A 56,299-nucleotide genomic window follows, 5' to 3' on the forward strand; every position below is an offset into this window, starting at 1 on the left:
CAAAGTCACGGCCTCCTGCGACCGTTACTGAGGCGTAGCGCCGACAGCTGACCCCGGGTCGGATCGACGACCACTTCTGCAGACCGCCGCCGCTCGAGCGCGAATATTTCAGACCTTTTGTTCGGATTATTCATTCGGACACACCGCGCGAAAAAAGCTGCTATAGGCCGTTGGTTCAGAAAGATAGGTCGACGCGAAATTTCCGACACGCCGGGACAGTTCAGCGTCAACAACGCCACACTTGGCATGATCTCTTCTGCTACACAACACCCAACCGTCCCAACGAAGGAGTAACTCGTGCTGTTGTCTGTTACCGTCCCGCTCGGTCTCGGTGTCGCTGCTGCTGTCGGCCTGATTGTGGCCGCTCTCGGTCTGCTCTGAGAAAAAGCAGCAAATTCTGACGGTGGGGCCGAGGGCTTTCAGAAGGAAGACTCGGTCCTGCTTCGAATTCCGAGATCTGTTTCGAGTCGGAATCAGCATCTCGTACGTTGGACCCACACTCATCTGCCAATGAAGGAGTAACTCATGCTGCTGTCTGTTACCGTCCCGCTCGGTCTCGGTGTCGCTGCTGCTGTCGGCCTGGTTGTGGCCGCTCTGGGCTTGATCTGAGAATCGCAGCCTCTTGCGCACAGTGGATCCAGCACAAGCTGGCGTCCACTCTGATTCCCGAGTTCGGTCGAACCGGATCAAGCATCCTCGATTCGACCACTCACACTCACTCGAACCAAGAAGGAGCAAACTCATGCTGCTGTCCGTGACCGTTCCCCTGGGCCTGGGCCTCGCCGGCGTCATCGCACTCGCCGTGTCTGCGCTGGGCCTGCTCTAAACCATCATCTCTGAGCTAAAACTAAATGCGGGGCCGAGCGACTGCAGACGCTCGGCCCCGCATTTGTTGTTCATATCCACTAGGCGCATATTCGGTGGCCGGACCGCTCGATCGGATCGGCCCGCCACCGGCCTACGTCACTACCTCAGGCTGGGGACATGCGCAGTACACCAGCCCACGGCCGATTACCGGCGTGCCGCGGATCCGGCTCCAGCACGGACGCGAGCAGCCGCATCTTGAGCGGCAGACGGCCCGCTCGTCGCGCATGGGTGTATACCGATTCCAGATCCGTTGCCAGCCAGCCGCGCTCTTCCAGATAGGCGATCGGATCGTCGGAGACGAACCGGAACGGCGCGTTCTCGAACATGGTTCCGTACGACCGCTCCATGCCGTTCTGCATCGTCGTGTTCATGACATCCACGATCCACCACTGAATGTTCGCGGCGCGCAATGCGCTCGCCAGCTCGCTGACCTGCTCGTCCTCGAGGTACTGGATGAGCCCCTCGGTGATGACCAGGGTCTGGGCCGGGTCCACCACGGCGGACTCCAGGAACGAACGCAGGGTCGCCGCCTCCGACAGGTCCACTTGATGCCGTTCCAACCGGCACTTGGGTGTTTCATCGGCCAGCAACTGCGTTTTCTCGGTGACCAATCGGGGCAGATCGGCTTCGATCCAGGTCAGCTCGGCAGGCAGGTCGAGGCGGTACGGGCGCGTGTCGAGGCCCGCCGCGAGATTCAGCACCCTGGTGCAGCCATGGGCCAGTGAATCCTGAATCAGGTCATCGATAATTTTGGTCCGCACGACGACGCCAAGCCCGCTGCGCACTTTCTTCGGCGCCGCCTGGATGATCTCGTAGCCACTGGCTCCTGCCATACGATCGGCGAATGGATCACAGATTAGTGCGTCTTTTCGGGAAGATTCAATGGCCCGATATGCAGCTGCCCATCGCGCCGTGTCCGAAACATCGTTGATCAGGGTCTCTGTAGATACCATGCAGGCAGGATATACGGCCGATACCGCCGGTCCACGAGCTGCGCGGCGTGTCCTACCGGGCGAATAGCGGCGGGTTGTCACTTCCCTTCCAACTACGACTTGTAGCACATTTCGGGCGGGGCGGGCGACAAAATATCAGCGTTACCGCGGGGTGAATACCGAACGGGGCCGACGGCTATCGGATGACAGCCCTCGGCCCCGCTGTGAACTTCTTCGAATTCAGCTCATTCGAGCGTCGGCACTACGACAGACCCATCCCGCGGGAAAGGAACGGCCAGGAGTGCTTGAACTCGTCCTGCCAGTAACCCCACGAATGCGTACCCGAGGCGTATCGGAAGGTCGCCGGAATTCCGAGGGACTCCAGCCGCTGCTGCATATTGCGCGTACAGAAGTTGGTGACGGCCTCGATCGCGCCGCCGACCGCGATCTGATTGATCAGCGTCTCGACGCCGAGCTGATTGTCGTCCCCATCGATTTGGGTCCGGCCGCCACCGAGCTGTTCGGCCCGCCCGTCGACCGTGTCGTATTTGCCCGGGCTGCCGTCGCCCGACGACAGGTACAGATCGAGCCCGCGCAACTTCTCGGCGTTGATGTAAGCATCGTTTTCCAGCCATTCGGGCGAGCCGGGCGGGCCCCACATGTTCTCCACATCGCCGCCGCCCATGCCGACCACGGATTTTACAAAAGCCGTGCCGAGTTTGTCGCTGGTCTGCGCACAGCCACTGTAGGCGGCGACCGCTTTGTAGAGACCCGGCTTCGCCATGGGCATCGTGAGCACGGTGGTGCCCGCAGTGGAGATCCCCGCGATGGCATTGACGCCATTGGTGCCCAGCGCCGCGTCGATCAGCGGCGGCAGCTCTTCGGTCAAATAGGTCTTCCACTTGTTGCGACCGAGTGCCGGATCATCCTTGATCCAGTCCGCGTAATAGCTGAACGGCCCGCCCACCGGGATCACCAGATTGGCATTCTTATCCGCCATGAACTTCGGAATGTCGGTCTGCGCCTGCCACGAGGCCAGGCCTTCGCCACCGTCGGCGCCGTTCAGCAGATAGAGCACCGGCCGCGGCCGGGAGGTATCCGCCGGCCGGACGACATCGACCGGAAATGTCTTGTCCATCGCCGCAGAGTGCACCTGCAGCCGGATGCTGTGGTCATCGATTTTCTCGACACCGGTAATACGCGAGCCATCCGGGGATACCGCGCCGGTGGGAATCCCGGCGACGCTCGGATCCGCTGAAGCCGACACCGCGCCGAATCCGGTCATCACACCGACAAGCAGTCCTGCCACTGCGGTGCCGGCCACGAAGGCGCACCGGGACCGACGCCTTTCTACGCCTGGGAAAGTCGATTTCATGGGCACCAGCATCGACCATCGCGGTTGCTTATCGAGGCAACGACACACCTTCTTGTCGCACTGACCATGCATAACCGGAACCCTTCTGTTTCTACAGGTTTCGCCGATTCAGCGCGCACCCGGCACCGCGCGTTCGGCCGACATCTCGTTTGCACACACAGGGTTGTCGCAAAGAAACTCGGCGGCGCGCAGCAGATCTCGCACCACCGTGTGGAAACGCTAGTTCTGACCCGTCGTAACGGGTTGGATCCGAGCAAGAAAGGCATCGATGGCCGCGTGCATCTCCCGATTGATCTGGAGGTGTCGGCCCGTACCGACCACCATCTTATAGTCCACTCGATTCACGGTGAATCGGGCTGCCAATGCGGCGTGCAGCGGCGAGGGTACCGAGATGTCGGTCGCGTTGATCAGCAACAGGATCGGCGCGTCGTAACCACTGGTCGGCACACCGAGGTAATCGGCGAGCACATTCTGGAAGTGCTTGTTGGTCAACGGCTTCGACAGCAGCTGACTGATGCCGACATCGCCGATCCCCTCGACCATCCGGTCCTGGCACAGCCGGCCGACAGTGTCGAGCACCTCCCGGCCGCGCGGGGTCAGGTAGCTGTCCATGTTCGCGTCCGGCCGCGCGGTGCGCAGTCCGGCGAGCACGCTGGAGACGAATACGGTGAGGGCCTGACCGACCTCACTGGGCAGGTCGGGACCCCACGGTCCGGCCATCGGCAGCAGGCTCTCCGCGTCGGAGGCGGGGTCGATCGCGATCGCCCCGCGGAAGTCGAGCTCCGGGGCGTAGGTCCGGTGCAGATGCGCGGTCCCCAGCGCCGCATGCCCGCCCTGCGAACCACCGAGGACCACCCAGGTCCGCGAGAGCTCGGCGAAGTGCGACCTGGCCGCCTTGATCAGGCCGATGGTCGCGGTGGCCTCGGTCTTCAGCTCGAGGTACGGGTGCGGGCCGGTGTCGAACCGGCCCAGCCCGAGGTAGTCCGGCGCCACCACGGCGAACCCTTTGGACAGGAAGCTCGCCACGAATTTGTCTTCGGCGACGCGCAACTCGGGCCAGGGGCCGCGGGCCGGATCGGACTGGGCGCCGCAGCCCGGACCCAGGCCGAAGCTGCCGTGGGCGAAGGCGAGGATCGGCCAGCCGCCGGCCGGGGCCGGACCGGGCGGCATGAGTACCGCACCGCTGGCGGGTTTCGGGGTGCCGTCCGAACCGGTCATCCAGTATTCGACAACCGAGCCATTGCTGACGTTGCGCCAACCCTCGGGCTGGGGCAGCACGGAGATGACCGTTCCCGCGGTCGCCGCGTGCGCGGGTACCGAGACCACCCCGGCGGCGAAACAGACCGACACAGCGGCAGCCAGGGCCCCGCGTTGCCATGAACCGAACAACCGCATCGGACACCACTTTCCGTTTCGGCGGAGAGAACGTACGCGATGGTGCAGATCGAGATCTTGGTCCGAGTGAAACGGTAGTACGCGGCCGAAGTCGCCGGCGCTCGCCGCGCGGCGTGTCGAGCAAGGGGATCGCAACCTCGACAGGCGAGCCGTTACCCGGCTGCCGATAGGTGTCCACGGCAGGCAAATTTCAGGATTGCCACTACTTCAAATTTTGCTATGACGAGCGGCCACATTAATTCCATTCGGCACCGCACAAAGATGGCGCGCGAGGATGGCCGCGCGTGTGTCCGAGGACGGATCAGACCGCGCGGAAATCGTCGGACGAATTAGCCCTACTCGGGGTTCGCGGAAACAAGTTCCAATAAACGCATGAGTTCGGCGTAGCGCCGCGCACCCATTCGCGTCCGCAGTTCTTGCTCGGCCCGCGACTCCTCGGCCCGCACCGACGCGACCAGCTCCGCACCGAGTCGGCTCAGCCCGATCAGGATCCGCCTGCGGTCGTCCTGGGCCGCCAGCCGGAAGATCAGACCGCGCTCGGCCAGGTAGTCCGCATGCCGGGTCGCCGAGGACGGCGCCAGCTGTGACCTGGCCGCCAGCTCGCTCATAGTGATGCCGGTCTCACTGGAGAGATTCGACAACATCGACCACTGATCGGCCGTGAGCTGCCTGGCACACAGTGCGGCGTCCAAGTGACGCAGCCAACCGCGTTCTGCGGCACGCAGCGCACCATGCAGCGTCGAATATCCGCTTACAATGGTCGTCATTGTTATTCCTGCCTGCCATGAATTTCGCTCGAACGAGAAGAAGAGTACCGAATGTCAGCGTTCGGCGAGAGCCCAGAGGGCACAATCGAGATCCTGAACATAGTCCCCATGCAGGGACCGGGCGGGATCGTGGCACCCTCCTGCGATGCGGCGATTTCCCTTGCCGTCGACGAAATCAACCGGGGCACAGGAATTCTCGGCCGAGAAATTCGTACTACGAATATCGATGGCGGGCGGGCGCCGCACGAGGTGGCCAGCGAAGTTTCCGCACTGCTGGCGACCGGCATGGTGGACGCGATCACCGGCTGGCACACCTCCGCGGTGCGCCGGGTGGTGGCCCGCGCGACCGCCAGCCGGGTGCCCTATTTATTCGCCACCGGGCACGAGGGGCTGCCGGACGAGCTGCCCGGGGTTTTGATGCTCGGCGAGCACCCGGCGGGGCAGACGCTGCCCGCTCTGCAGTGGCTAGAGCGCGAGCACGGCGTGCGCCGCTGGGCCATCATCGGCAACGACTACATCTGGCCGCGTGAGTCCGCGAAGGCGATCCGGAACAGTCTGACCGACCCCGGTGCCATCGTGCTGGAGCGCTTCGTGCCGCTCGGTGCGCCCGACTTCGGCGACTTCCTGGGCCATCCGGCGCTGGATCGGGCCGACGGCGTGGTGATTCTGATGGTGGGCGCGGACGTGTCCCGGTTCAACCGGCAGTTCGCTTCGACCGGACGGGCGGCGACCCAGTTGCGGATCAGCCCAGCTGCGGACGAGAACGTGTTGCTGGCGGGCGGTCCCGGCGCCAACCAGAACTTCTATGCCGCGTCCAGTTTCTTCATCGATGAGCGCACCGCGGACGGGCGGGAGCGGGTCGGCCGCTACCGCAAATTGCACGGCGAGTTCGCGCCGGCGCTCACCAGTTTCAGCAACATGACCTACGAGGCCATCCACACCCTGGCCGGGCTCGCGCACGCGGTGGGTTCGCTGCGGGTGCCCGATGTGCTCGGCGCGATCGATCACGGTGTGCTGCTGGAAACCCCCGGCGGGCTGCGCGCGTTCCAGGGCAACCAGGCCATCCAGCACGGTTATATCGCCCGTGCGAACGGCGTCGAGTTCGACATCGTCGCCAGAATCACCTGAGCCGCATAGCTTTCGAGCCCCACCCACTCGCGGAGTGCGTGGGGCTCGAAAGGTATGCGGCTCTGGGTGTTACGCGGAGACCAGGGTGTCCAGCACCGAGAGGAACAGGCCGAGGCCGTCGTCGCTCGGGCCGGTCAGTGCTTCGGTCGCGTGCTCGGGGTGCGGCATCAGGCCGACGATGCGACCGTCGGCCGAGGCGATGCCCGCGATGCCGCGCTGCGAACCGTTCGGGTTGTCGCCCGCGTAGCGGAAGACCACCCGACCCTCACCCTCCAGCTCGTCGAGCACGGCGGGAGCGGCCTGGAAACGCCCCTCACCGGACTTCAGCGGGATCAGGATCTGCGCGCCGGCCTCGTAGCGCGAGGTCCACACGGTGGACGCCGATTCCACCCGCAGCCACTCGTCGCGACAGATGAAGTGCAGCCCCTCGTTGCGGGTCAGCGCGCCGGGCAGCAGGCCCGCTTCGCACAGCACCTGGAAGCCGTTGCAGATGCCGAGCACCGGCAGGCCCGCCTTGGCGGCGCGCACGACCTCGCCCATCACCGGCGCGAACCGGGCGATGGCGCCCGCGCGCAGGTAGTCGCCGTAGGAGAAACCGCCGGGCACGACCACCGCGTCGACCTGCTTCAGGTCGGCGTCGGCGTGCCACAGGCTGACCGCCTCGGCGCCCGCCAGCCGCACCGCCCTGGCCGCGTCGACATCATCGAGCGTGCCCGGAAAAGTGATGACTCCGATACGCGCCGTCATGACAGGCGGGTGACCTTCCACTCCTCGATCACGGTGTTGCACAGCAGCGACTCCGCGATCTGCTCGAGCTCGGCGTCACCGACACTGTCGTCGACATCGAGTTCGAATCGCTTGCCCTGCCGTACATCCGAGATGCCCTCGAATCCCAGGCGCGGGAGCGCACCGACGATGGCCTGTCCCTGGGGGTCCAGGATCTCGGCCTTCGGCATCACCTCGACCACGACTCGTGCCACGCGTTGCTCCTCATGTGGTGGTGGGGGGTTACCTGAGCAGCGTAGTTGTGCTGGTCGACCGCGGCATCCCCGGGGTCGGCCAAATTCGCCGGGTGCCGCGGTCGCGGTCCGGCAATAGCATGGCGGGATGCGCATAGCTCACTTCGGCCACTCCTGCCTGCTCGTCGAGCTACACGGCAAGAAGGTGCTGTTCGATCCCGGCACCTTCTCGCACGGTTTCGAGGGGCTCACCGGTCTGGACGCCATCGCGATCACCCACCAGCACCCCGACCACATCGACCCGAACCGGATCGAGGCCCTGGTCGACGCCAATCCCGGCGCTCGGTTGCTGGCCGATCCGCAGACCGCGCAGCAGCGCGGCGAGCGGTGGGAGGCGGTGCACGCGGGCAACGTGCTCACCCTCGGCGACCTGCGGATCACCGGCGGTGGCGGCAGGCACGCGGTGATCCACCCGGAGATCCCGGTCGTCGACAACACCGTGTTCCAGCTGGGCACCCCGGACGATCCGGCGCAGCTGGTGCACCCCGGCGACTCGCTGTGGGTGCCGCCGGTCCCGGTCGGCGTGCTCGCGGTCCCGGCGGCCGCGCCGTGGATGAAACTCAGTGAGGCGGTGGACTATCTGCGGGCCGTCGCGCCGCGCACCGCGCTGCCCATCCACTACGGCATCATCGCGCCGGAGGCCCAGGGCATCTACTTCGGCAGGCTGTCCGAGATGGGTCCCGCCGGTACGGAATTCACCGTGGTGGAGCCGGAAGACCAGCGCGAGTTCTAGCAGTTCCGGTGCGCCACCTGCCCTCTCGGCCGCCGCCGGGACGACAGGTGGCCGCCATGGCTAGCCGGATCGGTCGGCGTAGTTCAGCAGGAACAGCGCCTCGGCTAGTGCCATGTGCTCGATCTCGGACGGGTCCACGCTCTCGTTGGGCGCGTGGATCAGGCACTTCGGTTCCTCGACCCCGAGCAGCATGATCTCGGCCTCGGGGTAGGTGTCGGCGAAGACGTTACACAGCGGAATCGAGCCACCCTGCCCCTGCGTAGTGGCGGCGCGCCCGTACGAGGCGGCCAACGCCGCCTCCATCGCCTCGCGCGCCGGACCGCCGTTCCCGGACCGGAACGGGGCGCCGATGCCGTCCAGTTCGATGGTGAGTTCGGCGTTCCCCGGCGTGTTCGCCTCGAGGTGCGCGAACAGTGCCTTGCGCGCCTCTTCCGGGTCGGTGCCCGGTGGGATGCGCAGACTGAGCCGAGCACGCGCCGAGGGCTGGATGGCGGCGGTCGAACCGACCACCGGCGGGACATCGATCCCCAGCACCGTCAAAGCCGGTCGCGCCCACAGCATGTCGGAGACGGAGCCGTCACCGATCAGCTCCACGCCGCGCAGCACACCGGCGTCGGTGCGGAACTGGTCCTCCCCGTACTGCACGCCGGACCAGCGCTGATCGTTCTGCAGCCCGGCGACCGTGGTGTTGCCGTGCGCGTCGCGCAGCGAGGCGAGCAGGTGGATCAGCGCGGCGAGCGCGTCCGGGGCGGCACCGCCGAACATGCCGGAATGCAAAGGGCCCGCCATGGTTCGGACGGTGACGATCACGCTCACGCCGCCGCGCAAGGTTTCGGTCAGCGTCGGCACGCCTGCCGCGAAGTTGCCACAGTCGCCGATCAGAATCGTGTCGGCGCGCAACAGATCCGGGTTGGCCTCGACGAACCGCTCCAGCCCGCCGGTGCCCTGCTCCTCGGAGCCCTCGGCGACCATCATGACGCCGAGCGGCAGGTCGGGTCCCAGCGCACGCAGCGCGGTGAGGTGCATGACGATGTTGCCCTTGCAGTCGGCGGCGCCGCGGCCGTACCAGCGGCCGTTCTTCTCGGTCAGCTCCCAGACCGGCGTGCGCCAGGCGGCGGGGTCCAGCGGCGGTTGGACGTCGTAGTGGCAGTACAGCAGCACCGTCGGCGCGCCGGGCGGCCCGGGGCGGGCGGCGATGACGGCCTTGCTGCCGTCCGGTGTCTCGTGCAACCCCACCCTGGTCAGCCCCGCCGCGGCGAACGCGTCGGCCACCCACTGCGCGGCGCGCTCACACTCCTCCGGCGGGAACTGGCGCGGATCCGCCACCGACTTGAACGAAACAAGTTGCGTCAGATCGGTTTTCGCCTGCGGCATGAGCGCGGCCACCTTGCTGCGCAGCTCGGCGGTGCGGGAATCGTCGGTCATGGCCAGCGCCTCACTTCTTCGTGTCGTCGCGCTCTTGTCGCGCACCCGGATACGGAAACGGTCCGGCAGCAGCGCCGCTTGCGCACTGTGACACGAACCGCTCAGCTCGAAGGTTGAAGGTAGTCGACCGAGCAGTCCGTGTCGTCCGACTTACCGGCACCGACAACCGGCCGCCGGGCCGGCCATGTGTGAGGGTGGTGAGTGACTGCAGTTCGGTACCAGCCCGCCGACACTCCGGAGGCCCTCCGATGCCCTACCGCGCAGACTCCGACGACCTGTTCGCCCTACCCGGCATGAGCCGCGTCGCCCCCAAGGCCGGCTTCCCGCAGCACGAGCTGTTCGCCGAGGTCGCCTACGAAATCGTGCACGACGAACTCATGCTCGACGGCGTCTCCCGGATGAACCTGGCGACCTTCTGCAGCACCTGGGTGGACGACCAGGCGCGCAGGCTGATGGCCGAGTCGCTGGACAAGAACATCGTCGACAAGGACGAATACCCGCAGACTGCGGAGCTCGAGCGCCGCTGCGTCCGGATGATCGCCGACCTGTGGCGCTGTCCCGACCCGGCCACCACGCACGGCACCTCCACCACGGGGTCCAGCGAGGCCGCGATGCTCGGCGGGCTGGCGGCCAAGTTCCGCTGGCGGCAGCGCGGGGGCACCGGCACACCCAATTTCGTGTGCGGGCCGGTGCAGGTCTGCTGGGAGAAGTTCGCACGCTATTTCGACGTCGAGATCCGCCGCATTCCGCTGCGCGGGGACCGCCTGACCATGCATCCGGATGACGTGGCCGCCTATTGCGACGAGCGAACCATCATGGTGGTGCCGACCTTCGGGCAAACCTTCACCGGGCTGTTCGAGGACGTCGCCGGGATCAGCCGCGCACTGGACCAGCTGCAAGAGGTGAGCGGACTGGACATCCCGATCCACGTGGACGCGGCCAGCGGCGGCTTCCTCGCCCCGTTCACCGCACCGGACCTCGTGTGGGACTTCCGACTGCCGCGGGTGAAATCGATCAACGCCTCCGGTCACAAGACCGGGCTCGCGCCGCTCGGAGTCGGCTGGGCCATCTGGCGTGAAGCCGCCGATCTGCCCGCCGAACTGATCTTCGACGTGGACTATCTCGGCGGCAGTGTCGGCACGTTCAATCTCAATTTCTCCCGGCCCGGCGGGCAGGCGATCGCGCAGTACTACGAGTTCATCCGGCTCGGCCGGACCGGATACGCCCGCGTGCAGTCCGCCATCTACCGCGCCGCCCGGCACCTGGCCGCGGGTCTGCGCGACCTCGGGGTGTTCGAGATGATCCACGACGGCGATCCACACCGGGGCATCACCGCCGTGGCGTGGCGGTCCAGCGGTGATCCCGGGTTCAACCTGTACGACCTGTCGGATCGGTTACGCAGCAGGGGCTGGCTGATCGCCGCCTATCCGCTGCCCGCGGACCGGGAGCACGAGACGATCATGCGGGCGGTGATCCGGCACGGCTTCACCGTCGACATGGCCGATCTGCTGGTCGCCGACTTCGACCGATGCCTGAAACAGCTGGCGCGGCATCCGTTTTCGACCTCGCTCACCAGGCAGGAAGCGGGAGGCTTCACGCACAGCGCGACGGCGGTGGTGCCCGACGAGCAGATCGAGCCTGCCTGATGGTGCCTGTGCGCGACGTTGTCGACGCGCCACCTCGCATGCCCTCGATATCGCTGTTGCCGGTGCCGTGCCCGCGACACGGGAGCGCGCGATGCGGAGCGCCGCCGCCCGCTTTACGCCATTCGCGAGCGGCGGCGCCGATCGGCCGCGCTCATGGTGCCGATCACTACGACACCATGGCGCCCGATCGCTACGCCGCGGTGCCCGACCACACCACGCCGCAACATCTTTCAGGCCGCACGCGCGATGGCGGGCGGCTCCCAGCGGTAGACCGCGCCGGCGGCGCCGTGGAACAGGGCGAGGTCGACGGCGTCGAGCATGGCCTGGCGCGGCCCGGAGCGTTGCAGCTGAGCGGCCGAAACCGCAAGGCGCAGTAGGCCGCCGCGGCGCGCGATACGCGAAGCACCCATCACCATGGCCCGGCACCACCACGGTTCGGCGCGGAACCCCTCGCCGATGCCGTACACCCGAACCTTCTGCGCCACATTGTGTTCCAGGTCCAGGATCGAGGTGAGCCCGAGCGCGACCCGAAAGCCGACCTCGGGCAGTGCCTCGATGGCGCCCGCGGAGGCATCCCAGCGCGGCGCGGCGAAGAGGCGGGTGCGCAGTTCCACCCGCTCCATCACCCGATCCGCGGCCGTGAGCCGCAGCCGCGCCTCGTGCCGTGGCAGCGTGGCGAACTCGGCCCGGCGGCGCTTGGTCGCCGCCTGGTCGTAGCCGTGCAGCACGATCGCATCCCCGCGCGCCCGGCGCCCGCGCAGCCACGCCTGCGTCGCGGGATCCTCGACCAACTTGTATTTGCCCTTCAACCGGGGCGCCACCAGCAGCGAGAGTGGCACCCCGCGCTGATCCATCTCGGCGGCGAACTCGATCGCCGCATCCCGAGTGGTGTCCCTGATTCCGGAAATCGAGACGATCAGCTCAGCGTTCATGAACCTACGGTGCCAGGGGCAGATGTACTGAACGTGCAGGCCGGATGACCGTGCGACGAACTCCCTGACACACGTTCTCTTCGATTAGGCCTTCGCGTCGGCCAAACCGACCCTGTCCAGCACCCAGGCGTACTCGAACGCGACTTCCTTCCACTTCTCGTAGCGCCCGCTCACTCCGCCGTGCCCCGCACTCATCTCGGTCTTGAGCAGTAGCGGTGCGTCGCCGGTCTTGGTGGCGCGCAGCTTCGCGACCCACTTGGCCGGTTCGACGTAGAGCACGCGAGTGTCGTTGAGGCTGGTGATCGCCAGGATGGCCGGGTAGTCCTTGGCCTCGACGTTCTCGTACGGGGCGTAGGACTTCATGTAGTCGTAGACGTCCTTGTCCGCCAACGGGTTACCCCACTCGTCCCATTCAATGACGGTCAGCGGCAGCGACGGATCGAGGATGGAGGTGAGCGGGTCGACGAACGGGACGTTGGCCAGGATGCCGGTGAACAGCTCCGGCGCCAGGTTCGCCACCGCGCCCATCAGCAGCCCGCCCGCGCTGCCGCCGTCGGCGATCATCCGGTCGGCCGCGGTGACGCCGGTGTCGATCAAATGCCGTGCGCACGCGACGAAGTCGGTGAAGGTGTTCTTCTTGGTGAGGGTCTTGCCGTGCTCGTACCAGAGCCGGCCCATCTCGCCGCCGCCGCGCACGTGCGCGACCGCGAACACCATGCCGCGATCGAGCAGCGACAGGCGCGAGACGGAGAAGGACGGATCCATGCTCGCCTCGTAGGAGCCGTATCCGTAGAGCAGCAAGGGCTTCGGCGCATCCACCGGCAGGCCCTTCTTCCACACCAGCGAGATCGGCACCCGGGTGCCGTCCTCGGCGACCGCCCAATCCCGGTGCTGCTCATAGTCGTTCGCGTCGTAGCCGCCCAGCACCGGCTGCTCCTTGCGCAGCAGCAGATCGCCGGTGGCCGGAACGTAGTCGAACACCTGCACCGGCGTGATGAACGAGGTCAACCCGATGCGCAGGGTCGGCTGCGCCCACTCCGGGTTCGCGCCCGCGCCCACCGCGAACAGCTCCAGGTCGAACTCGAGCTCACGCCGCTCGCCGTACCCGCTCTCGGTCAACGGCCAGACCGCGACCCGGGTGAGCGCCTCGCGCCGGTAGCTCAGCACCAGGTGATCGGCGTAGGCGTCGATATCCTCGAGCCGCACGTCGTCGCGGTGCTCGATCAGCAGCCGCAGGTTCGCCGGCTCGGCCACCGGGGCGTCGGCGAGCACGAAGTTCTCCGCCTTCACCCCGTCGACCACGTCGTTGTGCAGGATCAGGAAGCGGTCCTCGCCGCCGACCACCGCATGCTCGGCGGAGTACTCGACACCCTCGCGGCGCGGCAGGATGACCCGGAATTCGCCCTCGGGGTCGTCGGATTCGAGCACCCAGCCCTCGGTGGTGATCTTGGAGCCGACCCAGATCATCAGGTACTTCTCCGAGCGGGTCGAGGTGATGCTCACCCAGTAGCGCTCGTCGGGCTCGTGGAACACCTTCACGTCGGCGGCGGTCGGGCTGCCGAGGCGGTGCCGCCACACGGTGTCGGGGCGCCAGGACTCGTCGACGGTTTGATAGAAGACGTGCGTGCCGTCCAGTGACCAGGTCGCGCCCGGCGCCGTCTCGGCGATCGCGTCGGGCAGCATCTCGCCGGTGCGCAGGTCCTTGAAGCGCAGCACGTAGCGCTCGTCGCCGACGGTGTCCACCGAGTAGGCCAGCAGATTGCCGTCGTGGCTGAGCGAGAACGCGCCGAGCGCGAAGAAGTCGTGGCCCTCGGCGACCACGTTGCTGTCCAGCAGCACCTCTTCGCCGGGCACCTCGGTGCCCGCCTCGAGTTGCGGCGGCGTCCAGGCATCGATGCCCTCGGCGTCGGCCGCGATCGGGCACCGGCAGTGCACGCCGTACTGCTTGCCCTCGAAGCTGCGCGAGTAGTACCAGTAGTCGCCCATCCTGGTCGGCACGGACAGGTCGGTCTCCTGGGTGCGCCCCTTGATCTCGTCGAAGATCGAGTCACGCAGCTCGGCCAGGTGCGCGGTCTGCGCCTCGGTGTAGGCGTTCTCCGCCTCGAGGTGCGCGATGACCTCCGGGTTCTCCTTGTCCCGCAGCCACTCGTACTCGTCGATGAACACATCGCCGTGATGCACGCGTTCGGTGGGCACCGTCTTGGCGATCGGCGGCGGCGCCCCGTCGAGGTCTGAGATCGTTCCGGTACCGCTGTCGAGAGCCATGCGCTCCACCGTAGCGGCGCGACCCTCGCCCGTCCCGGCAGGACCCGGCAACACCGCTGCTCGAGCCGGTCGCCGCGCTGTCCTGCCGATCGATGCGCCCCGAAAAATCCGGTGCGCCCAGGTCATCGAAATGATCATGATGGGGCCATGAACGTGTCCGTCGATGCCCCGACTCGGCTCGGTACGACCAGGCTGCCCGATGGGCGGTCGCTCGGATGGTCGGAGTGGGGACCGCCCGACGGTGTGCCGGTGCTGTTGTGCCCGGGTGCGGCGACGAGCCGCTGGCTCGGGTTCGGCACCGATCTGCTCGCACCACTCGGGGTTCGTCTCATCTCGGTCGACCGTCCGGGGTTCGGGGTCTCGACGGCGGCGCCGGGGCGGACATTGCACGATTTCGCCGAGGACATGCGCGATTTGACCGCGGCGCGGCAGCTGGGACGGCCGGCGGTGGTGGGGAATTCGCAGGGGGCGCCGTTCGCGCTGGCGTGCGCGGAGGCGGGCGTTGCGACCGCGTTGGCCGTGGTGTCCGGTGCGGACGACATCGCCGCGCCGGAGTTCGCGACCGCCCTGCCGGAAACGCTGCGCGGGCTCGTCGACCTGGCTGCCCGCGACGCAGACGAGGCCGAACGGTTCTTCGCCGGGTTCACCGCAGCAGGCATGTGGGACATGGTGATCGAAACCAGCGCGCCGTCCGACGTCGCTGTGTACCGGCATCCGACGTTCGCGGCGGCCTATCGCCGAGCCCTGGCCGAGGCGTTCGCGTCGGGTGCCGACGGGTATGCCCGCGACACCGTGCTCGCCATGCGCAGGTGGCCGTTGCGGCTCGACCGAATCGCGGTGCCGGTCGACATTTGGTACGGCGCGCTGGACACCGGCCACTCCCCCGACAAGGGCGCCTTCCTGGCCACTCGAATCCCCGGGGCACGCCGCCACCTCGTACCCGACGCGGGCGGCGCGCTGCTGTGGACGCATGCCGAAGCGGTGCTGACCACCCTGCTGGAGCGGATGCGCGCCTGATCCTGCGGCGTCAGGCTTCGAGCAGCTTCACCTTGCGGTTCGCGCGGTCGGCAAGCAGCGCGCCGGCCGCGGCGAGGACGACGAGTACTGCGAGTTGACCGCCCCAGCCGCCGGGGACCCAGTCGAGCAGACCCCATACCTGGGATTTGCTGTGGTCGATCAGGAGGCGGATCACGGCTTGGGCGGACGCGACCATCACCACGATGCCGACGATCTGCAGTCCGACCCACGCGTTCTTGCCCATCATGTTCTCCGTTTCTCGGTTGGTGGCAGTGCGCGTCCCATGGTGGTGGTGGCGTCGGTCATCGCACATCGGTCGGCGGTCGACGAGGGATTCATCCTTTGGTCGATCCGAATTCGCCCTGCAGGGCGATGCGCGGGTGTTCGGCCGCCGCCTACAGTCGCGGCATGTCCACCACGCCTCCGTCGTCGGCGCCGCCGCTGCGGTTCTGGTCGCACGCCTGGCGGACGGCGGCGGTCGTGGCCATCGGCTTGGTGGCGTGGTCGGGGACCAGGACGGAGACGGCGCCGCTCGAGGGGGCGCTGCTCACCTGGTTCCAGATCGGCGATCCGCTGCTCGGCGCGGTGTGTCTGCTGCTCACCTTTCTGCGGCGCAGATATCCGGTGGCCATCGCGGCGGTCGTGCTGGTGCTGTCGACCGCCTCGGTGAGCGCCAATGGCGCGGCGGTGCTGGTGCTGTGCTCACTGGCCACCCGGCGGCGCTACCCCGAAACGATCGCGCTGTCCATCGTCTGCATCGGCACCGGCTTGCTCACCAACAGCCTGATCTACCCGAAAAAGCCTGAATTGCAGCCGGATTGGTATGGGCCATCGGTGATCACGGCGGGTGTCGCGGCTGTTGTCGCGGTCGGCTTCGCGGTCGGCGCACGGCGAGATTTGGTGTGGTCGTTGCGCTCTCGCGCGGAGACCGCCGAGCGCGAACAGCACGCACGGGCCGCCGAGGCACGGCTGCTCGAGCGCCACCGCATCGCCCGCGAGATGCACGATGTGCTGGCACACCGGATTTCGGTGGTGGCGATGCACGCCGGCGCGCTCGGCTTCCGCACCGACCTGACCAAAGAGCAGACGACCGCTACCGCGAAAACCATTGCCGAGAACGCGCATCTCGCGTTGCAGGAGTTGCGTGAAGTGCTCGGCGTGCTGCGCACCAGCGACGACGCGCTCACCGGCACCCCGGAACCGCCGCAGCCGACGCTCGCCGATCTCACCCGCCTGGTCGATGAGGCACGCTCGGCGGGCATGGACGTGTCGATCATCGACACCACCACAGCCGACCTCCCGGCGACCAGTGCGCGCACCGCGTATCGCATCGCCCAGGAGGGACTGACCAACGCGCGCAAGCACTCTCCGGGCGCCTCGGTCCGGGTGCGCATCGACGGCGGGCCCGGCCAGGACTTGACCGTCGATGTCGGCAACTCCGCGCCGCTACATCCCGGCTTCGCGCTGCCCTCGTCCGGCTACGGTCTGCTCGGACTGGCCGAACGGGCCGAATTGGTCGGCGGCACCTTGGATTACGGCCATGACGCGACCGGCGGCTTTCACCTCCGGGCGGTACTGCCGTGGCCTGCGGCTGTCGCGACGAGCGACCGGTGAGTGCACGCATCCGGGTGGTCGTCGTCGATGACGAGCCGCTGGCTCGCTCGGCGCTGACGCTGATCCTCGGCGGCGATCCGGAGTTGGAGCTGGTCGGCGAGGCCGCCGACGGTGCACAGGCGGTCGCGCTGGTCCGCGCGCAGTCACCCGACCTCGTGCTGATGGATATCCGGATGCCGGTGCGGGACGGGCTCGACGCCACCCGCGAACTGCTGCGCCTGGCCGACCCGCCGCGGGTGGTCGTGCTGACCACCTTCGACGCCGACGACATGGTGTTGCGGGCGTTGCGGATCGGGGCGCACGGGTTCCTGTTGAAGGACACACCGCCCGCTGAGATCGTCGCTGCGGTCAAACAGGTCGCGGCGGGCCAGCCGATGCTGTCGCCGAGCGTTACCGCGCAACTGATCTCGGCCGCCACCGCCGGGCCGAGCGCCGAGGAGACGGCGCGCCGACAGGCCCGCGACGCGCTCAGCTCGCTGACCGAGCGGGAACGCGACGTCGCCGAGGCGATCGGTCGTGGTCTGTCGAACTCCGATATCGCCAAGGAGTTGCGGTTGAGCGTGGCGACCGTGAAGTCGTACACCAGCAGGTTGCTCGCCAAGCTCGGTGCCGAGAACCGGGTGCAAATTGCGATTGTCGTGCTCAATGCGGGCGGGCGCGGCTAGGTCCTGTCGCGAAGTCCGGCTGGATGCCTCCGGAGGCTGCATCATCGCCTGGCTAGGGCGTCATGCTCCGATCGCCGGCGCGATGGTGGGCCAGGACGCGTGCAGCGTGTCCTGCCAGTAGGACCAGGAGTGAGTTCCGGTGGCGCTGTAGTCGATTCGGGCGGGAATGCCGAGACCGCGTAGTCGCTGCTCGAACGCGACTACGCAGGTGTTGATGCCGACCTCGACCGGGCCGCCGAGGAAGATGTTCTCGGCCAGTTGGGGTTTGATCTCCAGCTCGTGCTGACCGGGGATACCGGTGCCGCTGGACAGGTAGATCGTCTTGCCGCGCAAGCGTTCTGCCAGCAGCGCCGGATCGTGTTCGGCCCAGGCCGGGCTGCCGGGGGCGCCCCACATATTGAGCGGGTTGCCGCCGCGGTTCGCGATCGAGAACATCACGCCGCCCGTGGCCAGTCCGGTGTCGGGGCAGGCGCTGTAACCCGCGACGGCGCGATACAGCCACGGCTTGCGGGCGGCCAGGATGAAGGCCGCGTTGCCGCCCATGGACAGTCCGCCGATCGCGTTCACGCCGTTGCCGTTGAACCAGCCGTCGATCAGCGGTGGCAGTTCCTCGGTCAGGAACGTTTCCCACTGGTAGCGGCCGAATTGGGGATCGTCGGCGGCCCAGTCGGTGTAGTAGCTGGCCTGGCCGCCGACCGGGAGGACCACGTTGACGTTCGAGCCTGCGAAGAATCGCTCCGCGTCGGTGGCGTTGGTCCAGGTGCTCTGGGTGAGGCCCGGATCGAGGCCGTCCAGCAGGTAGTACGCGGGGCGTGGGCCGCCGCCCGCCGGGTGCAGCACCTGCACCTGCATCGTGCGCCCCATCGCCGGTGAGTTGATGAACACCGCGGCGCGCGTCGGGCTCAGGTTGTCGACCCGCTCGATCTGTGCGGCCGAGGCCGTCGCAGGCCCGATGGCGGCTGGGCCGAGTACCGCTAGAGCCAAGGTCAGCACTGCCACAGCAACTGGTGTTCGACGCATGCTCACACCTCCATCACCGCATCCCAACGGCTTTTAAAGGTAACTCACCGCAGGTTATCGGGGAAGAGACGGCGCGGGCTGGCGTTCATACAGCAATCATCGGGTCGAATGCTTGCTCGTGCAGTCCGGGTGCACCGCTCAGCGGCTCAGCGCACCACGAATCGACCCAGCCAGATAATCCAGATCGGCCCGCGGCGGACTGGTCGGCCGCCCCCGCAACCCGAACCCGTCCCCCGGCGTGCGCGGGATGACATGCAGATGCACATGAAACACCTCCTGCCCCGCCGTCACCCCGTCCGCCAGAAAGAAATTCACCCCATCACACCCCACCTCACTGGCCCGCAACGCCGCAGCGACCCGCTGCCCCACCTGAAACAACTTCCCCCCGACCACCGGATCCAGCTCCGCCAGACTCCGCGCCACCACCTTCGGCACCACCAGCACATGCCCCGGCGTCATCGGCCGAATATCCATGAACGCCAACACATCATCGTCCTCATACACCCGGCTGGCCTCCGCCCGCCCAGCAATGATGTCCCCAAAAATCGTGTACGGATTCACCCCGAAACCCTAACGCCCCACCCCAACCCAGCCCTCGACAAATTCGCTACCCCCGACCGCTCGAGGAGGCCCATACTGGCAACAGCTCCTGGCACTAGCTGGGAGAAGTGGACCCGACTCCTCTCCGAAGGGTGAGCAGTCGGATTGCGCGGGCGGCTACACAATTGCGTAGCCGCCGAGCACCGGATGCAGTAGCATTGAGCCAGCTCCTGGCACTAGCTGGGAGAAGTGGACCCGGGTCCTGGCCGGACGACCAGCATCCGGGTTTCGCGCTGTAATGGGGGATTGTCCACGTCGAAGACCAAACGGACGAGCGGCGTGATCGTGGTCTTCCATCGGCCGCCTGCCCCGAAGGCCCACGCCGCCGCATCTGCCCACCACAAGCACGGTTCAGTGTGTGGCGGCATGTGCACGTACTGCAGTTCGACCGACGTTTTGCGAAGCACCGAAGCGATGGAATGTCGGTCGCGCTGGTCTTGACTCTCCCGCGACTCCACGACCAGCCGACCGGCCTTGATGTCCACCAGATCCGTCACGAGTTCGGTCATGCAGGCATGCCGAGTACTGACCTCCGGGCCGCGACCTTTGTAGATAGCAACTCCGACGCCACGGCAGCGCGCCATTGCGTCGATGATCTGGCGCTGCCGCTGTTCCGACTCATCGTTGAAGTGCCATCGGCGCTGGCCCGGCAGACAGAATCCGCGCACCAACAATCGCGCCTGGTGTAGTTCTTCCCCAGGAATCAGGACAGCACAAAGGATGTACCTGTCCCGGCGAATCGATTCGTCCACGAACACGTGAATGGCCACCGAGGGACGATACCGGTCGGCTATGACACCTGCTAGCGAATTCGCGGCGAAATCACCGCTCCCGCTAGAGGATTGGAGAAGGGGTGTAGTTGGCGGCTGCGGGGTGCTGGTCGACCAGCTTTTGCACGGCGGCGATGACGTCGGAGACCTGGGCTTCGGCCGCGCCGATGAACGCGGACTTGTCGGCCAGGGCGGCGTCGAGGGCGGTGCGGTCGAGAGGGAGGCGGGGGTCGGCGGCGAGGCGGTCGAGGAGGTCGGGTTCGCGGCCCTGCTCGCGCATGGCGAGCGCCACGGCCACCGCGTGTTCCTTGATGACCTCGTGGGCGGTTTCCCGGCCGACGCCGACGCGCACGGCGGCCATCAGGATGCGGGTGGTCGCGAGGAACGGCAGGTAGCGGTCCAGTTCGCGGGCTATGACGGCGGGGTAGGCGCCGAATTCGGCGAGCACGGTGAGGAAGGTTTCCATCATGCCGTCGATGGCGAAGAAGGCGTCCGGCAGCGCGACGCGGCGCACCACCGAGCAGAAGACGTCACCCTCGTTCCACTGCGCGCCGGCCAATTCGGCGGCCATCGACGCGTAACCGCGCAGCACGACCTGGAGTCCGTTGACGCGCTCACACGAGCGGGTGTTCATCTTGTGCGGCATCGCCGAGCTGCCCACCTGGCCGGGCTGGAAGCCCTCGGTGACCAGCTCGTGCCCGGCCATCAGCCGGATGGTGTGCGCGAACGACGACGGACCGGCGCCGACCTGGACCAGCGCGGACAGCACGTCGTGGTCGAGCGAGCGCGGGTACACCTGGCCGACACTGGTGAGCACGGTCGCGAACCCGAGGTGCCGGGCGACCTGCTGCTCCAGCTTCGACAGCTTGGCCGGATCGCCACCGAGCAGATCGAGCATGTCCTGAGCGGTGCCCATCGGACCCTTGATGCCGCGCAGCGGATACCGGTCGATCAGCTCACGCACCCGGCTGAGCGCGATCAGCAACTCGTCGGCGGCCGAGGCGAACCGCTTGCCGAGCGTGGTGGCCTGCGCCGCGACATTGTGCGAGCGACCCGCCATCACCAGCGTCTGATACTCGGCGGCCCGCTCGGTGAGCCGGGCCGCGATCGCGATGCCGTGCGCGTGTACGTGCTCGAGCGAGAGCCGGATCTGCAACTGCTCCACGTTTTCGGTGAGGTCGCGGCTGGTCATGCCCTTGTGCACATGCTCGTGCCCGGCCAGCGCGTTGAACTCCTCGATGCGCGCCTTCACGTCGTGCCGGGTGACCCGCTCGCGCTCGGCGATCGAAGCCAGATCGACCTGGTCGATCACCCGCTCGTAATCGGCGAGCACACCCGGGGGCAGGTCGATGCCGAGTTCCGACTGGGCCCGCAGCACCTCCAGCCAGAGTCGCCGCTCGAGCACGATTTTGTGCTCGGGCGACCACAGCTGAACCAGTTCAGGACTGGCATAACGGGTGGCAAGGACGTTCGGGACGAGGCTCACGACTGTGCCTCGCTGACGCTCGGCTCCGTCGCGTCCCTGGGCACTGTGTCTATGGTTCTCTCGCTGCGCTCGCTCACGTCTTGTCAGTCTAATGCGCGGAAACGGTCCGCTTGCTGGGGCGTCGGCGGCGCAACGATGTCGATCACCTCGAGCAGCGCCCCACGGGCCATTCGGCGCGGTTCGGGCTCCAATTCGGTGAGCGCCGCGACCACCGCACCGTCGACCACCGCGACAAGTCTGCGCAGTTGCTCGGGCCGCACCAACCGGTCGGAGCGGCGCAGCACATCGGCGAGCAACTCGTCGAGCTGCGCGCGGAGCCGTAGCTGCACCTCGCGTAACTCGGGGTGCCGCGCGGACGCCACCGACCGCTCGTACCGTGCGATCAACTGCCCGCGCGCGCCCTCGTCGTGCCACTGCCCGTCGACCCCGACCAGCAGATCGAGGACCAAGTCAACGGTCGCCTCGGCGCCGCGGCGGCGGTGACTCACCTCGCCGACCCGGCGGCGCATCGCGTCGAGTTCCACATTGCCGCTGAACTCGACCGCCCGCGCGATCAAATCTTCCAGTGATTCGAAGTAGTAGGTGGTCGACGCGAGCGGAAGGTCGGCGCGGGTTGCGACCGAACGGTGTCGCACCGCCTCGAACCCACCTTCGAGCAACAACTCGGCGGCAGCAGCTACCAGAGCCTGGCGACGCCGTTCGCCTTTCGGGGTCGTCGCGGTGATCACCGTGCCATCGTGCCAGTCGTCATCAGTTCTTCCAGGGGAAATCAGCGAGGAAAAGCAACCATCGATGTTCTACCGTATCCGCGCCGCTACGGTGCCGAACTGCGGAAAGTTGTTGCGGTACACGACTATCTGTTACCGAGATAGTGCCCTAGACGAACCACCGCTTCCTCGATGTCGGCGGTGGCCCCGGCGAAGGAGAAGCGAACTGTCCGATTTCCGTGCACGGTGTCGAAGTCGATACCGGGTGCGAGCGCGACACCGGTGTGGTCGAGCACGTCGGCACACCACGTGCGGGCATCGCTGGTGAGGTGGCCGATATCGGCGTAGGCGTAGAACGCGCCGTCCGCGGGAGCCAGGTCGGTGATGCCGATTTTCGGCAGACCCTCCAGCAGTATCCGCCGGTTGATCGCGTAGCGGCGCACGTGCCCGTCGAGCTCCGCCTTGGCCTCGGCACCGAACGCGTGCAGCGCCGCGTACTGCGAGATCGCGGGCGGGCACACGGTGAGGTTGGAGGCCAGCCGCTGCAAGGCCGGGCGTAAGCCGCTCGGCGCGAGCATCCAGCCGAGCCGCCAGCCCGTCATCGAGAAGTACTTGGACACCGACCCGATGACCACAGATTCCCGCGAGGTTTCCCAGGCCGACGAGGTTCCGGTGTCGCCGCTGTCGTAGGTGATGCCGTGGTAGATCTCATCGGAGATGAGCAGGGTGCCGTGCGCCTCGCACCAGCGCGCCAGCGCGGCCAGTTCGGCGGGCGCGATCATGGTGCCGGTGGGATTCGCCGGGCTGGCGACCACCAGACCCGCCGGAGGTTCTGGCAGCGCCTCCAGCATGGCGACGGTCGGCTGGAACCTGGTTTCCGCACCGCAATCCAGTTCCACCACGCGGCAGCCGAGCGCCGTGAGCGTGTTGCGGTAGGCGGGATAACCGGGGCGGGCCACCACCACGGTGTCCCCCGGGTCGAAAGCGGCCAGGAAGATCAGCGAGAACGCGCCGGACGAACCGGTCGTGATCACCACGTCGTCCGGGTCGACGGCGTAGCCGTAGGTGACGGTGTGATGCGCGGCGATCACCTCACGCAACGGCAGGATGCCGAAAGTCTCGGTGTAGCCGAGCAATTCGGCTTCGATCGCGGATTTGGTCGCGCGCAGCACCGGCGCGGGCGCGGGGGTGGACGGCTGACCCGCGGCCAGCACGAGCACATCTCCATGGGTTCGAGCCCGTTGCGCAGCAGCTTTCCAGACATCCATCACGTAGAAAGGTGGAATGGTCGACCGGCGAGATTCTCTGCACACCCGTCAGACGGTAGCCGGTGCGCAGCGCCGGTCGTGCGCTCCCCTGCTACCGGGGTTATGGTCGGCGTGATGCTCGAGAATGCTCGACGAGCTGGGCTCGACCGGGTGCGCGGAGTGGGTGGCATCGGGGTCATTCCGCCGGACTGGCGCGCCCGGCTCCGGGAACGACCGGTGCGCGGCCCGCGGGTCCTGCTGGATCGGCGCAACGTCCAGGAAATCCTGCGACGACGGCCCGATCCGCGGGAACTGTGGCGGCGGCGATCCGAGCTGCGTGCCAAGTGGGACGACAAGCGCCCCGACCGCGACGAACTCCTCGCGCTGCTGCGCAAGCACCGAGTGCTGCTGGCCGGGCTCGCCGCGACCGCCGTATTCGCCGCAGGCGACACCTATTACACCGGCGTGATCAGCGATCGCATCCCGGACCAGGCCCACGCGCAACGCGTCGCCGTGGCCTACCCGCTGCAGGTGCAATCCACCCCGCCGTCCGTGCGCCGATACTTGAACGCCATCGCCAACGGTGAACGCCTGCGCGAGCAGGCCGTGGTCGCGGCCGCCGCACGCGCCACCTTGGAACGCGCCAAAGCGGAGGCTGCCGCGGCGGCGGCAGGCGAATGGCAGCCGTGGATGGGCGGCGGCTCGACGACGATGCCGGGTGCGGTGCTGCCGGGCATCGGCGGTTTCGTCATGCCCGCCCGCGGCGCCTTCACCTCCGGATTCGGTTCCCGCTGGGGCACTTTCCACAACGGCATCGACATCGCGGGCCCGATCGGCACCCCGATCTACGCCGTAGCCAATGGCACCGTGATCGACGCGGGCCCGGCCGAGGGCTTCGGACTGTGGGTGCGCATCCGCCACGACGACGGCAGCATCACCGTGTACGGCCACATGTACGACTTCTTCGTTTCGCGCGGCGAACGCGTCCCGGCCGGTATGCAGATCGCCCGCATGGGCAACCGCGGCGACTCCACCGGTCCGCACCTGCACTTCGAGGTGATCGTCGGCGGCCAGCACGTAGATCCGCGCCAGTGGCTGGCCCTACACGGGCTCAACTTCAGCTAGGGACCGCGATCCGATCCTCGACGGCGGCGAGGCCGATGTCGGTGCGGTAGTGACTGCCCGGCAGTTTGATGGAGGCGATGCGCTCGTAAGCGTGCGTGCGGGCCTCGGCGAGATCCGCGCCGACGCCGACCACATTGAGCACTCGGCCGCCTGCGGAGACCAGCGCGCCGTCCTCGCGACACGCGGTTCCGGCGTGCAGCACCGCGGCGGACTCGTCGAGGGCGCCCTCGCCCGCCCCGGAGATGACGTCGCCGATGCGCGGTCGGCCCGGGTAGTTCTCCGCCGCGACCACCACGGTGATCGCAGCGCCGTCGCGCCAGCGGGGCGGCTCGACCTGGGCGAGCGTGCCCGTGGCGGTGGCGTTGAGCAGCTCGGCCAGCGGGCTTTCCAGCAGGGCGAGCACGGCCTGGGTTTCGGGATCGCCGAAGCGGCAATTGAATTCGACCACCGCGGGTCCGGCGACACCCATCGCAAGACCGGCGTAGAGCAGCCCGGAGAATCCGCAGCCACGGCGAACCATCTCCGCCGCAACAGGTTTCACCACATCGTCGACGATCGCGGTGACCGCCTCCTCGGGCAGCCAGGGCAGCGGCGTGTACGCGCCCATGCCGCCGGTGTTCGGACCGGTGTCGCCGTCACCGACCCGCTTGTGATCCTGTGCGGGCAGCAGCGGAACCACCGTCTCCCCGTCGACCAGGCAGAACAGCGAAACCTCCGGCCCGTCCAGGAACGATTCCAGCAGCACCGGGTGCCCCTGCTCGAGCAGTTCGGCGCCGTGATCGCGGGCCGCGGACCGATCGGCGGTGACCACCACACCCTTGCCCGCGGCGAGACCGTCGTCCTTCACCACCCAGGTGGGGCCGAAGCGGCTCAGCGCGGCATCCAGGTCGGCTGGAGTGTCCACGATCTCGCTGTGCGCGGTCCGCACTCCCGCCGCCGCCATCACATCCTTGGCGAAGGCCTTCGACCCCTCGATCCGCGCGGCCGCGGCCGACGGTCCGAAGCAGGCGATCCCGGCCGCGCGTACAGCATCGGCGACACCGAGCACCAGCGGCACCTCGGGCCCGATCACCACGAGATCGGCCGCCGACTCGGTGGCCAGCGCCACCACCGCCTCCGCCGAGCACGGATCGACCGGCCTGGTCTGCGCGTGCTGGGCGATACCCGCGTTGCCCGGAGCAGCGACGATCCCGCTCACCGCCGGGTCGCGGCGCAGCGCCAGGACGAGGGCATGTTCACGGGCTCCGGAACCGATGACGAGTACGCGCACGGCAGACAGCTTAGGTGAAGGCCCCCGGCGAGCTGCGCTCACTCATGAACAGCAGTCGACCATCGAATATCGGTCTCGCGACATGGATGATGGAAAGGGGATGGTTCGGGCATACCGCGACCGGACCACATCACCCACACCGCGCGAAGGATGTGCACACGATGGGTCTGATCGACGGACTGATGGGCAATGCCGGGCGGATCGATCCCGCCAGGGCGCAACAGGAATACGCGAAACTGATGGGCGAAGGTGAACAGATCTACGCCGCATACCTATTGGTGCGCGACGCGATCCTGTTCACGAACCGGCGCCTGATCCTGGTCGACAAGCAGGGCATGACCGGCCGCAAGGTGAGCTACCACAGCATTCCCTACCGCGCGATCACCCACTTCTCAGTGGAAACCGCAGGCACCTTCGACCTGGATGCCGAACTCTGCATCTGGATCTCCGGCAGCAGCGAGCCGCTACAGAAGAGGTTCAATCGCCAGGTCGACATCTACGAGGTGCAGGGCATCCTGTCGCATTTCGCGGCGGCCTAGTCGCGCCGAGCGCCGCCCGAATCCGCGGCGCGTAGCCTGCGAATCATGGCTTCTGTCTTCAGCGCGATCATCGCCGGTCAGCTTCCAGGTCGATTCGTCTGGGAGGACGACGAATTCGTCGGTTTCCTCACCATCGCACCGGTCACTCCGGGCCACACCCTCGTGGTGCCCCGCAAGGAAATCGACCAGTGGCAGGACGTCGACGCCGACACCTTCGCCCGCCTGAACCTCGTCGCCCAGAAGATCGGCCAGGCCGTGCGCGCCGCCTGGGACGCCCCCCGAGCCGGCCTGCTCATCGCCGGCCTCGAAGTCCCCCACCTGCACGTCCACGTCTTCCCCGCCTTCACCATGGGCAACTTCGACATCTCCGGCGCCGACCCCAACCCCACCCCCGAATCCCTGGACGAGGCGCAAACCAAGATCAAGCAAGCACTGCGCGATCTCGGCCACGGAGCCAACGTCCCCGACTGAACCCCGTTCCGCCCCAACACAAAAGGGTGGTCGGACCGAGACCCGGTCCGACCACCCTTTTCGGATAAGCCTCTACAACGTAACGAGCGCGCCCGATGTGGGCGCGCTCGACCGGAGCCCCGGTCAGGAAGCACTGACAACCTCTCGCTTACAAGATCAAACGCCTGAGCGCTGTGCTGACGCGATAGTTTCGCAGCACCAGCGCGTAAAGGCAAAGTTCAGTAGCAAGCAGCCTTCCCCCGCCGTCCACCGACCACGAAATCCGTGTCGCGAGACGTTGACTCAATTCGTGATAGAGCCCACCGTAGAACTCTGCGGTGGGATGGAACCGTTTCCCCCTGCTCCCCGTCCAACACTAGTGACGGACAAACACTTTCGGACTCAGTCTCGCAAGGGATCCAGATCCGACGCCGTCGCCGTCGCATCTAGCGAGACCCGCCGTCGGCAAGATAGCTGCGGAGGGCAAAAGCAAGGTAGTTCCAACCCGCGACAACATACGTTATCGGCGGTCAGCAACCCGAACGATGCGCCGCGCCCGGCCGGACCGGTCGCCGAGTTTGCCCTATCCGGTGCGGTTGGCGAAGGGCCGCTTGCCGTACATCGCCCCGAACTCCGCGATCATGGCCTTCTCCGTGACGCGCGGGTCGGCAGTGGGCCGCAGCCCACTAACAGCTCGGCGCTGTCGGCGAACTGCCAGATCATCCGTCCGCCCCAGTAGGCCACCCGTCGCCCGGCGCCGTGTCGGCGATACTCCTCAAGGCGTTTACGTCGCGTCTACCGGAGCGGCCGGCCGCGGCCTTGCCGATGTAGAGCACCGGTTCACCCGGCACCCACGCCGCCTGGAGTTCGGCGACGGGCAGCGACGGGTCCTTGCCCTTGAACCACCCCGCCGGACTCGTGGGCAAGAACACCGGATCAGCCACCGCCAGCCGGATCACCACGTACACCCCGGGCACGGACGGCACCTCGGTCACCGGTAACGCGGAGAATGCCACGAACCCGCCGAACCTCTCCAGCGCGAAGGTCATACCGGAATCATGCCCCTCGCCCGTCGGCGGGCGACTCGTGTTTCACGTCTTCGCCAGCGGGCGGAGTTCATTCGCGAGCTGATCGTCGACGCACCAACGAAGGGTCTGACCAGGCCGGGCTCAGTGCAGTTAGGAACTGCTACGGCGAGTGAGGATCGATGCGCGACGGCACACAGATCGGCCGCGAAGCGGCCGTCAGGGTCGGCGTGTCAGTTATTCGAACGATGTTGTGCGTCCGGTTTTTCCAATACCTTGGCGGTCTACCGCTCGGTCACGCAGACCAGCGGGAACTTGCCCGTAGATAGGCCGACCATGTTTCTGCGAAAAGCGCTCGGCGCGCTCCGGATGTTCTGTCAGTGTGGCTGTGCGCGGTGCGCCAGGTATGACCACTGCTACAGCCGACGCTGTCTGCAGTAGCAGCACTCAGCTTGCCGCTGGCGAATGGCGACATCACCTAGCAAATCGGATGCTCGAATGGAACATCTCGGCTCAGCTTGGTTGATTCCGTCCTGTGTGGATCCCAGGATGACGCCGCTGAGGTCGATACTGGGGGATAGCCGTCTGATCTCTCTGCATTCCGTGCTCGTAGAAGCGGAGGCGAGCATCCGAGTCGCGGTCGGGAGGAGGTCCTCCTTCCGACCGCGACTCGGATGCTCACGTATTCGTCCCCGCAAAGCCGTTACTCGTCAGAGGATTGACCGGGCCTCGCGCGCGCACAACCTGGGATGCCTCCATCAGGCGAGCACGTTCAATCGAGAGTCGCCTGTCGATCTCTGCGGGGTCGAGAAGTCGACGTATGCCCTCGGCGAGGATCTCGCGTGACTGCTCGGCGACGGACTGCTTCCTGCTAGCCGCGAGGGTGGACAGCAGCTGATGATCTTCTGGGCTGACGCGAACTGTGAAGGTCATTTTCGCCATCAGCTTTACCGCCTCGCTCGGGCACCGGTTGCTACGGGTGCTACGGGTGCTACCAGGGGTTCTGGTGGATGCATCAGAGGATCGACTGCCATGCCTGCCTCCTTGGCTAAGGGGTTCACGCTCGGGTCGGTGCATACTATCGAATACGATCCGTCAGGATGACTTCATTTGCATACGTAGGTTGATAGACGGGTACGGTGACTCACGGACGCACTCAGTGTGGGCGTAGTGTATCCGCCAGACCTGATGACAAGGAGTTCGCCACACGAGTAGCCCGGCTGCAAGCTCGAGAGCAAGCCAACCCGACAGGAGCTGCATCAGCAGAGCGAGGAGCGATGACCCCGCCATGACCGAAAGCACAAGATCGGACCCGGAAGGGCAGACCCCGGACCCGCATGACCCGCAGTACAAGGTCGAGGTCGATCAGATCGAGATCGGCGAGTCCGGCTTCTTCGAGTACAGAGTGACGATCAAGACGGGACCAGATGCCCACGACGAGAAGCAGCCGTCAGGCGAGGATGGGCAGCCGTCGAGCGGTTCGGACTCGGACCTGCGGTTCTGGGTTGAACTCCAGCGGATCCGGCGCGAGATTTCCAAAGTCTCGACCGAGCAGGTCACCAAGGTGTTTCTGCGGGAACTACACACAGCTTGCGCGGATGGCCGAATCGGCGAGAACGGCTTGCACGACTTGGCCGTGGAGTGGATGAACCACCTGGTCAGCAACTTCGTCCAGTATCGAATCACCCTCGTGCGCGATGTGGGCATCGGACTCGACCAGAGGAAGAAGAAGTTGCCTGATCCGTTCGACTTCTTGATCGAGCTGCGAAAGAGCAGCGGTGACCTGTCGCTTTTCCCTCCGAAGTTTCTGGCGAAGGTCTTCTGCTGCGAGCTGTTCGAAGGATGCGATGTCGAGCAACTGCTCAACCAGCGCGAGGAACCGCTGCGTGCCCTGAACGCCGAATGGCTCGTCCACCTCGCTGATGAGCGGTTCGACGAGTTCCTGGCCGAGATCGAGGCGGCCTTCGAGATCCTGTTGTCCGACGAGGACGATCCGCAGGACGACGATCGAGCGCATGGAGCCTGATCGGGAAGGTGCACGCAAGACCCGCGAGGTCGTGGGAGTTGCCCCCTGGACCGGCGCTCCCGCGCGATGACAAAGCGGCACAGTGGTAAAACTGTGCCGCTTTGTCGTCGCGCGGTCGGCCAGTCCTCAGGGCGTGCCGAAAGCTGAAATGCGGCGAGGCCGGCCAAGAGTTCGTTGAATGCTGGTTCGGGGAACCTGAACTTTTGGCCGGCCTCGGTCGCTTCGGCAGCAGTCGGCGGCTATTCGCGGTGTGCGTATCGGAGCCATGTCCACAGCGTCACCCCCACCAACTCTGGCAAGGCCAGGACGACGCCGACGGCGGCGTGGCCGAACACGATCAGAACTGCGGCCAGCAAGATCAACGCCAGGGCGACCAGACTGATCAGCAGTCTCAAAACTCCCCACCCCGGCGCTTCCGGTGATGGTGGCGGAGGAGGAGAAGGAGGCCACGAGGGCGGCCATCCACTAGGCCACGGTGGCGGCCACGGACCCCACGGACCCCACGGTCCGGGGGTATCTGGTGCCGGCGTTGCAGCGGGATACCCCTGGTGGGGATCGCCTTGGGCTTGCGGGGGGAGTGACATGCTGTCCGTCCTTCACGATCTATCCGATTGAATAAACGTGAGCCTACCTCGAGTTCGATTCGACTGCATCCGGTGTGATTCGAATACGTTGTAGTCGATCGTATGCACACGTTGTGAAGATCAAAAAGGGGCCGCCGGATCGGCGGCCCCTCGGCGCTGAATCAGGGCTTCGCGATGCGCCCATGGACTGCGCTCGAGGTGGAGTTGCCCACTTCCTCGGTCTGGTTCGCATCAGAGCTGGTGCGGCCCGGCGCGCTGGTTCCAAGTCTTTCCCCGCGGATCTGCTCGGCGGCGGCGAGGAGCCGCTCACGCTCGATGGCGAGCCGCTTGTCGATCTCGACCGGATCGAGAAGGCGGCGTATGCCGTCGGCCAAGATTTCTCTCGAGAGTTCCGCAACGCTCTGATTTCGGATCGCAGCCAAGCTCGTCAGCAGCTCATGATCTCGCGGATTGATCCGCACAGTGAACGTCATGTTGGCCATTCAGCTCATCTCCTCTCGACCCCCGAGTGTGGATGTACTCGAACCTCCCGCTGGTTTGCTCCGTAGACTTTCGCACATGCTTGACCACCTTTAATCCTGCCACCTTCGGTGCCGCGTGGGCGTGTCATCGAAGGCGCGCCCGCACTCACCGACGCATTTGATCGATTACGACAGAATCTAACCTAATACGAACGCGTACGAGCTGGTACCCGCATGCGTGTGATTCTTAGCGAAGGTGTCGAATACCACAGGGCACGATCGCACCGGTACGCACACATTGGTTTCACACAGGTAATGTATTCGGGACCCCTAGGGAAACTTATGATCTTAAGCAAGAAAGAGCTCAGAGACGATGACTCTCCCCGGAACAGGCCCCGATAGCTCGGACGAGTGTCCTGACAGCGAATCGGATCAGCCTGTCCAGTACGACGTGGAAGTCCACGTGGTCGCGGCCGATCGGGAACTGATCGAGAAGACGATACCCGATGCAGTCACGGTGGTTGCCGAGCTCCGGCGTCACGACGCGGACCCGTTCACGCAGGAGCGACTGGCAGCGCTGGCGGCCCTGGAAGTCCTCAACTCGGATCTGAGCTGGTTCCGCGACGAAGACACTCGCGCATTGGCATCCTGGGCTCTGGAATGGCGAGATCATCTAGCAAATCGGATGCTCGAGTGGAGCATCCGATTTGTCAGAGCGGACCCGGAGCCCAACCTGAGCGCCCCGCGAGACGCCGATACCAGCTCGCTCACTGCGGATACCGATTTGGATCTTCCTTGGCGGGGGCTGATCAACTTCTCTACACAGTTACAGCAATGGAACGTGGGCCGCATCGGGTGGCAGAAGAAATTGACCGACCTGTTCTTGTGCGAACTCTTTGCGACCGCACGTCTGGATCAGTCCTCCTCGGAACGTGATGCCGCCATGCTGGAGTATCTGGCTGGCGAGGGCTTCGAACAGTTCAAAGCCGAGGTAGAGGCGGTATTCCGAGATTTACTGGCCGAGCCCGATGGCATGACCGCCTGACCCCCTCCTCCCAAGCCCGCCGATGCAGCCCTTGGCCGGAAGGCCGAGGGCTCTCATTACCGGGGAATATCGTAGATAAGAAGGCCAGGCGGCTGGCTCTTACGGTCGTACTACCAAAATAGGTTGATGCTCATTCGACTACCCGAGTGTGAAGCGGTGCCGGTTTGGGCGCCGCGTGGGCCGCGCGCGCAGGTGAAGCTTTCACGCTCTTCGGCGCGGGTGTGGCTTCCAGATCTGGAGCCTGGACAGGCCCAGCAGGCAGATCGGCTACCTCGGCCCTAATGCGCGCAGCCGCTTCCAGCAGTCGAGTTCGCTCCGCGTTGAGCCGCTTGTCGATCTCAACAGGGTCCAGAAGTTGCCGGATGCCGTGGGCCAGGATCTCTCGAGATAGCTCGGCGACACTCTGGTTCCGGATCGCGGCAAGGCTGGTCAGAAGTTCGTGGTCTTGGGGGCTGATGCGCACAGTGAAAGTCATGTTTGCCATCTAGATCATCTCCTTGGTTCAGCGCCAGCGACGAGCTGGGAAGGTATCCAGGGCGATCCGGGCGGTTGTCTCAGTTGATGGGAAGTAACCACTTGCAGCCTGCCTTACGAATTGTCGCACTCATCGGATTTCCAGGCGCCTGCCAGGCGCCGCGAACCTCAGCGATAGATTACGTTTGACTCCAGCGTACTACGCACGGCCGCACACGACTAGAGTGTGTTCATGTGCGGCCATGCGAGTGCATGTGAATACGGGCGGCGTACCGTAATCAGTGCATCGCATCGCTTCGTAGTCAAGGAGGTCCGGCGATGGCCGATACCCCGCACAGCCACAGCGGAGATACCTGTGTCTGCAGCCAGCCCGCGGAACGGAGACCCACCCGGCAAGAAGTCCTGGCCCTACTACACAAGGCGCTCGAATCGCCCATCGATGATCTGCACGCCAACCAGCTGCGTGTCGCCATAGGCAGACTGATGCTGGACTCTTACCGCCTTCTGCACACGTGCGAGCTCAGTGTTGAGCCAGCTCAGGCCGGTGAGACAGAGGTCGACGACCGTAAATCGAAAATCCTGTTCGGCAGTGACCATGAGAGCGTGCGAGAGTTCTACCTCAGATTGCGGTCGCTCTTTCGCTGCGTCGGCGGACTGGCTTCTCCACAGTGGGCCGACTTGTACCTGACGTCGATGATCGTGCGGTTCGACGTCAGTAGCTCCGCCGCCGAAGCGGACACTTCGATGGCGCTGCATCGCGCCGAGGTGCTGCACAGTATGGGCACCACCGAATTCCGCTACGTCCGCCAGGCGCTGGTAAATATGTTCGAGGCGCTGGTGTCTGCCGAGCAATCAGACGACGACTGATCAGGAACGCGATATCCGACCGGGCCGGACCTTCTCGGTGTGGGGAAACCTCGCATCCGCCACCACCGCTCGGACCCGGGGGCTCAATCAACGGCAGATCGCTCCCACCGACGCGTCGAGGGATTCCACCGGCCTTCGGTGACAGTGCCATCGAGCAGCGGGTTCAGGCACTCACCCACCGATTCCAGCGCGGCCGCGAGTTGGTGGAGCCCTCGAGGAAGAACAGTCTTCTGCGCGAGTCGGCGATAACCTTCCTCCCATCCGAGCCCCGGGGATTGGATCGTTGTCGGCAGCGTGATCCCCCTGCGCCGCCGTTGTCCTTCGATTGCTGCGCGCGTCTTGGCGGCATCGAGGGGAAAACGATGCGTGATCAACAGAAGGTCTACCAGGTCACGCCAGCGTGTGGACGCGGTGGCGCCGGTGGTGCCGTGCATTTCGTACATCGCCGCGACCTTGTCGGCGATCTGATCCGCGAGTGGGTAGACCGCGAACGCGGGAAGCTTAGCGACACCAGGGATCTCTACAATCGGCGGCGGTGCGATGTAGTCGACCTCGCCGACCAATTCGCGGTGGACGGCCAAGTCGATCGGGAACGGTCTGGCCAGCAACGTCGTCCCAAAGAAGGCGGTGGCGCTCAGCTCGACGCCACTGGTCATACCCCGAAGACGCTTGCGCACCTCGAGCTGAAACAGGAACGGGTCCAGCCGACTGTGAGCACAGAGCTGCTGCAACTCGGCGAGAGCCTGATCGAGGTCGGCCTCACGATGGACGAGATCGATGTCTTTACTATGACGCGCACCGGGGATACGAACCAGCAGTCCACCCCCACCTTTCACCATCCACGGCGCATCCGGTTCGGCGAACACCCGAGCGAGGAAGCGCTGCATGAAAAACTCTCGTTGCAGCTCTGACGGTAAGCGGTTGGTAGCGTCTGCTTGGTTCCTAATCCTTTGGCTGAGAGCGGTTTTGAACGCCACGCCCGTCTTGTAGGTGAATGTCACTGACCCTCGCCACGTCGTCCTCACCGAATACTCATCGGCTGCTCGACAGTGTGCTCCGCCGCTGCCGGGTCTTGTCACGAAATGCCCGGACTCCATCGACATTCGGACGGTTACTCCGGGCTCGTTGCCCAAAGAGAGACGAGTGGGGTCTTCGCCAGCCCGCTTCCCTAGTCCTCTCCGGCGGGCAGCGCCGGGGTGCGCCGAGATCGGCTCGCTATTGCAGCACTCCGGAACCAGTATTCGGCTTCGTCCTGGTTGCCGTGCTGTTGGAGAAGCATCGCCAATTCGACCATCGCGCTGGTATAGCCGGCATCGGCGGCACGCTGGTACCACTGTTTGGCCCCGCTGAGGTCGCCACGCCGCGCGAACAGTTTCGCGAGGTCGATCATCGCCCCGGCATATCCGGTGTCGGCGGCACGCCGATACCACGCTTCGGCCTCCAGAAAGTCACGCTTCTCGACCAGAAGGGCGGCGAGATCGATCATCGCGCGCGTGTGGCCGGCGTCGGCGGCACGGCGATACCACTTCTCGGCTTCGGCCACCTCGCCGCGCTCGATCAGAAGGGCGGCGAGGTCGATCATCGCACTCGTATGGCCGACTTCGGCGGCACGCCGATACCAATGCAGTGCCTCTTCCACGCCGCGACCTCCTGCGAGGAGAGCGGCGAGATCGATCATCGCACTCGTGTAGCCGAGGTCAGCGGCGCGCCGATACCACAGTTCGGCTTCTTCGATTACGCCTTGTAACACGAGACGATGCGCGAGCTTGTACATCGCAACGGGATAGCCCGTACCACCGGCGCGCCGGTACCACAGTTCGGCTTCCTCGTACCAGCCGCGTTGTGTGAGCAGATCCGCCAGACTGCTCATCGCGATGGGATAGCCCGTACTGGCGGCACGGCGATACAGTCTCTCGGCCTCCACAAGATCGTCGCGTTCGGTGAGCAGATCCGCCAGGTTGCTCATCGCCTTGAGATCCCCCTCATCCGCGGCGCGCCGGTACCACTTCTCGGCCTCCAGAAGATCGCCGCGTTCGGTGAGCAGATTCGCCAGATTGTTCATCGCGCTACTGGAACCAGCTTTGGCGGCGTGGCGGTACCACGCTTCGGCGTCGGCAAGTTCACCGTTCTCTTTGAGAAGCGCCGCGAGTTTGCTCATCGCCTGAAGATCGCCCCCAGCCGCAGCCCTGCGATACGACTCCTCGGCCTGGTCAAGCGATGGATACGCGAGGACGTCGCGGAGGTCGGTATCGACCGGAAATTTGGTGTCAGACGAGGACACTCTCGAAACCATGTGACGAGTTTTTCGGGGTTCCCCGAAGGTGAGCTCGATGACGCCGCCCTGCTCGATCAAGCTGCTGACAAGCTCGCTTCCCGCACCGAGAGGGAGACCGTAGAAATGCGCATACGGGCGCAGGGCAGCGCCGATCTCATCGGCCGTGGTGTCTCCGCTGTGGATGACATCACGGACCACCCCCGCCAGGTGCCCGCCATCGGTACGAGCCGCGGCAAGGTCTACTACCGTTCGCAACGGCCGAGTGACCGGGAGGCCAGACACCAGCCGCCAATCACTGCGCGCAAGAGTAGCAACATGAAACACCACCTCCGAGCTGCGGGAGCTGCGCCGTTCCTTAACGGTGAACTCGTAAACGTCCGCATCGAGGTCACCGAAATTCTGAAGACTGGCAGCACAGCGATGCGAGACGACACCGGCGGGTGGATCATCGGCCAGACGGTCACTGGCCAGACGAGCCGGTTCCAGTGCGAGCCATTCCGCCTGCAACGCCTCCTCAGGGCTACCCGGAAGACCAGCCAAACGGTAGACCCCGTGCCGGACCCGCACGATCAACGCCCGATCCGCCAGACGCTTCACCTGCTGGGGAGAGATCTCGGCCATCTCCTTGGCCTGGGCAGTGGTGAAAAGACCCCACTGCGACTCCGCCACATCGGCCAGCTCTAACAGTCGATCATCACTTGCCATGCAACGAAAATATCACCCGCGCAGTAAAATTACCCCCCTAGCGGGTAATTTTCAGATACTGGCTGATATTTTTGAAATACGATGTGAACTTTCGCCGATTGAGTGGGAGGAATCGCATCTCTACCTACGCGGATGCGTCCTGCAGCGACGCATGCCTGTCATCAGTGATGCAGGCTGGCGGACGGGAGCGTGCAGCGTGCGGGCTTTGACCAGAGTGCGTCCGGAACCGCAGCGGTGTCCAGGCCCGAGTCAGCGATTTCGGTGGCGATCCGCCGCTTCTACGCATCCAGACCACCCCGGAGGCGTTAGCGTTCCTGACCAGGACATCCACTAGGTACCTCGCCTTCTGCCGTACCGCCTCCTGCGACACGCTGCCGTTGGGTGACACGATCGCGAACTTCCTGCCCAACGATGAGTGACCAGTTCACGCGACCTGGTTCACCAACCGCGCTGGTCCGTTACAGACCCTCGATCGTGATCTCCAAAGTCCGCAACGCTACCGGTAGGTGGAGCTGGACTTGGGCGGTGCCCGGTTGCCGCTGCCGGCTCGTCGGTCAGCACCGAGTATCCGGTATCTGAGCTTCCCACACACGACATGCACAACGTCGCGCATGTCGCCCTTACTGGGAGAGACAAACTGTTCTAGCGGAGAAGTCAAGTGCCTCTGCGATTGATCTACGTTGCGCACGGCCGCCGCTTGCGCTGCTGCGGTTCGAAACTCCGGAGAGAGCCACCTGTTTCACAAACCCGGCGGCCCGCTCCGGGCGTTGAAGGTGTTGTTGACGGTCTTCGGGGATATACCTTCGGCGTTGAGGTCGAGCTTGAACGACCGAATTTCGGGCTCTAACGGGTCCGCGTCGAAGTGGCGGTTTTCGTGGCCGGGCGACGGTCATACCCACCACGGCAACAGGTTTAGTGCTGTTCGAGCAGTGCGCTCCGCCCAAAAACAACCGTGACCTGCCGCATCGGCAGGTCACGGACTATGAGCCCCCTGTCAGGATTGAACTGACGACCTTTCGCTTACAAGGCGAGTGCTCTACCACTGAGCTAAGGAGGCGGGTGCCTTCTGGAAAAGCGGTTGCCATCATAGCCGGGCAGGCCGACTGCGTGACACCGGCTTACGGTGTCACGCAGTCGGGTTGTCCCGGCGCGGTATTCAGCTACCGAGGGTCAGGACTGGGCGCCCTGACGGGCCGCGTCGTCGGCGGCCATCGCGTCGCGCAGGCTCTTCGGACGCATGTCGGTCCAGTTCTTCTCGACGTACTCGACGCAGGCAGCGCGGCTGTCCTCGCCGAACACGACGCGCCATCCGGCCGGGACCTCTGCGAAAGCGGGCCACAGGGAATGCTGCTCTTCGTCGTTGACCAGGACGAAGAAGCGGCCGTCCTCGTCATCGAAGGGGTTGGTGCTCAATTTCACCTCACTGGATACTCGCGCTATGTACGGGATCGCTCTTGGATCGCCCGGCGCCGGGTCCGACGAACCGAGGGGTCCACGGACTTGCGCGCCGTTGGAGTCCCGAGCGTTGTTTCGACCCTAGCAAGGGAGACGTTACGCCCGGGCGGTTACCTCGGGCCGGGAAACTCAGCTCGCGAAAAAATCGAGCAGGATCTTGTTCACCGTCTCCGGGCGTTCCAGGTAACCGAAGTGCCCGGCGTCGGGCACTTCCTGGTAGCGCGCGCCGGGGATGACCTCGGCGATCTCCCTGGTCAGGTAGGGCGGGATCATGCGATCGTCGGCGAAACCGACGGCCAGGCACGGCACGGTGATCGCGCGGTAGGCCTGCACCCGCTCGAAATCGTGATCCATCCGACGCTGCGCACGAATGCCCGGCGTCACCGGCCCGCCGGTGAACTCGAACAGGTCGAGCCAGTCGCGGGCCGCGTTGGCATCGGCCATCGTCGCGGGCGAGAGGTTCATCACGGCGGTGATCGCGGCCTCGTACTTCTCCGGCAGCCGCACCCCGCTCGCGTCGAGCTGGTGTTCGCCGAGCGAGAGCGTCTTCTGGAACTGGTCGAGGCGCCCGTGCCCGGCCATGAAGACGGCTTTGCGCACCAGTTCGGGCCGGGCGAGCGCCAATTCCTGCGCAACCCGTGCGCCCATCGAGGTGCCGACCACGAGCGCGGGGCCCTCGTCGAGAAGCTCGATCAGTCCGGCGGTGTCGGCGACCAACTGGTCGATGGTCATGCCCGAGGCAGCCTCGAAGGAGGGCGCGATCCCGCGGTTGTCGAAGGTGCACACCCGGTAGCCCGCGGCGACCAGCGCGGGGACCTGGTGCAACTCCCACACCCGGCCCGGACTACCGGTGCCCATGATCATGACCACAAGCGGCCCCGACCCCTTGACATCGGTACCCCGCGCGCGGTCACCTTTGACCTGGTAGTTGAGGGAAATTCCGTTCACCGTGGCCAGCGGCATATCGACCCTTTCGTGGAGTTGATGCTCAGTCCCACGGTATAGGGGCGGACGGGGTCGGCACACCGGCCGGGGGCTGGTGTGACGCGGGTGCCACCCGCGCCTGGCGGCGCCAGATACCATTGACTATTCGCACGTACGAGCGTAGTGAACCGGGAGGACTTGAAGATGGCCGCGAAGGGCAGCGCGAACGACATCGCGGACGACGATCTGGAACCACTTGCCGATGAAACCGCACGTCAGGCCCAGCGCGTCGTCGCGGCCTACGCGGAAGACGCCGACGAGTGCCGGATGCTGTTGTCGATGCTCGGCATCGGCCCGAGCACCCGAGTCGACTAGAGCCCAACCCCTTTCGACGCCAACGGCGACGTCGACCTACCCGATTCCCCGGGGGACCCAGCGACGCGCAAAGGATGCGTGAGTGGACCAGATGACTTCGTCCGACGACTCCGAGCCCGCCCTAGAACCAGCACCTGACGAGACAACGACCGCACGCACCGGTCCGGCCGAGTCCGGCTCCGGTTTCGTCGTGGTGGCCAACCGGCTGCCGGTCGACCTGGAACGCCTGCCCGACGGCACGACCCGATGGAAACGCAGCCCGGGCGGCCTGGTCACCGCGCTGGAACCGGTGTTGCGCAACAACAAAGGCGCCTGGGTCGGCTGGGCGGGGGTGCCCGACGCGGACGTCGATCCGATCATCGAGGACGGCCTGGAGCTGCATCCGGTGCCGCTGACGGCTCAGGAAGTGGCCGACTACTACGAGGGCTTCTCCAACGGCACACTGTGGCCGCTCTACCACGACGTGATCGTGCGCCCGGTGTACGACCGCAAGTGGTGGGCCGCCTACGTCACGGTGAACCGGCGCTTCGCCGAGGCGACCGCGAAGGTGGCCGCCGAGGGCGCCACCGTGTGGGTGCAGGACTACCAGCTGCAGCTGGTGCCGAAGATGCTGCGGATGCTGCGCCCCGACCTGACCATCGGCTTCTTCCTGCACATCCCGTTCCCCCCGGTCGAGCTGTTCATGCAGATGCCGTGGCGCACCGAGATCGTGGAGGGTCTGCTCGGCGCCGACCTGATCGGCTTCCACCTGCCCGGCGGCGCGCAGAACTTCCTGTATCTGGCGCGCAGGCTGGCCGGTCAGCCGACCTCGCGCGGCACCGTCGGTGTGCGCTCCAAGCTCGGCGTCGTCCAGGTCGGCTTCCGGACGGTCCGGGTCGGCGCGTTCCCGATCTCGATCTCCTCGGCCGAACTCGACGAGCATTCCCGGCGCCGCTCGATTCGCGAGCGAGCCACGAAAATCCGTGCGGAACTGGGCAATCCGAAGAACATCCTGCTCGGCGTCGACCGCCTGGACTACACCAAGGGCATCGACATCCGGCTCAACGCGCTCGAAGAGCTGCTGCTGGAAGAGCGGATAGACCCGGCTGAGACCGTGATGATCCAGCTGGCCACGCCGAGCCGCGAGCGGGTGGAGAGCTACATCCAGATGCGCGGCGACATCGAGCGTCAGGTCGGCCGGATCAACGGTGAGTTCGCCCAGGTCGGGCACCCGGTGGTGCACTATCTGCACCGACCGATCCCGCGCGACGAGCTGATCGCCTTCTTCGTCGCCGCCGACGTGATGCTGGTGACGCCGCTGCGCGACGGCATGAACCTGGTCGCCAAGGAGTACGTCGCCTGCCACAGCGGCCTCAACGGCGCCCTGGTGCTGAGCGAATTCACCGGCGCCGCAGCCGAATTGCGCCAGTCCTACCTGTGCAACCCGCACGACCTGGACAGCGTCAAGGACGCGATCGTCTCCGCGCTGGAGGACGATCGCGACACCAAGCGGCGCCGTATGCGCTCGCTGCGCCGCCAGGTGCTAGCCCACGACGTGGACCGCTGGGCCCGTGCCTTCCTCGAGGCGCTCGCGCAGGACCAGGTCGCGGGCAGCGCCCTGCTCACCGACGACGACGTCTATCCGGAGGAACGGCAACCATCCAGGTAAATCGTTCACAGGAATCACCCAGATAAGGTCCAGCAAGTTCGCAGGTGGATAGCGGACCATGAAGCCATGAGTGGTGCGCCTGCGGAGCAGGCACCCGAGGCGCGGGTGCTGGTGGTCGACGATGAGCCGATGATCGTGGAGTTGCTCGCGGTCAGCCTGCGGTACCAGGGCTTCGCCGTCGACACGGCCGCGGACGGGGCGCAGGCGCTGGACAAGGCGCGCAGCTTCCGGCCGCAGGCGCTGATCGTCGACGTGATGATGCCGGGCATGGACGGCTTCGGCCTGCTGCGCAGGTTGCGCGCCGACGGCATCGATGCCCCGGTGTTGTTCCTGACCGCGCGAGACGAGGTGCAGGACAAGATCACCGGGCTCACCCTCGGCGCGGACGACTACGTCACCAAGCCGTTCAGCCTGGAGGAGGTGGTGGCCCGGCTGCGGGTGATCCTGCGCCGCGCGGGGCACGCCGCACCGCAGCGGGAGAGTTCCCGGCTCCGCTTCGAGGACATCGAGCTCGACGACGACACCCATGAGGTGTGGAAGGCGGGCGAGCCAATCGCACTGTCGCCCACCGAGTTCACCCTGCTGCGCTATTTCATGGTCAACGCGGGCACCGTGCTGAGCAAGCCGCGCATCCTGGATCACGTGTGGCGCTACGACTTCGGCGGCGAGGTCGGGGTGGTCGAGACCTACGTGTCGTATCTGCGCAAGAAGGTCGACACCGGCGAGGAGCGCCTCATCCACACCCTGCGCGGGGTCGGCTATGTCATGCGCGCGCCGAGCCGCAGCCGGTCGGCCAAATGATCGGCACACTGCCACGCGGCTGCGAGGTGGGGTCATAAACGAGGGAAGGATCGCGGCGGTCCGCGCCAAGGCCGCCGGCGCGCTCTCCGCGATCCCGCTGCGCGTGACGCTGATGCTGATTCTCGTCGCCACCGCGGGACTCGGCCTGCTGATCTCCGGCATGGTCGTCACCTCGGGCCTGGAACGCTCACTGACCGACCGCACCGACCAGCAGCTGCGCAACGGCGCGATCGAATGGTCGCGCCGCCGGGTGCCGCCGCCGCCCAGCCTGCCCGGCGATCCGCGCCACACCAGCCAGTTCTACGTCCGCTCGATGCAGGACGACGGACGGATCTATTTCATCAAAGCGTTCGGCGTCGACGCCGAACCCGCGCTGCCCGAGTCCCCGCCGATCGGGCCGATGACGGTGGGTTCGTTCGGCGGCGGGCCGACCGAGTGGCGGATCTTGACGGTGCGCGTGCCGGACGGCACCACCACGGTGGCGCTGCCGCTCAACCAGAACTACGACATCGTGCAACGCCTGGTCATGCTGGAGCTGGTCGTCGGGCTGATCGTGCTGAGCGCGCTGGCCGTCGCCGCGTATTTCGTGATCCGGCGCAGCCTGCGGCCGCTGCTCAGGGTGGAGAACACCGCCGCCGCCATCGCCCGCGGCGACCTGTACCGCCGAGTTCCGGTGCGCGGCAACAACACCGAGGTCGACCGGCTGTCCAGGTCGCTCAACGGCATGCTCGCCCAGATCCAGCAGGCGTTCGCGAAGACCGAGGCGTCGGAGGCCGCGGCCAAGCACTCGGAGGCGAAGATGCGCCAGTTCGTCGCCGACGCCAGCCACGAACTGCGCACCCCGCTCACCACCATCCGCGGCTTCGCCGAGCTCTACCGGCAGGGCGCGACCACCGATCCCGACCTGTTCATGGACCGCATCGAACGCGAATCCCAGCGGATGGGCATCCTCGTCGAGGACCTGCTGATGCTGGCTCGGCTCGACGCGCAGCGTCCACTGGAGCGGGGTCAGGTCGACCTGCTCGCCGTGGCCAGCGATGCCGTGCACAATGCCCGCGCCATGGCCGCCGCCGCGGACCCGGACACGCCACGGCGCCGAATCGACGACTCACCCCGGCACCCGATCGACGACGCACCGCGGCGCCGGATCGAACTCGACATCCGGCCCGGCGAAGGCACTTTGGAAGTCATCGGCGACGAGACCCGGCTTCGGCAGGTGCTGGCAAACCTGCTCAACAACGCGCTCACGCACACCCCACCGGACGCCGCGGTGACCGTGCGCCTCACCCCCACCGCCGACGAGGTCTTGCTGGAGGTCGCCGACACCGGCCCCGGCTTACCCGCCGACGAGGCCGATCGCATCTTCGAACGCTTCTACCGCACCGACGGCTCGCGCACCCGCACCAGCGGCGGCACGGGCCTCGGGCTGTCCATCGTGCAGGCGCTGGTCACCGCGCACGGCGGCACCGTCGACGTGCGCAGCGTCGAGGGCGAAGGCAGCACCTTCACCGTGCGGTTGCCGCGCGAATCCGCTGCGTGACAGCCGGTTCGGCTCAGACCGGAGTGACTTGATCGACCAGCCAGCGGTCGCCGTCCTTGTTCACCGTGGCCCGGACCCGGCTGCCGCTGGTGGTGCCCTGCGGCGAATCCTTGCTGGTGGTCACCTGATTCAGGAACAGCAGGACCTCGACGCGGGACTTGTCGGCCGACACCACGCCTGCCGCCTGAGTGGTCGCCTTCACCGAGAGCTGCTTGTCCTTGGCGCCGGGGGCGATGGCCTGCGTGATCAGCTTCAGATAGTCCTCGCGGAACTTCGGCGAGAGGTTGTCGGCCGCCTTGGGCAGTTCCCGGTCCACCGTCTGATAGTCGTAGGTGAACATGGCGGTGACCGTCCGGTCGGCAGCGGTCACCGCATCCTTGCGCGCCTGCTCGGCCTGCTGGTCGTTCCAGATCCGTAAACCGTTGACGCTCAACACGATCAGCGCCGCGACCGCGACAACGCTCGCTGCGGCCAGGAAGATTTTGCTCCGCGTTGTCATGCCACGAACTCCACTTTGGATACGGTCAGACCGGAGTCGCCGTCGCTCACGGTGACCCGGAAGCGGTAGAACCGCGTCTGCGGCCCCTCCTGCCCCGCGTTGGTCAACGTCTGTTTGGCCGCGACCAAGATCTTCGCGGAGTCCTCCTCGTCGCTCTCGATCGCCGCCTCCACGATCTCGCCGTTGGAGACGACCTTGGCCTGCTGCACGATGTTCATGAACGGATCGACGCGACCATCGAATTCGTTCTTGAACTGGCCGGAGGCCAGCGACAGGATGCGGTCGATGTCTTCCTTCGCCGAATCGGCGCGGATAGTCGTGAGGTTCAGGACGGCCTGCCGGGCGGTCTGCACATACTCGGCGCGGCGCGCGTCGCGGGTGTCGAGCGAGTGGGCCTGCACCACCGCGGACAGCGCTGCGGCGATCAGCAGTGCGAGCACCAGGGCGGCGGCTGCGGCCAGGGTGGTCAGGCGGCGGGTGGGTTTCTTCGGCTTCTCGTCGTGCTGGGCATCGGCGGGAGCCTTGTCGAGATCGACGGGCTGACTGTTCGCCGGAGCGGCGGCTACGACAGCGGCAGTGTCCGCGGTGTCCGTGTCAGCGGCGGCAGTGTCCGCATCGTTCCGAGAGTCGGCCACAGCGGCATCTGCCTCGACCGCAACGGTGTCTGCGGGCGCATCCGCCTTGGAATCCGCAGCAGCGGACACACTTCCAGCGCTCGACGGCGCGGCACTGCCCGCTTGCTTACCCGGCGCCCCGGCGGTCGCCACCGCGCTACTCGCACGCTCGACCGGAACCGACGTCACGCCGGAATCAGCCGTCTCCTCGGCGGGTGGGCCCACCGAGCGCACCGCGCGTCGCCGCGTACGGTGCCGATCTCCGTTGTTCTCAGTCATCGTTGCTGCTCCTCGAGCATCGCCTGCCAGCTCGACGGTACCGTGCCCGAACCGCCCGGTCCGATATCGCCCTGTCGGTAGGTGCGGCCGTCCGGGCCGATGTACTGGCCGGTGGACGGGTCATAGGATCTCGCGGCAGCCGGCGTTCCGGTGCCGTACGCGGCGGGTGCCGCCGGTGCCGTCCCCGGGTCCACCGGCGCGGACGCCGACGGTACCGGTTGCGACGGGCCGAACGGGGGATTGTTGCCTTGCGGGATAAAGCCGGTCCGGCAGAGCTCGGGTGTCGGCGCTCGCACGCCGGGGAACTCCGCGCACGGCGTGTTGCGGATGCCGCGTACCGCGATCGGTGAATCCTGCGGCACCTTGCAGTACAGGCCGGGCGGCGAGGGGATCGAGTCCAGCTCGCTGGGTGAGCGCCGCTCGTTGGCGGGCAGGAAGCCGGTCGTGCAGGCGGGCGGGTCGTTGACCACCACCATGAAGTCGACCATCGCGCCGTACTCCGCCGGACCACGGATGATCGTCTTCAGCGCCGCGATCAGCGGCGGGAAAACCACCAGGAGTTGTTCCAGCCCAGCGTGATAGGTGACGCCGACCTGGCCGACGCTGACCAGGTTGGTCAGCAGCAGCGGCAGTGTCGGTCGCAGCGATTCGAACTGCGTGGTGACCCGCTGCATCGCGGCGGGCCCGTCGCGCAGCACGTTGCGCAGCGACGGGTCGTGCTCGCGCAGCTGGTCGGTCACCGTGGCCAGGTCGCTGGTCCACGACCGGATCGCCGCGTCGGACTCGAGCTGCGTGTCGAGCAACGGCCCGATCTGGTCGATCAGCTTCTTCGTCGGTTCCGCGCTGTTCTGCGCCTCCTGCACCAGCAGCGAGGCCGAGTCGATGAACCGCTGCAGATCCGGTCCGGCACCGTTGAAGGCCTGGAACGCCTCGTCGATCACCTGGCGCAGCCGGGTGTCGGCGACGCTGGACAGCAGCCGGTCGGACTGATCGAGCAGCGAGCCGACGTCCTGCGGAAGTTTGGTGCGCCCCACCGGAATCACCGCACCGTCGGCCAGGTTTCCGCCGGCCGGGCGCTCGGCCGGGATCAGGTCGACGTACTGCTCGCCCACCGCGGAGACGCTGCGCACCCACGCGGTGACATCGGCGGGGATCTTGTAGTCGCTGTCGATCGACAGCTCCGCCTCGACGCCGCCGGAGGTGAGCCGGACATCCTGCACCACACCGATATTCGTGCCCCGGTAGGCGACGTTGGCGGTCGGGTAGAGCCCGCCGGTCGCCTCGAGCTGCACCGTGACGTCGTAGCGGCCGATGCCGAGCATCGCGGGCACCTTCACATACACCCCGCCCATCACCACCAGGCCGATCACCGTCAGCACGGCGAAGATCGACAGCTGGACGCGGACGAATCGGGTGAGCGTCATCGGCCCGGACCCCCTTGTGGCGCAGTGGCTCCGGGCAACGGCACGGTCAGCCCGGGGATGGCGGGCAGGCCGGGAATCGGCGGCAGGCCGGGCAGGGTCGGCGTCGGCTGTGCGCCTGCGTCCGGCCCTGGCTGCAGCGGTCCGGTGGCCGGGTTGCCGCTCTGCGTCGCGGTATCGGGCGCGAAGCTGCCGATCACGCCCTCCACGCCACCGAATCGACCGCCGAGCGGCGTGCCGGTCAGCCAGTTGCTGTCCAACCGCTTGCCGGTCAGGTCGACCGTGATGAACAGGTTCAAGTAGTCGCCCATGATCGCTTTGTCGAGGTTCTTCATCGGGAACGGGAAGGTCGGAATGATCTTCATCGCCTCGACGAGGTTCACCCCGGTGTCGGCCAGCGTCTCCAGCACCGGCGCGAGGCTGCGCAGGTTGGCCTTCAGGTTGTCACCACTGCTGGCGATGAGCCGGTCGGTGACGTCGCTGAGGTCGCCGAGGGCGCTGATCGTCGCGGTGATGTTCGCGGTGCGGTCGGCGAGCACGGTGAGCGCGGGATGGATCCGCTCGATCGCGGCCGCGACCACGTCGCGCTGCTGGGCCAGTTGGCCGCCGAGCCGGTCCAGTCCGCTCATCGCCGCGATGATGTCGTTGCGCTGCTTGTCCAGGTTGGTGGTGAGCTCGTTGAGCTGCGGCAGCAGGTCGCGGATGTCGTTCTCCCGCCCGCTCAGCGCCGAATTCAGTTCGCGGGTAATGGTTTCCAGCTGCGAGATGCCACCACCGTTGAGCACCACCGACAGCGACGACAGCACCTGCTCCGTCGTCGGGAAGGCGCCGGCCCGCTCCAGGGGAATGATGTCGTCGCCCTTCAGCTGCCCTTGCGGCGCAGTGTCTTTCGGCGCGGCCAGTTCGACGTGGTTGCTGCCGAGCAGACTGGTCTGCCCGATCTTGGCGACGGCATTGGCGGGCAGCCGCACGCTCGGATTCAGGGTGACGGTGACCAGCGCGTGCCAGCCCTCCACCTCGATGTTCGACACCGTCCCGACGGTGACGTCGTCGACCCGGACCGGCGAATTCCTGGTCAGCGTGGTCACATTCGGCATCTGGATGCGCACCTGATACGCGCCGTCCATGGTGCCCTCGGTGCCCGGCATCGGCAGCGAGTTCAAACCGTCCCACTCGCAGCCGGATACGCCGAGCGCCAGTGCGAGACCGACCACCGCCGTTGCCATCCGGCGCGGTCGCACAGCACTCTCCCGAGGCTGCTCGCGAGCCATGAATGCGCGAGGCCGCTTCATCGCCCTCCTCCTGGGATAGCAAGTCCGGCAATGCCGTCCGGCACGGTGACCGGCGGCGGTCCCGGCGGCGCCACCTGCCCGGCCAGGCTCGGCGGGCTGTACTTCAGCTGATCCGGGAACGCGTGCACCCCGGTGGCCGGATTGAGCATGATCGGCGCGTAATTCATGGCGAGCGAGCTGATCACCGGCGCCAGGTACTGCGCGCACAGATCGGCGGAGCGATCGGAATCATTGGCCTCCAGCGCCCGCACCGAACCACACAGGAAGCTGAGCGGATCGGCGGTGTTGTTGAGCGCCACCGCACCGGCCAGGGTGCCCTGGGCGGGCTTGTAGATCTGATAGAAGTTCACCAGCGCCGTCGGCCCCGAGTGCAGCACCCGCTCCAGCTCGGGGCGCTTGTCCACCAGCTGCTGAGTGACGTCGGCCAGTCGCTGCACGCCCTCGGTGAGTTCGGCGCCGCTGCCCTCCAGGAAACGCTTCACATCACCGAGCGCGGTATCCAGATTGTCCAGTCCCGCACCGAGTTCCGCGGAGGTACCGGCCAGCACCGAGGACACCGACGCGAGCCTGCCGCCGAACTGCACGATCTGCTCGTTGCTCGCCGACAGCACGTCGACGAACTTCTGCAGATTGCGGATGGTGCCGAACAGATCGGTGCGCCCGTCCGACAGCGTGTTCAGCGTGGCGGACAGTTCCCGCAGCGTATCGCGCAGTTTCTGGCCGTTGCCGTCCATGTTGTCGGCGGCGGTATTGACGAAGCGGCCGAAGGAGCCCTGTGTGTCGTCGCCGACCGGACCGAGAGTCGTTGCCAGCTTGGACAGTTCGGTCTTGATGTCGTCCCACTCCACCGGCACGGCCGTGTGCTCGAGCGGGATCTCCGCGCCGTCGGCCATTTTCGGGCCGCCGACGTAGGCGGGCGCCACCTGGATGAACCGCGCCGAGACCAGCGAGGGCGAAATGATCACCGCGCGCGCATCGACCGGGATGTCGACCCCACGATCCACGGTCATTTTCACCGTGACGCGGTCCTTGCCCGGCTCGATCGAGTCGATGCGGCCGACATTGACGCCGAGCACCCGGACCTCGTCGCCCTCGTACAGGCCGGAGGTCGACGGGAAATACGCGGTGATCGTGGTCTTTCCGATCCGGGTGACGCCGGTGTACGCACCGGCCAGCACCAGCGCGGCGACCAGCACGCCTGCGGCGACCAGCACCCATCGCGGCAGCTTGCGGGCTCTGTCCAGCATGTTCATCGCGGTGGCTCCTGGAGGGCGGGCCCGATCGACGGCGGTGCCGGGTTGGTGAAGATATTGCGGAGGTCTTCGGGCAGATGCTCCGGCCACACCAGCGCGTCGACGAGCGGCTGCAACTCCGTGCTGGAGGCATTGACGACGTAGGCGTTGAACCACGGGCCGTTGCCGACCTGCTCGCCGAGCGCCGCGGCGTACGGGCCGAGGCCGTCGAGCGCGTCGTTCAGGTTCTGCCGGTTGCGCTGCAGCAGGCCGAGCACCGAATTCAATTTGTCCAGCGCGGGTTTCAGCAGTGGCTCGTTGTCGGAGACCAGGCCGGACAGCTGCTTGGCCACCTCGTTCACGTAGACGATCAGCTGACCGATCGCGGCACGGCGCCGATCCAGCTCGCCGAGCAGGTCGTTGCCGTCCAGCAGCAGCGCGTTGATCTGGTTGCTCCGGTCGGCCAGGATCTTGGTGACGTTCTGGGCCCGGCCCAGCAGCTCGGTCAGGGCTTGGTCGCGGGCATTGATGCTGCGCGACAGCGCGGTAACGCCGTCCAGCGCCGCCCGCAGCGGGGCCGGGGTGTCGGCGAAGGTCGCCGAGAGGGTGTCCAGCGTCTTGTCCACCTGCGCCAGGTCCAGGTCCTGCACCGTGCGGCCGAGATCGCCGAGCGCGTCGTTGAGCGAGTACGGCGACGTGGTGCGGTCCAGCGGGATCGTGTCGCTGCGCCGCAGCGCGCCCGATCCGATCGGGGTCACCTCGAGCGACTTACGGCCGAGCACGGTATTGGTCTTGATCGCGGCGGAAGACTTCTGGCCCAGCACGATCGACTCGTCGAGGGTGAACCGGACCAGCACCTTGGCGCCGTCCAACTGCACGTCGTCCACCCGGCCCGTGCGGACGCCGGCCACCTGGACCGGGTCGCCGGGCACCAGCCCGCCCGCGTCGGCGAAGTACGCGGTGTAGGTCGCGCCACCGCGCACGAACGGCAGCCGGTCGAACTGCAAGGCCGACAAGGCGACACACGCCGCGACGACCAGGCCGACGATGCCGATGGTGACGACACGTGATCGCTCGTTCATCAGGGCGTGCACCTTCCGGTCGTCTGCTTACCCGGCAGGTTCACTTGCATCGGCTGCCCATCCGGACCGTCCACGACCAGGTTGGTCCCGCAGATGTAGAGCTGCAGGAACGAACCGTAGGCGCCGATGCGGATCAGCTTCTTGTAGGTCTCGGGCAGCTTGTCGAACACCCACTGCAGCGTGTCCGAGCCCTCGTCGAGGTTGGTGGCCAGCCGCCCGGTGTGCTCGATGGTGGAGCGCAGGTCCGGCCGCGCCTGCTGGAGCAGGCCGGTCAGGTCGCGGGTTGCGCCCGCGATACGCGGCAGCGCGTCGCCGATCGGATCGCGCTCGGCGGCCAAACCACTGATCAGGCGCTGCAATTCGTCGAGCGTGGTGGCGAACTGCTCGCCACGCTGATCGATGGTCTGCAGCACCGTGTTCAGGTTGTTGATCACGTTGCCGATCAACTCGTCGCGGTCGGCCAGCGTCTTCGCGAACGAGCCGCCGCTGTTGAGCAACGAGACCAGCGTGCCGCCCTGGCCCTGGAAAATCTGTAGCAGCGCGCTGGTCAGATCGTTCACCTGCGCCGGATCCAGCCCGCGCAGCAGCGGCCGGAACCCGCCGAGCAGCATGTCCAGGTCGAGCGCGGGCGCCGTCTTGTCCGGGCCGATGGTGCCGCCGTCGCGCAGCACCTCGGTCGAGCCGGGGCCCTCCAGCAGCTCCAGATACCGGTCACCGACCAGGTTTTCGTATCTGATCGTGGCACGGGTGCTGGTGAGCAGCCGGTACTTGCGGTCGACATCGAACTCGACGTGCGCGAGGTGGTCCTTGCCCACCTTCACCGAGGAGACCGAACCGACCGGCACACCGGCGATGCGCACCTTCGAGCCGGGCAGCATGCCCGACGAACTGGTGAACACGGCGTGGTAGCCGTACTCCCTGGCGAAGCGCATCTGGCTGAAAACCACCACCAGTCCGGCGAAGACGAGTGCCATCACCAGCGTGAAGATGAGCAGTTTGACGGTCGTCGCGGTGTTCTTCACAGCCTGCCCACCCCCGGCAGCCCGGCGAACAACAGCTGGAATACCTTCGGCGCCTCGTTGGGCTTCGTGAAACCCGTGTTCGGCACGTACGGAGCTCCCTGGTTCGTGTCGGTGACGACATAGTCGGCATGGCTGCCCGGCACCCGATCCAGCACGCCCGCGCACTGCGGACCGCCGGTCGCGTTCACCTTCGGCAGGTCGTCCGGGTACTTGTAGGGCTGCGCGCCGAACATGAAGTTGGTGTTCATCCCGATGCCGGGCAGCTTGCCGCCGAACACATCCTCGGCGAGCGGCATCATCGGGCCGAGGCCGTTGATGATGCAGCCGAGCGCCGGGGCGTACTCGAAAAGCAGGGCCGTCGTGGGGCGCAGCAGATCCAGCGCGGTGCTGAAATCGCCTTCGTTCTCCCGCAATACCGATCCGGTGGTGTCGGCGAGGCCGGTCAGGTTGGCGAGCATGTTGTCCAGGCTCTGCTGCTCGTCGACCAGCGTCTGGCTGGTGCCGGTGGCGTTGTCTACGGTGCGCAGCAGGTCGGGGACGGTGTCGGCGTACAGGTCGGTGACCGCGCCGGTGCGCACCAGATCCTCTTGCAGCGTAGGCAGATACGGGTTGATGTCGCGCAGGTAGGCGTCGCTGCGGGCGAGCAGGTCGCCCAGCTTCTCGCCGCGACCCTGCAGCGCCGTGCCGAGCGCGGACAGAGTCGCGTTCAGCTTCTCCGGCTCCACCTTGGCCAGCACATCGGACAGATGCTGGAACAGCGTGTTGAACTCGACGGTCACGTGCTGCACCGCCACCCGCGCGCCGGGCTGCAGCGACGCCGCCGAAGGCTGTTCGGGCACAGTGAAGTTCACGTACTTCGCGCCGAACACGGTGGTGGAACGGATATCCACGCCCGCGTTGGCCGGAACCAGCTTCAGCTGATCAGGATTGAGCGCGAGCTTCAAGCTGGCGCCGTCGGCGGTCTGATCGATCGCGACCACCCGGCCGATCTCCACTCCGCGCACCTTCACCTTGGCATCGGGATCGAGCACCAGCCCGCTGCGCGGTGCGTCGACCGTGACGGTGGCCGTCGGGGTGAACCCGCCTACGAACATCACCAGTGCGACGGCCACGATCGCGGCCAGCGCGAGCACCATCGCGGCACCGGCCACCTTGTAACCCGCTGCAGCGCGCAATTGCTTCGAATCCGCCATATCGCTTTACCCGGAGAGATGAAAGTTGCCGGAGGTGCCGTAGATGGCCAGCGAGATCAGCAGGGTCACCGTGACCACCGCGACCAGCGAGGCCCGCACCGCATTGCCGACCGCGATGCCGACGCCGACCGGTCCGCCCGCGGCATTGAAGCCGTAATAGGTGTGGATCAGCATGACCGCCAGCGCCATGAAGATCGCCTGGGCGAACGACCAGAGAATGTCGCTCGGGATCAGGAAGGTGGAGAAGTAGTGGTCGTACACGCCGGCCGACTGCCCGTAGATGACCACCGTCGCGAACCGGCTGGCCAGGAACGACGCGATCACCGCCAGCGCGTAGAGCGGCACGATCGCGATCATCCCGGCGAGCACCCTGGTGCCGACCAGATACGGCACCGGCCGGATCGCCATCGACTCCAGCGCGTCGATCTCCTCGGCCACCCGCATCGCGCCCAGCTGCGCGGTCGAGCCTGCGCCGATGGTGGCGGCCAGGCCGATGCCGGAGATCACCGGCGCCGCGATGCGGACATTGATGAAGGCCGCGAAGAAGCCGGTGAGCGCCTCGACGCCGATATTGCCGAGCGAGCTGTAACCCTGCACGGCGATGGTGCCGCCGGCGAACAGCGTGAGGAAGCCGACGATCACCACGGTGCCGCCGATCACCGCCAAAGCGCCGCTGCCCATACTGATTTCGGCGATGAGCCGAATGGTTTCGGTGCGATAGTGCGTCATGGCACGCGGAATAGCGCCCAGGGCCTGTGCGAAGAACACAGCCTGTTTACCGACTGAATCGAGCGAGTCCGACATCCGACGCACCCGTCGCACGGTACGCGGGAAGCGGGATTCGATCACGAAGGCCATGCGGTCACCGCGCCGTGAACTTGATACCAACGGCGGTGACCACCACGTTCACTACGAACAAGGCCATAAAGGCGAAGACGACGGTCTGATTCACCGCATCACCGACACTCTTGGGACCACCTTTGACATTCAGACCCAGATAACAGGCCACCAGCCCGGCGATCAGCCCGAACAATCCGGCCTTCACCTCGGAGATGACCAATTCGGGCAAATGGGTCAGCAGCGTGATGCCGTTGACGAACGCGCCCGGGTTCACGTCCTGCAGAAAGACCGAGAACAGAAATCCGCCGACGATACCGATGGTGCACACCAAACTGTTGAGCATCAGCGCGACGAACATCGACGCGAGCACCCTGGGCACCACCAGTCGTTGCACCGGATTGATGCCGAGCACCCGCATCGCGTCGATTTCCTCGCGAATAGTGCGGGCGCCCAGGTCAGCACAGATGGCGGTGGCGCCGGCTCCCGCGACGATCAGCACGGTGACGATCGGCCCGACCTGGGTGACCGCGCCGAAAGCCGCGCCCGCGCCGCTGAGATCGGCCGCGCCGATCTCGCGCAACAAGATGTTCAGCGTGAAGCTGACCAATACGGTGAATGGAATCGCGACCAACAGCGTGGGCACGATCGAGACGCGGGCGATGAACCAGGACTGGTCGATGAACTCGCGCCATTGAAATGGCCTGCGCACACTGGCTCGCGCTACTTCGGCCGTCAGTTCGAAGAACCCGCCGACTGCCCGCAATGGCACAGCAAGGACCTCGTTCATCTATGAACCTCCTTGCTCAGAACCTGCGTACGCCCTCACGGCACGATTCTTCACCGAGGCCGCACCGCCTCCACGATTAGAACACGTTCACTACGCTGCCGGTAGATGTTTGCCACTTTTGAACTGCACTTTTTCTTTGCATCGGCATATGAATTTGGAACGAGTGTCAGAGATTGATCCCACCTTTGTGCGGTGGCACACGTCTCGACCCCCAATATCTACCAACTGCCCGACCGCTGATCAACAGTTGGACAGCTGATCAGCAGTTTATTGTCAGCGGGGCTTGCAGAAGCCGATCCTCGCTGCGCTTGTTTCACCGTGTCGGATGCACCGCACGGAACTCAGTCGAGATCCAACAGGGTCGAGGCCGAGAAAGTCTGCCCCACAGGGCGTTCGGTGAAATAGCCGCCGAGCGCGCCGGCCAGGTCGCCGACCGACCACGCGCCACCGGCCGCGTCGAACCGCTGCTCGACGACGGGGGCCGCCATGAGCGCCACCATGGCGCCGTAGACCACGAACAGTTGCCCGTTCACCGGGTCGGCGGCGGGCGAGGCGAGGTAGGCGACCAGCCTGGCCACATGATCGGGCGAGAGCGGATCCACCTCGCCTTCCGGTGCCGCGCTGAACACGGCCTCGGTCATCGCGGTCCGCGCGCGCGGCGCGATCGCGTTGGCGCGCACGCCGTATCGGGACAGCGCCCGCGCGGCCGAGAGGGTCAGCGCGGTGATGCCCGCCTTGGCGGCTCCGTAGTTGGCCTGGCCCTCGGGGCCGAGCAAGCCCGCCTCGGAGGAGGTGTTGATCAGCCGGCCGTAGACCGGCGCGCCCGCCGCCTTGGACTTGCCGCGCCAGTACGTTGCGGCGTTGCGGGACAAGAGGAAATGACCGCGCAGGTGGACCGCGACGACGGCGTCGAAGTCCTCGTCGGTCATGTTGAACAGCATCCGGTCCCTGGTGATGCCCGCGTTGTTCACCACGATGTCGACGCTGCCGAAGGCCTCGTCCGCGGTACGGATCAAGGCGTCGGCGGTCGCGCGTTCGGCGATGCTGCCCGCGACGAACTCGGCCTTGGCGCCGAGCGCGCGGATCTCGGCGAGGGTGTCGGACACCGCATCCGATTCCGACAGATCGTTGACCACTACCGAGGCACCTGCCCCGGCCAGCGCGAGCGCTTCGGCCCGCCCCAACCCCGCACCCGCACCGGTGACAATCGCCACCCGGCCCGCAAGACTCACATCATCAACCACGAGCCCGACCCTAGAACGTGTTCCATTCTATGGCAAGGGTCGGTCTCACTGGAGCCGCAAGGCCGCTTTCGGGCATTGCGCCACCGCATCCTCGACGTCGGCCAGCCGGTCCGCCGGAACGTCGGCTTGCAGGATGTGCAACTGGTCCTCGTCATCGAGTTCGAACACGTCGGGGGCGATTCCGACACAGATTCCGTTCGCCTCACACTGATCCAGATCGACGCTGACCTTCATGGGAACTCCTTTACCGCGATCCTTGCCGAAGCCTAACAAGCCGACGCCGCCGCAGGTGGCGCCATCGACCCGATTCACCCCCAATACTGGAACATGTTTCAGTGCATATGCAATGATCGGTGCAACCCACATCGACGAAGGCCTGAGGTATTTGCCATGCGCATTGCGTACACGCCGCAGCAGGAGGAGCTACGCGCGGAGCTGCGCGACTACTTCGCGCGACTCATCACCCCCGAGCGCCGGGCGGCGCTCAGCGCGCAGACCGGCGAGTACGGCCAGGGCAACGTCTACCGCGAGGTCGTGCAGGAGATGGGCCGCGACGGCTGGCTCACCCTGGCCTGGCCGAAGGAGTTCGGCGGCCAGGACCGGCCGACGATGGACCAGCTGATCTTCACCGACGAGGCGGCCATCGCGGGCGCGCCGGTGCCGTTCCTGACCATCAACTCGGTCGCGCCGACGATCATGCACTACGGCAGCGAGGAGCAGAAGCGCTTCTTCCTGCCCAAGATCGCGGCGGGCGAGCTGCACTTCGCCATCGGCTACTCCGAACCCGGCGCGGGCACCGACCTGGCCAGCCTGCGCACCAGCGCAGTGCGCGACGGCGACGACTACGTGATCAACGGCCAGAAGATGTGGACCAGTCTGATCGCGTACGCCGACTACGTCTGGCTCGCGGTGCGCACCGATCCGAATGTCAAGAAGCACAAGGGCATCAGCATGCTCATCGTGCCGACCAGCGCCGAGGGCTTCTCCTGGACCCCCGTGCACACCATGGCCGGGCCGGACACCAGCGCGACCTACTACCAGGACGTGCGGGTGCCCGCGAGCGCCCTGGTCGGTCAGGAAAACGGCGGCTGGGCGCTGATCACCAACCAGCTCAACCACGAGCGCGTCGCGCTCACCTCGGCGGGACCGCTGGGGCTCGCGGTGAGCCAGACCGTCGAGTGGGCCCGCAACACCAAGGCCGCCAACGGTTCCCGCATCATCGACCAGGAATGGGTGCAGCTCAATCTCGCGCGCGTGCACGCCAAGGTCGAGTACCTGAAGCTGCTGAACTGGGAGATCGCCAGCCGGGCCGACGCGGGCGGCGACGCCGCGCCACGGCCGTGGGACGCCTCCACCTGCAAGGTGTACGGCACCGAACTGGCCACCGAGGCGTACCGCTTGCTGATGGAAGTTCTAGGGCCGCAAGCTTATCTGCGCCAGGACTCCCCCGGTGCCGAGCTGCGCGGTCGCCTGGAACGGATGCACCGGGCCGCGCTGATCCTCACCTTCGGCGGCGGCACCAACGAGGTGCAGCGCGACATCATCGCGATGACCGCCCTCAAGCAGCCCGCCGCGGCGCGCTGAGCTGTGTTCGA

56 protein-coding genes and 1 tRNA gene (1 of these 57 running past the window's edge) are annotated in these 56,299 nt (G+C 66.4%); 18 read left to right on the forward strand and 39 right to left on the reverse strand.

The window, feature by feature from the left end:
- On the forward strand, positions 1–31 hold the end of the coding sequence (locus NN4_RS44980; protein ID WP_186818442.1) for a hypothetical protein. It extends 218 nt beyond the left edge of the window; only the last 31 of its 249 coding nucleotides appear in the window; the start codon falls outside the window, past its left edge; its stop codon occupies positions 29–31.
- Between the two features lie 940 nt (positions 32–971).
- Here NN4_RS44980 and NN4_RS15390 read toward each other — a convergent pair.
- From NN4_RS15390 to NN4_RS15405, 4 genes are all read right to left on the reverse strand, one after another.
- Positions 972–1,901, reverse strand: coding sequence for a class I SAM-dependent methyltransferase (locus tag NN4_RS15390; RefSeq protein ID WP_246180892.1), 930 nt, complete (start codon positions 1,899–1,901; stop codon positions 972–974).
- Positions 1,902–2,061: 160 nt separating this feature from the next.
- The gene (locus NN4_RS15395) at positions 2,062–3,084 is read right to left on the reverse strand and encodes an alpha/beta hydrolase (protein WP_135234612.1); all 1,023 of its coding nucleotides are present in this window, start codon (positions 3,082–3,084) and stop codon (positions 2,062–2,064) included.
- 309 nt (positions 3,085–3,393) lie between these two features.
- Positions 3,394–4,569 (reverse strand): alpha/beta fold hydrolase, encoded by a 1,176-nt coding sequence (locus NN4_RS15400; RefSeq protein WP_147131054.1) that lies wholly within the window; start codon positions 4,567–4,569, stop codon positions 3,394–3,396.
- 335 nt (positions 4,570–4,904) lie between these two features.
- The gene (locus NN4_RS15405; RefSeq protein WP_107653959.1) at positions 4,905–5,336 is read right to left on the reverse strand and encodes a MarR family winged helix-turn-helix transcriptional regulator; all 432 of its coding nucleotides are present in this window, start codon (positions 5,334–5,336) and stop codon (positions 4,905–4,907) included.
- Positions 5,337–5,387: 51 nt separating this feature from the next.
- Between NN4_RS15405 and NN4_RS15410 the strand changes: the two genes are divergently transcribed.
- A complete protein-coding gene (locus NN4_RS15410) occupies positions 5,388–6,464 on the forward strand; it encodes a substrate-binding domain-containing protein (RefSeq protein WP_107653958.1) in 1,077 nt (358 codons plus the stop codon).
- A gap of 69 nt (positions 6,465–6,533) precedes the next feature.
- On the opposite strand, the gene purQ is transcribed toward NN4_RS15410, so the two are convergent.
- Both purQ and purS read right to left on the reverse strand, forming a co-directional pair.
- Positions 6,534–7,211 (reverse strand): phosphoribosylformylglycinamidine synthase subunit PurQ, encoded by a 678-nt coding sequence (gene purQ / locus NN4_RS15415; RefSeq protein ID WP_107653957.1) that lies wholly within the window; start codon positions 7,209–7,211, stop codon positions 6,534–6,536.
- A complete protein-coding gene (gene purS / locus NN4_RS15420) occupies positions 7,208–7,444 on the reverse strand; it encodes a phosphoribosylformylglycinamidine synthase subunit PurS (RefSeq protein WP_107653956.1) in 237 nt (78 codons plus the stop codon). Before purS ends, purQ begins: the two co-directional genes overlap by 4 nt.
- A gap of 127 nt (positions 7,445–7,571) precedes the next feature.
- Here purS and NN4_RS15425 point away from each other — a divergent pair, with 127 nt between their 5' ends.
- Complete coding sequence (locus NN4_RS15425; protein ID WP_147131056.1) at positions 7,572–8,216, forward strand: MBL fold metallo-hydrolase; 645 nt, start codon at positions 7,572–7,574, stop codon at positions 8,214–8,216.
- A 60-nt stretch (positions 8,217–8,276) separates the two neighbouring features.
- Here NN4_RS15425 and NN4_RS15430 read toward each other — a convergent pair whose 3' ends face one another.
- Positions 8,277–9,641 carry a dipeptidase gene (locus NN4_RS15430; RefSeq protein ID WP_147131058.1) on the reverse strand — a complete coding sequence of 455 codons (1,365 nt, stop codon included), beginning with the start codon at positions 9,639–9,641 and terminating at the stop codon, positions 8,277–8,279.
- Positions 9,642–9,889: 248 nt separating this feature from the next.
- On the opposite strand from NN4_RS15430, the gene gad reads away from it, so the two are divergent.
- Positions 9,890–11,287 (forward strand): glutamate decarboxylase, encoded by a 1,398-nt coding sequence (gad, locus tag NN4_RS15435; RefSeq protein ID WP_147131061.1) that lies wholly within the window; start codon positions 9,890–9,892, stop codon positions 11,285–11,287.
- Positions 11,288–11,517: 230 nt separating this feature from the next.
- On the opposite strand, the gene NN4_RS15440 is transcribed toward gad, so the two are convergent.
- Positions 11,518–12,219 carry a DUF2334 domain-containing protein gene (locus tag NN4_RS15440; RefSeq protein ID WP_147131063.1) on the reverse strand — a complete coding sequence of 234 codons (702 nt, stop codon included), beginning with the start codon at positions 12,217–12,219 and terminating at the stop codon, positions 11,518–11,520.
- Positions 12,220–12,303: 84 nt separating this feature from the next.
- Entirely contained in the window at positions 12,304–14,484 is a 2,181-nt protein-coding gene (locus NN4_RS15445; RefSeq protein WP_147131065.1) for a S9 family peptidase, read from the reverse strand.
- Between the two features lie 147 nt (positions 14,485–14,631).
- On the opposite strand from NN4_RS15445, the gene NN4_RS15450 reads away from it, so the two are divergent.
- The gene (locus NN4_RS15450) at positions 14,632–15,501 is read left to right on the forward strand and encodes an alpha/beta fold hydrolase (RefSeq protein WP_147131068.1); all 870 of its coding nucleotides are present in this window, start codon (positions 14,632–14,634) and stop codon (positions 15,499–15,501) included.
- 10 nt (positions 15,502–15,511) lie between these two features.
- Here the strand turns inward: NN4_RS15450 and NN4_RS15455 are convergent, their stop codons facing one another.
- Entirely contained in the window at positions 15,512–15,745 is a 234-nt protein-coding gene (locus NN4_RS15455) for a hypothetical protein (RefSeq protein WP_135234603.1), read from the reverse strand.
- 164 nt (positions 15,746–15,909) lie between these two features.
- Between NN4_RS15455 and NN4_RS15460 the strand changes: the two genes are divergently transcribed.
- Positions 15,910–17,115 (forward strand): sensor histidine kinase, encoded by a 1,206-nt coding sequence (locus NN4_RS15460; RefSeq protein ID WP_147131070.1) that lies wholly within the window; start codon positions 15,910–15,912, stop codon positions 17,113–17,115.
- A complete protein-coding gene (locus NN4_RS15465) occupies positions 17,112–17,780 on the forward strand; it encodes a response regulator (protein WP_147131072.1) in 669 nt (222 codons plus the stop codon). Before NN4_RS15460 ends, NN4_RS15465 begins: the two co-directional genes overlap by 4 nt.
- A 60-nt stretch (positions 17,781–17,840) precedes the next feature.
- Here NN4_RS15465 and NN4_RS15470 read toward each other — a convergent pair whose 3' ends face one another.
- From NN4_RS15470 to NN4_RS15495, 6 genes are all read right to left on the reverse strand, one after another.
- Positions 17,841–18,800: an alpha/beta hydrolase gene (locus NN4_RS15470; protein ID WP_147131074.1), complete on the reverse strand. Its 960-nt coding sequence runs from the start codon at positions 18,798–18,800 to the stop codon at positions 17,841–17,843.
- Positions 18,801–18,938: 138 nt separating this feature from the next.
- Positions 18,939–19,361: an HIT family protein gene (locus NN4_RS15475; RefSeq protein WP_147131076.1), complete on the reverse strand. Its 423-nt coding sequence runs from the start codon at positions 19,359–19,361 to the stop codon at positions 18,939–18,941.
- A gap of 215 nt (positions 19,362–19,576) precedes the next feature.
- Positions 19,577–19,909 (reverse strand): hypothetical protein, encoded by a 333-nt coding sequence (locus NN4_RS15480; protein ID WP_147131078.1) that lies wholly within the window; start codon positions 19,907–19,909, stop codon positions 19,577–19,579.
- 325 nt (positions 19,910–20,234) lie between these two features.
- A complete protein-coding gene (gene purB / locus NN4_RS15485; RefSeq protein WP_147131080.1) occupies positions 20,235–21,656 on the reverse strand; it encodes an adenylosuccinate lyase in 1,422 nt (473 codons plus the stop codon).
- A gap of 83 nt (positions 21,657–21,739) precedes the next feature.
- Positions 21,740–22,384 (reverse strand): TetR/AcrR family transcriptional regulator, encoded by a 645-nt coding sequence (locus NN4_RS15490; RefSeq protein ID WP_107653948.1) that lies wholly within the window; start codon positions 22,382–22,384, stop codon positions 21,740–21,742.
- Positions 22,385–22,509: 125 nt separating this feature from the next.
- Positions 22,510–23,631, reverse strand: coding sequence for a pyridoxal phosphate-dependent aminotransferase (locus NN4_RS15495; protein WP_371865654.1), 1,122 nt, complete (start codon positions 23,629–23,631; stop codon positions 22,510–22,512).
- A 114-nt stretch (positions 23,632–23,745) separates the two neighbouring features.
- On the opposite strand from NN4_RS15495, the gene NN4_RS15500 reads away from it, so the two are divergent.
- The gene (locus NN4_RS15500; RefSeq protein WP_147131086.1) at positions 23,746–24,735 is read left to right on the forward strand and encodes a M23 family metallopeptidase; all 990 of its coding nucleotides are present in this window, start codon (positions 23,746–23,748) and stop codon (positions 24,733–24,735) included.
- Here NN4_RS15500 and purD read toward each other — a convergent pair.
- On the reverse strand, positions 24,728–26,005 hold the full coding sequence (purD, locus tag NN4_RS15505) for a phosphoribosylamine--glycine ligase (protein ID WP_147131090.1): 1,278 nt from the start codon (positions 26,003–26,005) through the stop codon (positions 24,728–24,730). The two genes, NN4_RS15500 and purD, sit on opposite strands and share 8 nt — an antisense overlap.
- 161 nt (positions 26,006–26,166) lie before the next feature.
- On the opposite strand from purD, the gene NN4_RS15510 reads away from it, so the two are divergent.
- Both NN4_RS15510 and NN4_RS15515 read left to right on the forward strand, forming a co-directional pair.
- A complete protein-coding gene (locus NN4_RS15510; protein ID WP_147131093.1) occupies positions 26,167–26,544 on the forward strand; it encodes a PH domain-containing protein in 378 nt (125 codons plus the stop codon).
- 45 nt (positions 26,545–26,589) lie between these two features.
- The gene (locus NN4_RS15515) at positions 26,590–27,015 is read left to right on the forward strand and encodes an HIT family protein (protein ID WP_135234592.1); all 426 of its coding nucleotides are present in this window, start codon (positions 26,590–26,592) and stop codon (positions 27,013–27,015) included.
- 698 nt (positions 27,016–27,713) lie between these two features.
- Here NN4_RS15515 and NN4_RS15520 read toward each other — a convergent pair.
- Positions 27,714–28,043: a hypothetical protein gene (locus NN4_RS15520; protein WP_246180893.1), complete on the reverse strand. Its 330-nt coding sequence runs from the start codon at positions 28,041–28,043 to the stop codon at positions 27,714–27,716.
- A gap of 654 nt (positions 28,044–28,697) precedes the next feature.
- Positions 28,698–28,961, reverse strand: coding sequence for a hypothetical protein (locus tag NN4_RS15525; protein WP_147131095.1), 264 nt, complete (start codon positions 28,959–28,961; stop codon positions 28,698–28,700).
- A gap of 346 nt (positions 28,962–29,307) precedes the next feature.
- Here NN4_RS15525 and NN4_RS15530 point away from each other — a divergent pair, with 346 nt between their 5' ends.
- Entirely contained in the window at positions 29,308–30,045 is a 738-nt protein-coding gene (locus NN4_RS15530; protein ID WP_147131098.1) for a hypothetical protein, read from the forward strand.
- A gap of 239 nt (positions 30,046–30,284) precedes the next feature.
- Here the strand turns inward: NN4_RS15530 and NN4_RS44985 are convergent, their stop codons facing one another.
- Positions 30,285–30,440: a hypothetical protein gene (locus tag NN4_RS44985; RefSeq protein ID WP_186818443.1), complete on the reverse strand. Its 156-nt coding sequence runs from the start codon at positions 30,438–30,440 to the stop codon at positions 30,285–30,287.
- A gap of 350 nt (positions 30,441–30,790) precedes the next feature.
- Positions 30,791–31,111, reverse strand: a complete 321-nt coding sequence (locus tag NN4_RS15540) for a hypothetical protein (RefSeq protein WP_147131101.1) — start codon at positions 31,109–31,111, stop codon at positions 30,791–30,793.
- Between the two features lie 352 nt (positions 31,112–31,463).
- Between NN4_RS15540 and NN4_RS15545 the strand changes: the two genes are divergently transcribed.
- Positions 31,464–32,135, forward strand: coding sequence for a hypothetical protein (locus tag NN4_RS15545; protein ID WP_147131104.1), 672 nt, complete (start codon positions 31,464–31,466; stop codon positions 32,133–32,135).
- A gap of 130 nt (positions 32,136–32,265) precedes the next feature.
- Here the strand turns inward: NN4_RS15545 and NN4_RS15550 are convergent, their stop codons facing one another.
- Positions 32,266–32,619: a hypothetical protein gene (locus NN4_RS15550; RefSeq protein WP_147131107.1), complete on the reverse strand. Its 354-nt coding sequence runs from the start codon at positions 32,617–32,619 to the stop codon at positions 32,266–32,268.
- A 308-nt stretch (positions 32,620–32,927) separates the two neighbouring features.
- On the opposite strand from NN4_RS15550, the gene NN4_RS15555 reads away from it, so the two are divergent.
- Complete coding sequence (locus NN4_RS15555) at positions 32,928–33,476, forward strand: hypothetical protein (protein WP_147131109.1); 549 nt, start codon at positions 32,928–32,930, stop codon at positions 33,474–33,476.
- 83 nt (positions 33,477–33,559) lie between these two features.
- On the opposite strand, the gene NN4_RS15560 is transcribed toward NN4_RS15555, so the two are convergent.
- The 5 genes from NN4_RS15560 to NN4_RS15580 all read right to left on the reverse strand — a co-directional run bounded on the left by NN4_RS15560 (position 33,560) and on the right by NN4_RS15580 (position 38,874).
- A complete protein-coding gene (locus NN4_RS15560) occupies positions 33,560–34,477 on the reverse strand; it encodes a nucleotidyl transferase AbiEii/AbiGii toxin family protein (RefSeq protein ID WP_246180894.1) in 918 nt (305 codons plus the stop codon).
- 167 nt (positions 34,478–34,644) lie between these two features.
- Positions 34,645–36,456 (reverse strand): tetratricopeptide repeat protein, encoded by a 1,812-nt coding sequence (locus tag NN4_RS15565; protein WP_147131112.1) that lies wholly within the window; start codon positions 36,454–36,456, stop codon positions 34,645–34,647.
- 985 nt (positions 36,457–37,441) lie between these two features.
- Positions 37,442–37,513: transfer RNA gene (locus NN4_RS15570), tRNA-Thr, on the reverse strand.
- 113 nt (positions 37,514–37,626) lie between these two features.
- The gene (locus NN4_RS15575; protein WP_011207082.1) at positions 37,627–37,869 is read right to left on the reverse strand and encodes an MbtH family protein; all 243 of its coding nucleotides are present in this window, start codon (positions 37,867–37,869) and stop codon (positions 37,627–37,629) included.
- A gap of 171 nt (positions 37,870–38,040) precedes the next feature.
- Entirely contained in the window at positions 38,041–38,874 is an 834-nt protein-coding gene (locus tag NN4_RS15580) for an alpha/beta fold hydrolase (RefSeq protein WP_147131115.1), read from the reverse strand.
- A 165-nt stretch (positions 38,875–39,039) separates the two neighbouring features.
- Between NN4_RS15580 and NN4_RS44990 the strand changes: the two genes are divergently transcribed.
- The 4 genes from NN4_RS44990 (at position 39,040) to NN4_RS15595 (ending at position 43,199) form a co-directional block, all read left to right on the forward strand.
- Positions 39,040–39,210 (forward strand): hypothetical protein, encoded by a 171-nt coding sequence (locus tag NN4_RS44990; RefSeq protein WP_167768913.1) that lies wholly within the window; start codon positions 39,040–39,042, stop codon positions 39,208–39,210.
- 91 nt (positions 39,211–39,301) lie between these two features.
- Positions 39,302–40,858 (forward strand): alpha,alpha-trehalose-phosphate synthase (UDP-forming), encoded by a 1,557-nt coding sequence (locus NN4_RS15585; RefSeq protein WP_135237792.1) that lies wholly within the window; start codon positions 39,302–39,304, stop codon positions 40,856–40,858.
- Positions 40,859–40,924: 66 nt separating this feature from the next.
- The gene (locus NN4_RS15590) at positions 40,925–41,659 is read left to right on the forward strand and encodes a response regulator transcription factor (RefSeq protein WP_147131118.1); all 735 of its coding nucleotides are present in this window, start codon (positions 40,925–40,927) and stop codon (positions 41,657–41,659) included.
- 112 nt (positions 41,660–41,771) lie between these two features.
- Positions 41,772–43,199 carry a sensor histidine kinase gene (locus NN4_RS15595; protein WP_246180897.1) on the forward strand — a complete coding sequence of 476 codons (1,428 nt, stop codon included), beginning with the start codon at positions 41,772–41,774 and terminating at the stop codon, positions 43,197–43,199.
- Between the two features lie 13 nt (positions 43,200–43,212).
- Here NN4_RS15595 and NN4_RS15600 read toward each other — a convergent pair whose 3' ends face one another.
- From NN4_RS15600 to NN4_RS15655, 12 genes are all read right to left on the reverse strand, one after another.
- Complete coding sequence (locus NN4_RS15600; RefSeq protein ID WP_147131120.1) at positions 43,213–43,698, reverse strand: h domain protein; 486 nt, start codon at positions 43,696–43,698, stop codon at positions 43,213–43,215.
- The gene (locus NN4_RS15605; RefSeq protein WP_147131123.1) at positions 43,695–44,591 is read right to left on the reverse strand and encodes an Rv1363c family protein; all 897 of its coding nucleotides are present in this window, start codon (positions 44,589–44,591) and stop codon (positions 43,695–43,697) included. Before NN4_RS15605 ends, NN4_RS15600 begins: the two co-directional genes overlap by 4 nt.
- The gene (locus NN4_RS15610) at positions 44,588–46,015 is read right to left on the reverse strand and encodes an MCE family protein (protein WP_147131126.1); all 1,428 of its coding nucleotides are present in this window, start codon (positions 46,013–46,015) and stop codon (positions 44,588–44,590) included. The genes NN4_RS15605 and NN4_RS15610 overlap by 4 nt, the downstream gene beginning before the upstream one ends.
- Positions 46,012–47,304, reverse strand: a complete 1,293-nt coding sequence (locus tag NN4_RS15615) for an MCE family protein (RefSeq protein WP_371865655.1) — start codon at positions 47,302–47,304, stop codon at positions 46,012–46,014. The genes NN4_RS15610 and NN4_RS15615 overlap by 4 nt, the downstream gene beginning before the upstream one ends.
- Entirely contained in the window at positions 47,301–48,557 is a 1,257-nt protein-coding gene (locus NN4_RS15620; protein WP_147131129.1) for an MCE family protein, read from the reverse strand. Before NN4_RS15620 ends, NN4_RS15615 begins: the two co-directional genes overlap by 4 nt.
- Positions 48,554–49,618 carry an MCE family protein gene (locus NN4_RS15625; RefSeq protein WP_147131132.1) on the reverse strand — a complete coding sequence of 355 codons (1,065 nt, stop codon included), beginning with the start codon at positions 49,616–49,618 and terminating at the stop codon, positions 48,554–48,556. The genes NN4_RS15620 and NN4_RS15625 overlap by 4 nt, the downstream gene beginning before the upstream one ends.
- On the reverse strand, positions 49,618–50,640 hold the full coding sequence (locus NN4_RS15630; RefSeq protein WP_147131135.1) for an MCE family protein: 1,023 nt from the start codon (positions 50,638–50,640) through the stop codon (positions 49,618–49,620). Before NN4_RS15630 ends, NN4_RS15625 begins: the two co-directional genes overlap by 1 nt.
- Positions 50,637–51,833: an MCE family protein gene (locus tag NN4_RS15635; protein ID WP_147131138.1), complete on the reverse strand. Its 1,197-nt coding sequence runs from the start codon at positions 51,831–51,833 to the stop codon at positions 50,637–50,639. Before NN4_RS15635 ends, NN4_RS15630 begins: the two co-directional genes overlap by 4 nt.
- 6 nt (positions 51,834–51,839) lie before the next feature.
- Positions 51,840–52,691, reverse strand: coding sequence for an MlaE family ABC transporter permease (locus NN4_RS15640; protein WP_147131141.1), 852 nt, complete (start codon positions 52,689–52,691; stop codon positions 51,840–51,842).
- Positions 52,692–52,695: 4 nt separating this feature from the next.
- Entirely contained in the window at positions 52,696–53,460 is a 765-nt protein-coding gene (locus NN4_RS15645; protein WP_107653933.1) for an MlaE family ABC transporter permease, read from the reverse strand.
- Between the two features lie 341 nt (positions 53,461–53,801).
- A complete protein-coding gene (locus NN4_RS15650) occupies positions 53,802–54,704 on the reverse strand; it encodes a 3-oxoacyl-ACP reductase (protein ID WP_147131144.1) in 903 nt (300 codons plus the stop codon).
- A gap of 45 nt (positions 54,705–54,749) precedes the next feature.
- The gene (locus NN4_RS15655; protein WP_107659980.1) at positions 54,750–54,938 is read right to left on the reverse strand and encodes a ferredoxin; all 189 of its coding nucleotides are present in this window, start codon (positions 54,936–54,938) and stop codon (positions 54,750–54,752) included.
- A 156-nt stretch (positions 54,939–55,094) separates the two neighbouring features.
- On the opposite strand from NN4_RS15655, the gene NN4_RS15660 reads away from it, so the two are divergent.
- Positions 55,095–56,288, forward strand: a complete 1,194-nt coding sequence (locus NN4_RS15660) for an acyl-CoA dehydrogenase family protein (RefSeq protein ID WP_107653931.1) — start codon at positions 55,095–55,097, stop codon at positions 56,286–56,288.
- Positions 56,289–56,299: the final 11 nt, after the last annotated feature.

It is taken from the genome of Nocardia ninae NBRC 108245, from assembly GCF_007990755.1.
Lineage (GTDB): Bacteria > Actinomycetota > Actinomycetes > Mycobacteriales > Mycobacteriaceae > Nocardia > Nocardia ninae.

Excerpts from the sequence above, each read along its gene's own strand:
- NN4_RS15395 (WP_135234612.1), bottom strand. The coding sequence starts at position 3,084 with ATGACCGGATTCGGCGCGGTGTCGGCTTCAGCGGATCCGAGCGTCGCC.
- NN4_RS15400 (WP_147131054.1), bottom strand. The coding sequence starts at position 4,569 with ATGCGGTTGTTCGGTTCATGGCAACGCGGGGCCCTGGCTGCCGCTGTG.
- NN4_RS15405 (WP_107653959.1), bottom strand. The coding sequence starts at position 5,336 with ATGACGACCATTGTAAGCGGATATTCGACGCTGCATGGTGCGCTGCGT.
- NN4_RS15410 (WP_107653958.1), top strand. The coding sequence starts at position 5,388 with ATGTCAGCGTTCGGCGAGAGCCCAGAGGGCACAATCGAGATCCTGAAC.
- purQ (WP_107653957.1), bottom strand. The coding sequence starts at position 7,211 with ATGACGGCGCGTATCGGAGTCATCACTTTTCCGGGCACGCTCGATGAT.
- NN4_RS15425 (WP_147131056.1), top strand. The coding sequence starts at position 7,572 with ATGCGCATAGCTCACTTCGGCCACTCCTGCCTGCTCGTCGAGCTACAC.
- NN4_RS15430 (WP_147131058.1), bottom strand. The coding sequence starts at position 9,641 with ATGACCGACGATTCCCGCACCGCCGAGCTGCGCAGCAAGGTGGCCGCG.
- gad (WP_147131061.1), top strand. The coding sequence starts at position 9,890 with ATGCCCTACCGCGCAGACTCCGACGACCTGTTCGCCCTACCCGGCATG.
- NN4_RS15440 (WP_147131063.1), bottom strand. The coding sequence starts at position 12,219 with ATGAACGCTGAGCTGATCGTCTCGATTTCCGGAATCAGGGACACCACT.
- NN4_RS15445 (WP_147131065.1), bottom strand. The coding sequence starts at position 14,484 with ATGGCTCTCGACAGCGGTACCGGAACGATCTCAGACCTCGACGGGGCG.
- NN4_RS15450 (WP_147131068.1), top strand. The coding sequence starts at position 14,632 with ATGAACGTGTCCGTCGATGCCCCGACTCGGCTCGGTACGACCAGGCTG.
- NN4_RS15455 (WP_135234603.1), bottom strand. The coding sequence starts at position 15,745 with ATGGGCAAGAACGCGTGGGTCGGACTGCAGATCGTCGGCATCGTGGTG.
- NN4_RS15460 (WP_147131070.1), top strand. The coding sequence starts at position 15,910 with ATGTCCACCACGCCTCCGTCGTCGGCGCCGCCGCTGCGGTTCTGGTCG.
- NN4_RS15470 (WP_147131074.1), bottom strand. The coding sequence starts at position 18,800 with ATGCGTCGAACACCAGTTGCTGTGGCAGTGCTGACCTTGGCTCTAGCG.
- NN4_RS15480 (WP_147131078.1), bottom strand. The coding sequence starts at position 19,909 with ATGACCGAACTCGTGACGGATCTGGTGGACATCAAGGCCGGTCGGCTG.
- NN4_RS15495 (WP_371865654.1), bottom strand. The coding sequence starts at position 23,631 with ATGGATGTCTGGAAAGCTGCTGCGCAACGGGCTCGAACCCATGGAGAT.
- NN4_RS15500 (WP_147131086.1), top strand. The coding sequence starts at position 23,746 with ATGCTCGAGAATGCTCGACGAGCTGGGCTCGACCGGGTGCGCGGAGTG.
- NN4_RS15510 (WP_147131093.1), top strand. The coding sequence starts at position 26,167 with ATGGGTCTGATCGACGGACTGATGGGCAATGCCGGGCGGATCGATCCC.
- NN4_RS15515 (WP_135234592.1), top strand. The coding sequence starts at position 26,590 with ATGGCTTCTGTCTTCAGCGCGATCATCGCCGGTCAGCTTCCAGGTCGA.
- NN4_RS15520 (WP_246180893.1), bottom strand. The coding sequence starts at position 28,043 with ATGACCTTCGCGCTGGAGAGGTTCGGCGGGTTCGTGGCATTCTCCGCG.
- NN4_RS15525 (WP_147131095.1), bottom strand. The coding sequence starts at position 28,961 with ATGGCGAAAATGACCTTCACAGTTCGCGTCAGCCCAGAAGATCATCAG.
- NN4_RS15530 (WP_147131098.1), top strand. The coding sequence starts at position 29,308 with ATGACCGAAAGCACAAGATCGGACCCGGAAGGGCAGACCCCGGACCCG.
- NN4_RS15540 (WP_147131101.1), bottom strand. The coding sequence starts at position 31,111 with ATGGCCAACATGACGTTCACTGTGCGGATCAATCCGCGAGATCATGAG.
- NN4_RS15545 (WP_147131104.1), top strand. The coding sequence starts at position 31,464 with ATGACTCTCCCCGGAACAGGCCCCGATAGCTCGGACGAGTGTCCTGAC.
- NN4_RS15550 (WP_147131107.1), bottom strand. The coding sequence starts at position 32,619 with ATGGCAAACATGACTTTCACTGTGCGCATCAGCCCCCAAGACCACGAA.
- NN4_RS15555 (WP_147131109.1), top strand. The coding sequence starts at position 32,928 with ATGGCCGATACCCCGCACAGCCACAGCGGAGATACCTGTGTCTGCAGC.
- NN4_RS15565 (WP_147131112.1), bottom strand. The coding sequence starts at position 36,456 with ATGGCAAGTGATGATCGACTGTTAGAGCTGGCCGATGTGGCGGAGTCG.
- NN4_RS15580 (WP_147131115.1), bottom strand. The coding sequence starts at position 38,874 with ATGCCGCTGGCCACGGTGAACGGAATTTCCCTCAACTACCAGGTCAAA.
- NN4_RS44990 (WP_167768913.1), top strand. The coding sequence starts at position 39,040 with ATGGCCGCGAAGGGCAGCGCGAACGACATCGCGGACGACGATCTGGAA.
- NN4_RS15585 (WP_135237792.1), top strand. The coding sequence starts at position 39,302 with ATGACTTCGTCCGACGACTCCGAGCCCGCCCTAGAACCAGCACCTGAC.
- NN4_RS15590 (WP_147131118.1), top strand. The coding sequence starts at position 40,925 with ATGAGTGGTGCGCCTGCGGAGCAGGCACCCGAGGCGCGGGTGCTGGTG.
- NN4_RS15595 (WP_246180897.1), top strand. The coding sequence starts at position 41,772 with ATGCTGATTCTCGTCGCCACCGCGGGACTCGGCCTGCTGATCTCCGGC.
- NN4_RS15600 (WP_147131120.1), bottom strand. The coding sequence starts at position 43,698 with ATGACAACGCGGAGCAAAATCTTCCTGGCCGCAGCGAGCGTTGTCGCG.
- NN4_RS15605 (WP_147131123.1), bottom strand. The coding sequence starts at position 44,591 with ATGACTGAGAACAACGGAGATCGGCACCGTACGCGGCGACGCGCGGTG.
- NN4_RS15610 (WP_147131126.1), bottom strand. The coding sequence starts at position 46,015 with ATGACGCTCACCCGATTCGTCCGCGTCCAGCTGTCGATCTTCGCCGTG.
- NN4_RS15615 (WP_371865655.1), bottom strand. The coding sequence starts at position 47,304 with ATGAAGCGGCCTCGCGCATTCATGGCTCGCGAGCAGCCTCGGGAGAGT.
- NN4_RS15620 (WP_147131129.1), bottom strand. The coding sequence starts at position 48,557 with ATGAACATGCTGGACAGAGCCCGCAAGCTGCCGCGATGGGTGCTGGTC.
- NN4_RS15625 (WP_147131132.1), bottom strand. The coding sequence starts at position 49,618 with ATGAACGAGCGATCACGTGTCGTCACCATCGGCATCGTCGGCCTGGTC.
- NN4_RS15635 (WP_147131138.1), bottom strand. The coding sequence starts at position 51,833 with ATGGCGGATTCGAAGCAATTGCGCGCTGCAGCGGGTTACAAGGTGGCC.
- NN4_RS15640 (WP_147131141.1), bottom strand. The coding sequence starts at position 52,691 with ATGGCCTTCGTGATCGAATCCCGCTTCCCGCGTACCGTGCGACGGGTG.
- NN4_RS15645 (WP_107653933.1), bottom strand. The coding sequence starts at position 53,460 with ATGAACGAGGTCCTTGCTGTGCCATTGCGGGCAGTCGGCGGGTTCTTC.
- NN4_RS15655 (WP_107659980.1), bottom strand. The coding sequence starts at position 54,938 with ATGAAGGTCAGCGTCGATCTGGATCAGTGTGAGGCGAACGGAATCTGT.
- NN4_RS15660 (WP_107653931.1), top strand. The coding sequence starts at position 55,095 with ATGCGCATTGCGTACACGCCGCAGCAGGAGGAGCTACGCGCGGAGCTG.